The sequence below is a fragment of the Bacteroidota bacterium genome (assembly GCA_013360915.1).
GTDB lineage: Bacteria > Bacteroidota > JABWAT01 > JABWAT01 > JABWAT01 > JABWAT01.
The window spans coordinates 230,685-288,355 of the sequence record JABWAT010000001.1; the positions used below are offsets into that span (position 1 = coordinate 230,685).

Genomic DNA, 57,671 nt, shown 5'->3' on the forward strand with positions numbered 1-57,671 from the left:
CGATTCGTTGCCCGATCTGTTTGTTGGCGTTAACATCAGCACGGCTTCACGTGACAATTTTCTCCACTACCGGAACTACGGCACCCGCACCGAGCCTGACTATTTTCTGGAAACAAAAAATTATCTGGATTCTCCTGATTGGGGCCGTCATTCGAGAATCAGCCTGGCTGATATCAATCTGGATGGCCTACCCGACCTGATCGTCGGCAGCCAGTCCGGCCAGATTAATCTTCTGACAGCAAAAACAGGCGATCGCTATGACCTTTCAGCAGGTCCGTTGGTCACCGGAACGGGGTTGTTTGAAACCTCCCCGGTGGTGGCTGACCTGAATGGTGATGGATTGCCCGATCTGATTTCAGGGACCCTGAATCAGGGATTGGTGGCATGGGAAAACACAGGGTCGGCTGGTCAGCCGCTCTTCCTCAATCAGCGGTCCTGGCTGACGGGACTCGGCACCGGGAATGTGGCCCATCCTTCGTTTACCGATTGGGATTCTGATGGAGATGCCGATCTGGTGGTGGGCAATGCCAGCGGGGACATTCACTTTTACGAAAATCAGGGTTCTTCCACTCAGCCGTCCTTCATCCGGCTGATAAACTGGTCCTTTTCCATCGGTGAGGGCCCTGTTTCACCCCATTTTGCAGATTGGGACAGAAATGGTTTTCCCGACTTGCTGGTCGGAACTTCATCCGGTGAGCTGAAAATCTATTTCGGTGCTTCAGGAAAATCCCCCGTTTACCAACCCATTCCTGATCTGGAATACAACACCGGGGTCAGACGTCTGGCACCCGGAGGCCTGGTCTTGCAGGAGAACAGGTCTTTACTGGTGGCGGGCACCGAACGAGGCGGACTGATGGTTTTACAGGCATTCCCCCCTGAACCTCCACAGGATCTCTCATCCGCACGGGTATATCCGAATCCGGGAACGAGCCATTTCACTGTGCAAACTGCGCGTTCTATGGATGAAATCAGCATCTATAACCTTCTCGGTCAGAGAACCGACCGGTTTCAGGCTTCGGGAACCACTTTTTCATTCCGGTTTGACCACAGGGCTGCCGGACTTTATTTTGCCCGGATCCGGATGGGAGATCAGGTGATTTCCTGCCGGTTTTTAGTGATCAGATAAGGAAAGATATGCCAGCCACAGAGTTTCCGGTTTTAACATTTCAGGAATGCAGGGTGTTGGGGTCATTGGTTGAAAAATCCTTTGCCACACCCGAGTACTACCCGATGACGGTTCATGCACTGGTCAACGCCTGCAATCAGAAATCGAACCGTGAACCCACCGTCAACCTCACCGAAACGGATGTCAATTCAATTCTGGTCAGTCTGAATGATAAACGTCTGGCAGCACCGGTTCTGTCCACAGGAAGCCGCGTGTTCCGTTACCGGCATTTGTGTAATGAACGGTGGGCGCTACCTCCGGAAGACCTTGTTATCCTCATGCTGCTGGTTCTAAGGGGACCGCAGACACCCGGTGAATTGAACAGCCGGTCGGGCAGTATGAAAGAAATCGGGCAACTGGACCGTGTACTGACCGGACTCAGGGACCTTTCTGAAGGGGAACATCCCATGGTGGTTCAGCTTCCGAAACTGGTGGGTCAGAAGGAAGCCCGGTGGATGCATCTGCTGATGGGGGCAGAGGCGGCCAGTTCTATGGCAGAACCCGGGTCTGTGGTGGCGGCGGACCGGGTAGTGGAGCTGGAAAAACAGGTGACCGACCTGCGTGCAGAACTGGATGCCCTGAAAGCTGAGTTTCAGTCATTCAGGGCCAGTTTCGAATAACCGTTTACAGCAGACTTTTAATGGCCTTTTCCAGGTCGCCGCCAAGAGGCTTTTCCCCGCTTCTGAACCGGTGAACAAGTTCACCCTCACGGTTGACCAGGAATTTTTCAAAGTTCCATTTGATCTCGCCGGTAAAATCCGGATTCTCCCGGGAAGTCAGGAATTGAAAAAGCGCACTCTGATCCTTCCCTTTCGCACTCATTTTTGAAAGCATCGGGAAAGTGACCTGATAGGTGGTTGAGCAAAATTCCATGATCTGCTTGTCAGTGCCGGGTTCCTGACCACCAAAATTATTGGCAGGAATCCCAATGATGACCAACCCACTGCTGTCATACTTTTCATACAAGGCCTGCAGATCCCGGTATTGCGAAGTATATCCGCATTTTGATGCCACGTTGACAAACAACACTACCTTGCCTTTGTATTCGGAAAGGTCAACGGATTTTCCTTCAATGGAAGTGACCGTAAAATCGTAGATGGATCCGGGTTGTGCAGTCATCAGGAGTGTCCAGATAAAGATGAGAAGATTCATAATTTTCCTTACTTTCACCCAAGAACCCAAAAAACGTCTGCGGGATTCCAGAAGATACAAAAAACCTCAAAACCGGAACGACCATGGCCATTTATAAACGTCCCAAAACCACTTACGATCAGATTTCTGCCGAAAGCTGGTTCCCTTCTATCCAATTCAATCAACCATCATCCTTTCCTTCTGATTCGGATGGATTGCTGGTGGTTACCGATCAGCCACTTGAAAACCCGAATGGGTTGCCCGGTGAGATTGCAGAACCCATCCGGTCCTGGCTCGCCATTGATCAGCAATCCGGCAAACCCGGCCAGGCTGTTCTGATTCCTGCTCCCGGTCTCCCCGGAAATCGTCTGGTATGGATCCAGGCCGGACCGCTGAATCACTTTACGGATGATGTGAGACGATATGCCGATGCCGGCAATCAGGTGGCAAACCGCGCAAAAATGGCAGGAATCCGGCAACCATCCCTGCTTCTTGTCTTAACCAATCATTCCTTTATCTATGCTGCTGAATCGGTTCTGCATGGTTTTCTTTCTGCCTTGTGGCAACCGCTGGAAGCCAGAGAATTTAAACCTGAGCGACCATTCAGACAACTCTTTATTCTGTCAGCCGACCAGGCCATTCAAAAACGTCTGCAACCGGTGATTGGAATCGAAAAAGGACGATTTGTCGCCCGTGACATCACAGGCCCCGAACCAGAACGGATGTCTCCGGAAGAAATGGCCGTTCTCTGTCAGAACGTATTTAAAGGAACTTCCGTCAGGCTTTCCATTGAATCGGATCCGACCGCCATCGATCGTGAATATCCGCTCGTCGGTGCAGTTTCACGGGCCTCGTTGGCTGTCGAGAGACATCATCCCAGAATTATCCGTCTGGAATACACACCCCCAGGTACGGTTCATCAGACTGTATACCTGATTGGCAAAGGGTTAACCTATGACACAGGCGGAGCCGACCTGAAAGTGGATGGCCACATGGCAGGCATGAGCCGCGACAAAGGAGGGGCTGGTGCAGTGGCCGGATTCTTCAAAGTGTTAGCTGAGCAGAAACCTGAGAATCTGAAAGTCATCGGTTATCTGGGTGCTGTCAGAAATTCAATCGGTCCCGATTCCTTCGTTACCGATGAAATCATTACCTCCCGGGCAGGGGTGAGGGTGCGAATCGGAAACACCGATGCCGAAGGACGACTGGTACTTGCTGACCTGCTGGCCCGGGCTGCTGAAGAGGCTGTCTCTGCCATCAACCCGGTTCTGATGACCATTGCCACCCTGACTGGTCACAGTTACCGTGCATACGGATCTTACCCGCTTCTCATTGAAAACGGTGTTTCTCTTAAAAGCCGGTTTGGCATTCAGCTGCAGGATATCAGTGAACAGGTCGGAGATCCGTTTGAGCGTTCCAGACTTCGTCGTGAGGATTATGAGTTTGTAGCCGCCAAATCGGAAGCAGAAGATATCGTCTCCTGTAATTCAGCTCCCTCCTCGGCCACACCACGTGGGCATCAGTTCCCGGCCGCCTTTCTTGATATCACTTCAGGGGTTGATAAACACGGACCCGAATCGGCAGTCCCGCTTCCCTTTATCCATGTTGATATTGGCGGAAATGGCGCAGAAGGCGGTGATTGGCAATTCGGCAAACCAACCGGCAGCCCGGTGCTGGCGCTGTCCAGATGGTTAATGATGTAACCAACCCGGCAAAGGTTGAAAAAAAGACTGCAAAAACGCCCCATCGGCAGGTGGGGTTGTTTCCGCTGCTGAAGGAGAGTGGGATGGATGTATCTAATCGTGTGAAAAATCAGAAAAACCTCCTCTGTTTTCAGCCGTTTCATTGGTGGGTGCTGGTTGTTTTTGTCCTGATCCCTTGTTGGACTGGTTTGTCGCAGGAAAACCTGTTTGCTCAAAGCAAAATGGGAGCCGGATTGCAGCGAACCATCGGTCACCCGGTTAAAACGGAAGCCAGGATCCGAGAAGAAAAGCAGGATCACCATTTCACCCTTCTCCTCAAGGATCAATCAGAATCGGCCCTTTCAGCCATTTCCGGGGCTGGTTTCCGCATCCAGACTCAACTGGGCAGCCTCATAACGGTTTCAGGTCCCGTGGATCGTCTTCCTGATCTTATGTCCGTTCCCTTTGTTCAATGGATCGAAGATGGGCCGGCCGATTCACCGCTGATGAATACAAGCCGATCGACCCTCATGAGCGGGTCCACCTGGATCGGAACCTGGACCGATTCAGTCCATGCTTCCGGACTGACGGGAGAAAACGCCCTCATTGGGGTGGTGGATGACGGATTTTCAATCGCCTCAGGCGACTATCAGACCATATCAGGTGCGACTCGGATTGCCTGGATCTGGAATCAGGCAACCAATACTCCGGCCCGGTATCCCACCCAGCCAGCCTATTCGTATGGCACGGAATGGTCTTCAGCCGACATCGATGAAGGATTGGTCACTGGTCTACCCGGGAGCAGTCATGGGTCGGTATGCCTTTCGATTGCCGCCTCGGATGGATCACAGTCCGGAATCAAGGGCATGGCACCATCTGCCGGCATTATTCTGGTGATCAGAAAATCAGGCTCCACGCTCAGCAACACGGTGGATGCGTTCAATTACATTCAGAAGAAGGCGAAGGCCATGAACCGTCCTGTGGCCATCTCTTACAGCCTTGGCAGTCAGTTTGGTCCGCATGATGGAACCAAACTTCATGAACTGGCCATTGATTCGCTATCGGGTCCCGGTGTCATTTTTGCCATTGCGGCCGGCAATAATGGTGGTCAATCCATTCATTTATCCGGTGCAGTGCCTCCTGCTGGATTCAGTGATTCTGTGACGGTCAGTATCACCTCAAATGACCAGACCAACGGCAAGGCATTTGCAGTGAACAATTGGTTTCCTCCGGGAGATAGCATTGATATCCGGATAAAAAGTCCCTCTGGAACCCGATACGGCCCATTTATCAGGCGGTCAGTCTATGACACCTTGTCCACACCCGATGGGTTTCTCTATGTTCAGAATACGCTGGACCCGGTCAGTAATCTGGTCGGAATTGACTGGGAACTGATCAATTTCAATAACCGGAAGGTCAAGACAGGCACCTGGACCATTATCATGTCCACCCGGCATTCACAAACCGGGGGAAACTGGGATGGGTGGGTTTACCTGTCATCCATTCCGGGCTCGGTTCAGACCCATGTGAACAGTGAGCGCACCCTGACCATGCCTGCCACGGCACGTGAAGCCATTGCGGTTGCAGCCTATGAAAAAGGCACAGGTTTACGGCAATCCTCTTCAAGCACCGGACCCACACGCGATGGCAGGATGAAGCCGGAAGTCACCGCACCATCGAACGTGAACTCTGGAGCAGGTTCGCTGGGAGGGACTTCTGCATCGGCTCCCCACATGGCAGGATTGGCCGCTTTGTTGTTTCAGGCCGATCCGGAATTGACTCCCGAACAGATTAAAGGCCTGATTCAGACTGGCTCAAGGACCGATTCACAAACCGGTTCCACACCCAATTATTCCTGGGGCTTTGGAAAACTGAACAGCTATTACACTGCTTTGGCACAAAACCCGGGGCTGCCCGTTGAAATCACGGGTTTCCGGGCTTTTCTTTCAGGGAATCAGCTTCTCGCCTTCTGGGAGGTGGTTCATGAATCAGAACTGGCGGGCTATGTTTTGCAGATGGGAAATCAGGCGATTCTTCATTTCTCAGAGGATCCTTCCCTGCAGGCAAGCGGACGGACTTCTTATCAGGCACGGTACTCCATTCAATCTGTTCCGGCGCCTCCGGTTCTCACGCTGCAGGCGATCGGTCTGGATGGACGGATTCACCAGGAAATCAGCACCACCGTGACAGATCAATCCGAAAAACCCGACTCCTTTCATGCCAACCCTCCGTACCCGAACCCTGGAAATCCATCCCTTCAGTTGCCGGTCACCTTATTCCGACCGTCCATGCTGACACTGTCTCTGTACTCGGTAACTGGCCAGGAAATTTGGAAACAGACTTTCCGCGGTGAAGCAGGCAGCCATTCAATCGGTGTTTCTGCCACCGGACTTGCATCGGGTGTCTATATTCTTCATGTGACCGATTCATTCCACAGTCAGTCCTTCCGGCTGATGATTCTTCGGTAGACCCGGGTTCGTTTTAACGGTTTGTATTCATCCTGCTGGTAAATCGGATTTCTTTATCCACCTGATAGACGGAGCAAAACCCCTTCCAAGCTTTCAAAAAACGGCCAACGGGGTTATATTTACACTAAATCCGAATAATTTTCGGCATCCCCCATCGTTTGAGGGGCTGGGCCACTGCGGGTCCGGGGGAAAAATCACCTGTTTCGATTGAAAGTGAGGCACTGGTTGGAGTCAGACATGTCTGTCATGCAGATTAACAATACCCACGTAAAAAATTACCGCAAACTCATTACCATTAATGATTTACGGAACAAGATTCCTCTGACCGATAAAGCCAGTGAAACGATTTTCAAAGGCCGTCAGGATGTGTTTGATATTCTGGACAGCAAAGATGACCGGTTTGTGGTGATTATTGGTCCCTGTTCCATTCATGATCCTGCCATTGCATTGGATTATGCCTCCAGGTTAATGAAACTCAAATCCCGTTTCGAAGACCGGATGATGATTATTATGCGGGTGTATTTTGAAAAACCCAGAACCTCGGTGGGCTGGAAAGGATTGATCAATGATCCGCACCTGAACGGTTCAAATGACATGGAAGCCGGGCTGCACCTGGCCCGGAAACTTCTCATCGACATCGCCGAAATGGGAATGCCCACTGCCACCGAACTTCTCGACCCTATTATTGCCGCCTATATCGCAGAACTTGTCTCCTGGGTGGCCATCGGTGCCCGGACCACCGAATCTCAGACCCACCGGCAGATGGCAAGCGGGTTGTCTGCACCGGTCGGATTTAAAAACGGAACCGACGGGAACCTCGATATTGCCGTTAACGCCATCCAATCATCAGCTGCCGGTCACAGTTTTCTGTCGGTTGATGACAATGGATTCTGTTCCATTGTAAATACGAGCGGAAACAAGTATTCTCATATTGTGCTCCGTGGCGGCGCCGGACGGCCCAACTACCACATGGAAGACATTGAAGAATGTGAAAACAAGCTGAGTAAAAGCAACTTCCCCCTGAAAATTATGGTGGATTGTTCTCATGAAAACTCCGGGAAAAATTATCAGAAACAGGGTCTGGTGATCCGGGATCTGATGGCCCAGAAACGGTTTGGAAACAAATCCATTTTCGGGTTGATGGTCGAGAGCAATATCCACGCCGGGAATCAGAAAATTCCGGCTGATTTGTCCCAGCTTAAATATGGTGTCTCTCTGACGGATGGATGTATCGGGTGGGAAGAGACCGAACAGGTTCTTGGTTTTATCTACGAGAATCTGGGGTAGAATAGGACCAAACGGGAATGCCGGCTTCGGACTTAATCTAGTCCGAAGCGGTTCAGATAGCCTTCCCTGCCGGATGAGGCAGGCATTTCCTTCTTATACAGAACGAAATTACCGAGAACCAGAACATCCATGTCGGTGTTCATGAAACAGTCAAAGGCCTCGGATGGCAGGTTGACAATGGGTTCTCCCCTCACATTAAATGACGTATTGATAATGACAGGAACCCCTGTGCGTTTTTCAAACTCATCCAGAACGGACCAGAAAAACGGATTGGTTTCCCTGTGAACGGTCTGCAGTCGTGCCGAGTGATCCACATGGGTGATTGCCGGCAGGACCGACCGAGGCTGATTCAGAAGGTCGATTCCGAATAAACCTTCTGTTTTTGATGGGACACGGTGTTTTTCCAACACATCTGCAACCATCAGCATGTAGGGACTCTCGCCCGAAAAATCGAACCAATCACTCACTTTTTCTGCTTTGACAGCGGGTGCAAACGGACGGAAACTTTCCCGGAATTTAATTTTCAGGTTCATGGTCGATTGCATGGTAGCCGATCTTGCATCGCCAATGATGCTCCGGTTTCCCAGGGCCCTCGGACCGTATTCCATCCGGCCGTGAAACAAACCGATCACCATGCCCTCATCAATAAGCCGGGCCACCAATTCCGGTAAGCCGCCATGCTGTTCATGGTATTTGACGCCAGTCGTCAGAATAAAGTCTCTGATTTCCTGATTCGAATAATCCGGGCCGAGATAACTGCCCTTCTGGCTGTCGGTCGTGTGCGGATGTCGTTCCTTTTCAAGGGCATGGTACCACCCGTAGAGAACGGCTCCCAAGGCGCCTCCTGCATCACCACTGGCGGGCTGAACCCAGATGCGTTCGAACACCCCCTTTTTATGAAGAAGTCCGTTTGCCACACAGTTAAGAGCCACACCCCCGGCCAGACAAAGGTTCTTCTCCCCTGTTTCCTGCCGGATGTGGGTGGCGATTTTAAGCACCACCTCTTCAGTTACCACCTGTACAGAGCGGGCCAGATCCATTTCACGTTGGGTCAGTCGGGATTCGGGTTTACGGGCGGGGCCGCCGAAAAGATCGTCAAAAGCCCGGTTGGTCATTTTCAGGCCATATGGATACTCAAAGTAGTCCATGTTTAAACGGAAGGATCCATCCGGCCGGACATCAATGAGGTGATCGTAGATTTTCCCGACATATACCGGATTGCCATAAGGTGCCAACCCCATGACTTTATACTCACCACTGTTGACCTTGAATCCGGTATAATAGGTGAAGGCCGAATACAATAAACCAAGGCTGTGCGGGAACTGTATATCGTGAGTGAGCGTAAGGCGGTTTCCAGAGCCCGTTCCCCAGGAAGTGGTGGTCCATTCACCAACACCATCCATGGTCAGAATAGCTGCTGAGGGAAAAGGCGACGGAAAAAAGGCCGATGCGGCGTGTGATTCATGATGCTCGGGGAAAATGTACTCCCCTTCAAATCCATCCAGTTCTTTCTGAATGGTATCCTGAGTCCACAGTTTGTCCTTCAGCCAGACGGGCATGGCTCGTAAGAACGAACGCAAACCCAGCGGAGCGTAAGAGACGTATGTTTCAAGCAGCCGGTCAAACTTCTGAATTGGTTTGTCATAGAAGGCAACATGGGTCAGGTCGGATACCTTCAGACCTGCCTTTTTCAGACAGAAAGCAATGGCTTCATGCGGAAAACGGTCATCGTGTTTTACCCGTGTGAACCGTTCTTCCTGTGCAGCAGCCACCACCTCACCATCCACCAGAATGGCTGCTGCGGAGTCATGGTAAAAGCAGGATATTCCAAGAATCGCCGTCATTTCAGATCAGAAAAGACTGTAGATAAAGGGTGCCAGTGCCGAGCCCTTAACCAGGACCAGAATCAGACCGATTCCAACCAGAATCACAATGATTGGCAGCAACCAGAACTTTTTCCGTTCCATGAGAAATTGAAACAATTCGCCAAGTATTGAAGTTTTTGCCATAAGAAACAGAATTAAAATTGACGTTTCCAGGAATCAGGTTTTCTGGTTGGATAGGCCTTCCAGTAACTCGATTCCCCTTTTCTGAATGACTTTACCAGCGGATCATGCCCGGTCAGTCGCATCAGAAATCCGACCGGAGTGATGACCAGATAAAAAATGAGACTGAGAATCAGCGTAGACATCATGAAGCCCAGAACCATCGCCAGTGACATCCAGGCCTTGTATTCCACCTGGATTGCCGGAAGGAAAAGCCGTGAAATCAGAACCACTGCAGCCACCAATGTCAGTATCTGATCGAGCAGATCAATCTGACCATCGTGCCACCAGATCCGGATACCTGCAATCCCAAGCGGGACAAGGGTTAAAACCAGCAGGAAACCTCTGATTGCGCCCGGATCGGGAATCTGTGACCAGAGATGCCTGATTTCGGCAAGAACAGCCCGGAACATGAATATGCGTCTACCTGTATTGTATTTTCGTGAGCAACGAAGTTACACGTAAACCAGACCCAATGCCAAACCGAACAGCGGCCACCAACAGCACCATTTCAGACCCGGAATTCGGCACGTTTACCCTCAGCAGGGGAACCGGCTTCAGGCGTCTGTCCCTGCGGGTCAATCCAACCGGTCTTTGGATCACCGCCCCCCGTCTGGTTTCCGATGCCCTGATTGCACAATTTATCGACTCTCACCGGTCCTGGATCAGGAAACAACTGGTGAAGGTCAGCCGGATTGAGAAAGTCAACACATCCCTGACTCCGGGAAATCCGATTCAAACCCGTTTTCATACACTCAACATGGAAGCAGAGTTTACCGATGCTCCACGTTTATCATTCAGACAGCATCAGGCTGTTCTGACCGTTCCTTTTTATATGAATCCAGATGAACCGGTGATTCGTCAGGCTGTCCGCGAGGCGCTTCTGGTCATCTGGCGGAAAGAAGCCCGGCACTGGTTGCCCGGACGAATTGCTCAGCTCGCCGGACTCCACCAGTTTCAATATGGAAAAGTTACTTTTCGGCACACCACAACCAGATGGGGCAGCTGCACCGCCAGAAATGATCTCAACTTATCCATTCAGGTCATGCGGTTACCCGACCACCTAACCGATTACCTGATCCTTCACGAACTATGCCACACTCGCCAGAAAAACCACCAGACTCCTTTCTGGCAGTTGCTTGAATCGGTCTGTCCCGGTGCCAGAAAACTCGACAAGGAATTAAACACATACAGACTGGATGCATTCTGATGAAACCCATCGTCTCACCCCTGACTCCCGGCATCATCCACCTGATCAGGTTAACTCATTTACCATCTGACGATCTTGGAGATCATATCCGGTTTTTTACAATTACTGAAAACAACCAGATCATCGGGGTTGCCGGCCTGGAACCTGCCGGATCTGATGCCCTGCTGCGTTCAGTGGCGGTCCACCCTGACTGGCAAAACCGTGGAATTGGCAAAGTGCTGACCGATGAAATGGTTGCTCAGGCCCGTCAATCCGGATACCAGTCTCTGTGGTTGCTGACCACCACTGCCGAGCGTTTCTTTCTCAGGTATGGGTTCGAAAAAACGGACCGAATGAAGGCCCCGGAAGCAATCAGACAAACTTCGGAATTCAAGTCGGTTTGTCCCTCATCCGCTGCCTGTATGAAACTGGATCTGACACCATGACCACCGGATTTCTCAGAACGGTTTCACCGGAAGGCAATGAGCAGTTTATTATAACCGTTCCGGCTGGAAAAAAGCCCGAGCGGTTGGATGTATTCCTGACGAGGACCATTGAGAATGCCACCCGGAACAAGGTTCAGACAGGAATTGATGAAGGAGCGGTTCTGGTAAATCAGAAACGGTCAAAATCCAGCTATCAGGTTGCCCCGGGCGATGTGGTAACCGTCACCCTTCCAAGACCTCCTGCACCCGAGGCTGAGCCCGAGGACATCCCCATCAATCTGGTTTATGAAGACGAGCAGTTGCTTGTCATTAACAAGCCGGCAGGAATGGTGGTTCATCCTGCCTTTTCCAACTGGACTGGGACTCTGGTCAACGCGCTTCTACATCATGTTCAGAACCTGAGTTCCTGGCATGAAGACCCGGTTCGTCCGGGTATTGTTCACCGGATTGACAAGGATACCAGTGGTCTGCTGGTCATTGCCAAAAATGAAGTGGCTCATGCCAGACTTGCCCGGGATTTTGCCCGTCATCAGATCGAACGCGAATATTGGGCTTTGGTGGTTGGAACGTTGAAAGAACCGTCGGGAACCATTGTAAAGTCCATCATCCGCGACCCCAGAAACCGGAAACGATTCACCACTCACCCGACCGATGGAAAGCACGCGGTCACTCACTTTCAGGTCATGCGTTCCTTCGGACCGTTTTCTTTGATGAAACTTAATCTGGAAACCGGACGGACTCATCAGATCCGTGTTCATTTGTCATCCATAGGTGTTCCGATAATTGGTGACAGCACCTACGGAGGAACGGTAAACCACCCTCACCTGCAACTCGTTCAGGAAAAGGATCTTTTTAAAAAATTACTTTCCGTGATGCCCCGGCAGGCACTTCATGCTAAAACTCTCGGATTTATGCATCCGGCATCGGGCGAATGGATCCGGTTTGATTCTGACCTGCCTGATGACTTTATTCAATGCATTCAGTTGCTGGAGAAATTTGAAACCAATGGGTGAGTCCCCAAACCCGCCTTCCAATCAGCCTGCCGACCTTTTCTCATCGGCTGCCTTTCCCACAAAACCAGTTCGGTACACCCAATCGATCTGGATTCATTTGCTGCTGATTCTGGCTACCTTTCTGACCACAGCGCTTTCGGGTGTCATCTGGCTGAATCTGTGGCGGCCCAATGAAAGTTTTAATCTGTGGCTCATTTTCATGGGATTCCCCTACGCCGTTGCAGTAATGGTGATTCTGGGTTGTCATGAATTTGGTCACTATTTCGCGGCTTTGTATCACCGGATTTCAGTTTCACTTCCATACTTTATTCCTTTCCCACCGATCCCCTTTGAAATGAGTTTCGGAACCATGGGGGCGGTAATCCGCATCAAATCACCCATCAGAAACCGGATTCAATTGATGGATATCGGCGCCTATGGGCCCATCGCAGGCTTTGGCGTTGCCCTTTTAATTCTGATTATTGCGGCGGCTACCATTCCCCCCATTGATTACCTCCATACCATACATCCCAATTACCGGTTTCTTTCAGAGATTCCTGGTCCGGAAAGTGCCAGAGGAAGTGGTGATGTGCTTGTTTTCGGCGAAAACATCATCTTTTACCTGGTTCTGAAGTACATGTTGCCTTACCAGATTCCCATGAGCGAAATGTACCACTATCCTCTTCTGCTGGCTGCTTATCTTGGATTGTTTATCACCGCCCTTAACCTGCTGCCTTTCGGTCAGCTGGATGGTGGTCACATCGTGTATTCCCTGCTTGGGCCGGTCTGGCACAAAGTGATTTCCTGGATCACCGTGTCTTTTTGCCTTATTGCAGGGACAATCGGCCTTGTTTCAAAATTTCAGGATATTGCAAACCCGGCACTTTTCTGGCCAGGCTGGCTGGTATGGGGCCTGGTAATGCTGTTTGTGATCAGACCCGGGCACCCTCCGCTGACCGAAGCAGTCCCGCTTGATACAAAGAGAAAAGTGATTGCATACCTCAGTGCTGTCATTTTTATACTGTGCTTCACTCCTGTTCCATTTGATCTGCGGTAAGGGGGGCCTATTTTTATCTTTTTTATGACCGTTTCCCTTCGGATTTTTGCCTGATGATCAAATTCAGCATCCCCCTCTTTTCTCTTTTTCTAATACTGAGCTCCTGTGCACCCTCTCCTGATGCTGAGATTTCACCTGCATCAGTCCCGACAGGATCCTTTTCACTGATCAGCATTCAGCCATCACCAGAATCCTTTTACCCTGATACTCTCACGCGTCCGTCCCTGTCCTTCAGGATCAGGATGATGATCCGCACATCCGAAGAAAGAATAGTGAGAGCCACCCTGCACCTTGCCGATCCCTCAGGCTTTCACAGCTCATTTTCCCGTGATTTTAAGGTCTGGCCCAATTCCCCTGACTATACAGAGTATTTCACCATTCCGGTTGACCGGGCAACTGTCATCAAGCCAGTCCTTTCCATGAGCCTTGGCGATACAGATGGTAAGGAACTGATCAGGTTGTCCCCTGCCGTCCGCACCCTCACCCCGGTTACCGGGCCGCCATCCATTGATTCAATACGCTTTCAGCCAGCTTTTCAAACCATCCGCGGATCCACTTTTACCATGTCTGTCTGGGCCTCAGACCCGCGCGGACCCGATCATATTGATAAAATCACCGTATATGGTACCCGACCCGATGGTACCAGTCAATCGCCTTTCATCCTGCCCAGAATCGGACCGGGATTTTATTCCCTTACCTCGCAGGTTCCTTTGACTGCTCAGACCGGCGTTTACGAATGGAAATTTATTGTTGTGAACCTGGCCGGAACGGCCGGTACACCTGTAACCCGTACCTATCAGGTGATTCCATGAACCGAGCAGGCTTTATTGTTTTTCTCCTGGTTTTTCCGGTTTTGATCCAAGCACAGGATTTTCTGACCGGAATCGAAGGAAAACCCACACCGCCGGTCAATGCTGTTTCCAACATGGCTGCTGCAGATACCGGCATTTATTTCGGTTCGGGTCGCGGTCTGAATTTTTTCCTGAACAAGTCCTTTTTCCCGGTCCGGACTGGTTTCGATGACCTGGATCAGAAAGGTGTCTACTCGGTGGCTGCCTCAGGCAACAGCCGTTTTTTTGCAACTGCCGAAATCAGAACCATTTCAGATAATAAAGTCACAACCGGACTTGCCTACGGCTTTTCTTCCGATCGTGGAACCACGTGGAAGCGGGTAGCGCTTCCTTTGGATGCGCCCGATGCAGATACGATTTTTTTCGGACAGGATACCATTGACGCACTACCGGTCGTGGTTCCCCAGCAATTTGTCACCTATGATGCGGCCTTATCAGGTGATACCATCTGGGTTGCAACCTGGGCAGGCGGCATCAGACAATCCTCAGATGGCGGTCTGACGTGGAAACGGGTTCTGGTTCCACCCGATAACCGTTCCTGGCTGAGTCCGGATTCCAGCTACCCGTTTTTTTACAGTCCGGTACCGCGCGGTGGCCGGGGTGGCGATTACAATTTTCTTGGTTTTTCCGTTCACAAAACCCGGTCCGGTACCTTGTGGACCGGATCTGCAGGAGGCATTAACCGCCGGTACCAGCCGGAGGGATTCCTCCACTTTGTTCATGGACCCGATCCATCCACCATTCCGGGCAACTGGGTAACCGGAATACGGTCACAGGTAACTGGTGGCACTGAACGGGTTTGGGCTATATGCTGGCGGGCCCTCAGCCAGACCGAAGACAACGGACTTGCCTTTACCACCGATGGCGGCTTTACCTGGACCCGCACCCTGATGGGCGAAAAAATTTATGATCTGGCCTTTTCAGACAGCCTGGTGGTAGCTTCCGGAGAAAATGGTGTTTTCCTGTCAGTGGATGGTATGCAATGGCAACGCCGGACTCAATTTTCCGATCCTGACAAAAAGGAAATCATTCCCTATGCTGAATTCCTGAGTGTGGCCTTTGAACCTGTTCATCATCAGTGGATGATCGGAACCACACAGGGGTTGTTACTTCCTGAAAGTGAGGATTTGCTGGGAACACCGACTTGGTCCATCAGCCGCCGGAATGCTTCCGAAGAAAAATCGGCTGCGTTTGCCTACCCGAACCCTTTCAGTCCCGATGATGACCGTTTCTGCCGCATCCATTTTCCCGAAGCAACCGGTGCAGTGGTCGATATTTTTTCCACAGACCATCAGCGGGTAACCACTCTCCGCTCGGCATTTTCAGGACCGGTCAGGGAAATTTTATGGGATGGCAGGGATTCCGGCAACCGGCGTGTGGCCAACGGAGTGTATCTTTTCAGGGTTTCCACCGATAATGATGAATTGTGGGGTAAACTATTAATTCTCGAGTGATTCTTTTCCTGATTTTTCTCATTCCGGTCACCGCATCTGGTCAGTCCGGTTTGGCAGGCGCTCCCGGCTCCTGGTCAAGATTGGGGAATTCTGCCCGATCGGTGGCCGTGGGTAATGCAGTTATTGCGGATACCTCTTTTGAAACAGCCGGATTCCAGAGTCCGGCACTGCCTGCGCTTCGCAGAGACCGGTTTACCGAGGTTTCTTCTTTCTCTCCAGGTTTGGATCGGCAGATGCATGCGCTTTATCTGACTCATCCGGTCGGACCAGCCGGAGCCATCAGTTACGGCTTGATGTACTTCAGCCACGGTGCCATTGATATACGAAACAACAATGGTGAAAAAACCGGATCGGTATCACCCTGGGAAGCAATTGGTCTGGTTAATTTCAGTCTGGGTCTTAAGCGACTGCCGGTTACCATCGGGATCGGCGTGAAATACCGGATGTCGTGGCTTTTCGAGGATGTGGCCACTGCCAGCGGATTCGGTATTGATGCCGGGGCTGTCTGGAAAACACCCGTCAGGAACCTAACTGCAGCCTTTGTGATTCAGGATATGAATGCCCAGTACACGTGGGATACAAAAGACCTGTATGATGAAGATGGAAACACCACCATAGACTACTTTCCTCTCAGATACCGCCTAGGCCTGAGTTATGTCATACAGGAAGGTCTGGTGATAAACGGTGAATGGGAACGATGGAGTTGGAAAAACGATGTCAGGGAATTTTCCGTTTCCAATGATCCATTCCCTGTTACCTCTGTGGCAACCCGAAAGGATCAGGAAGTTACCGGTTCCCTGTTCAGATTGGGCACCCTCTGGACTCCAGTCAGACATCTGACTTTTATGACCGGTCTGGACCGGATTGCCTCAGGTGAAAGTCTCAGGTGGTCGGCCGGATTCCGGATTGACTATCCATGGATCGGTCCTTACCTCGATTTCGCAGTGGTGGCCGATCAGCAGGCCCCTCAAACGCTTTTTGTTCTCAGTGCAGGATACCGTTTCTGATGATTTATCGATTTCTCACCCTTTTTTTACTGGTCGTCTGCTTTTCCCAACTGGTGTCAGCTCAGGCTGACCAGGAAGGTTTCCAGCATGTCCTTCTGGCCTCTTCTGCTGCCTACTCGGGAAGTGGTGAATCCAATTCAGGACTGTTAACAGGTTCAGAGACCGTTTTTTTACATGGATGGATGTCTGCCAACGCCAAAAAAAATGAGGATGTTCAGTTCAGTCATACCGGTCTGTTTGATGGGATTACCCAGACCACGCTGACCAGCCGGCTGCTTCTCTGGGAGCATCCGGTTCAGTTAGGTTGGCAGTATGTCACCGCCGGAGATATCGAGTACCGTGAGAAACCAGGTCCGGCTGCATCCACCTTCCAGGTATACTGGCTGACCGTGGCAGCCGGCTCCCAGATCAGGCTGAATGGCCATGATCTGGCGTTTACGCTGAAATATTCCTTTCAGAATTTGTTCTTTGATCGCTATGATGCCTGGCTGACTGACTGGACGTGGTCTCATCAGGCAGCCAGAGATGTGGGTCTCATGCTGGTTTCACTTCAGAACATTGGCGTGGTCAGCAGTGGCCCTTCAGTCAAAGGACAGGCACCGGTGAGACTTCGCACTGCCTGGCAATTTTATGACTGGGATCTGTCTGAGCAGATCCGGCTGCAAATCGTCAGTGAACTGAATTACGGTTTCATCACCAGACTGATCACACCCACCGTCGGAATTGAATCGACACTATACAGTCAGGTCCGGTTCCGCATGGGAGTACGTCCCACCCACACCACCAACCCATTCAGTTCGGGCCTGAGTGTCTATCACAAGTCATTCAGGGTGGATTATGCTTTCAACTATCAGGAGTCAGGTTTTACCTCAACACATGGGATAACCGTTGGCTATCAGTTCTGATTCCCACGTTTTAGTTTTGTTTTGTGGCGACCCGGCCTACGATTCACGTACCACCAAATACATCAGGGCATTTGGCCAGATTCAGGTTGCCATCCGTAATGGCATTTCCTGGTCGGTACACTCACACGGCCGGTTCCTCTCAAATTGGATTCATTGGTCCGTACAGACCCTCAGACAGGTAAAAGATCAGCCTCCGGCCGTTCTGGTCGTCATGGATATCTTCTCCGTTCCGGTTGCCCTTCTTTCTGGTCTTCCCTTCTTTTTTGACTGCCGCGAGATCAATGCCGGCGTTCATGCTTTCAGGCGGTCCCCATTTAAAAGATGGTTCTGGGGATTGATGGAAAAACTGGCATTCAGGAAATCCATTGGAATCACGACGGTCAATCATGCTCTGGCCGATCATTTTTGTCGCATTTATAGCCGTGACACTCATATTCTTCTGAATCTCCCATTGCACACAACAATCAGCGGTTTATCCGGCAGGCAGATGGCTGGTCTTCCCGATCAGGCCTGGGTGTGGGTTTATCAGGGTGCAATTTTGCCTGGACGTGGCATTGAAACGCTGATCGCCTGGATTCAGACACGACCCACCGATGAGTGGCTCCTGTTAATCGGTCCGGCACCCGCTTCTCTGATTCAGCAGACTCCACAAAACAAAATCCGCTTCACTGGTCCCCTCCCGCAGGAACGCCTGCTGGAATACACCAGTCTTGGAAATGCAGGACTGATGCTGATTGATCCTTCAGCCACCAGCTACCGGTTGTCTCTGCCAAATAAGTTTTTTGAATATTTATTTGCCGGACTTCCTGTCATATCAAGCCGGTTGCCAGTCGTTGAAACGATCCTGAACCAATATCAATGCGGATTGATAGCCGAAACCGGGGCCGATCTGAACCTGGCGGCTGATCAGTTGCGAAAAACGCCCGATACTTTCATCATGGGAACCCGGCGTGCCTGTCAGTCGTTCAGGCCGGAAGAAGCCGTTTCTGATCTGTCTGGCTGGATTACCAGACAACTGACACTTTCAGGACTTTCAGACATCTTACCAGAAAATAATCGCATTTAACCATGACATCATTATCACTTCTTCTTGCTTTTTTGTTATCATCCGCAGGCACGTCTGATACACTCAAATGGTATTCTTTTAATGAAGGACTGGCCATTGCAAAGGCAGAAAGAAAGCATGTTCTGGTTGATTTTTACACGGACTGGTGCGGTTGGTGTAAAAAAATGGATAAGGAAACTTACACCAATCAATCGGTCACCGGCACACTGAACAAGCATTTTGTCATCATCAAGGTGAATGCCGAGGACGAATCGGCCATGGCCACCTACAAGCAGTATACAGTCAGCTATCCTGAACTGACTGCCGGATTCGGTGTAACCGGATTCCCATCTACCGTGTTTCTGAATCCGGAAGGTGAGTACCTGACCATGGTTCCCGGCTACATCGATGCAAAAACCATGAAGCCGATCCTCGATTATTTCCACACCTCTTCCTACAAGACCATGTCCTTTGCCGATTTTTCGGCAAAGAAATAAAGCAGCACATCTTCCCTTTTGGCATAATGGTTGCGGATTCTCATTTTTGAGATATTCACGGCCACTGACCGCCTTTCTGTCAGTAGTCTTTCACCCCAAACAGGACAATTATGGCAAAAAAGGATAAAAACCAGGCTTCTCAGGATCAGGAAACCATAAACGACCACCCGGGAAATGAGGATTCAGCAAAGCAGCCCCCCGCTGCCGATCAGAGTCTGAGAATTTCCGAGCTGGAAAAAGAAGTTTCCGTACTCAATGACCAGCTTAAATCCACCCGTGATCAGCTTTTGCGGTCGGTTGCAGAATTCGACAACTACCGTCGCCGAAGCGAAACAGAAAAGCAGGATCTGATAAAATTTGGTGGTGAAGCCCTTATCAAAGACCTTCTCCCCTTTCTGGACGATCTGGAGCGGAGCCTGAATGTACCACAAGCCGATCCGGTTGTTTTTCGCGATGGGGTACGCCTGATTTATTCCAATCTGGTTAAAGCGCTCGATCAGCGGGGTGTCAAGCCGCTGGAAACCGTCGGGAAAAAGTTCAATGTTGATGAACACGATGCCCTTCTTCATATTGAAAAGGAGGGTGCAGAACCCGATACGGTCACCGAAGAAGTTCAAAAAGGCTATACTTACAATGGAAAAGTAATCCGCCATGCCAAAGTATTGGTGGCAAAATAGAGGTATCTGGTGACCAAAAGGGATTATTACGACATCTTAGGCGTAGGCAAATCGGCCACGGCCGATGAAATAAAAAAGGCTTACCGGAAACTGGCCATGCAATTCCACCCGGACCGGAATCCGGGCAATAAGGAGGCAGAAGAAAAGTTTAAGGAAGCCGCCGAAGCCTATGAGGTTTTATCTGATCAGGATAAACGGGCCAAATATGACCGGTTCGGCCATCAGGCCTTTGCACCGGGCAGTGGCGGGGCCGGCCCGCATGGCTTCAGTGATATCAATGACATTTTTTCGGCCTTCGGAGATATTTTCGGCGGGTCCGGTTTCGATGAATTTTTTGGTGGCCGCGGTGGCCGTGGCCGCCAACGTTACACCGGCGAGCCGGGCAGTGACCTGAAACTCAGACTGGCTCTGACCCTCGAGGAAATTTCGACCGGTGTCGAGAAAAAACTGAAGCTGAAACGGAACGTATCCTGTGACTCCTGCAACGGATCCGGAGCTTCCAACCCTTCCGATCAGCAAACCTGCCCAGTCTGTCAGGGATCGGGTGAAGTTCGCCAGGTTCAACGGAGTGTTTTCGGTCAATTTGTGAACATTTCGGCCTGTAACAACTGCAATGGATCGGGTAAAGTGATCAAAAATCCCTGCAAAGTCTGTAAGGGAGATGGTCGGGTCCAGGGTGAAACCACCATCAAAGTCAACATTCCGGCAGGGGTTTCAAACGGAAATTACCTCACCCTTCGGAATCAGGGTAACGCCGGTAAACGGGGTGGCCCCAGCGGAGATCTCGTTGTCCTGATTGAAGAAGAACCCCATGCCGTGTTCACCCGCGAGGGGAACGATATCCTTTGCGATGTGGAAGTCAGCATACCGGAAGCAATTCTGGGAACAGAAGTCGAAATACCGACGCTTTCCGGTCATGCGAAAGTCAAGATTGAGCCGGGTACTCCTTCTGGAAAACTACTCCGTCTCCGGGGAAAAGGGATTCCGGAATACGGGTCTTCACGGGTTGGAGACCAGATCATCCGTGTCAATATTTTCATCCCCAAATCGCTTTCTCAGAAGGAAAAAGACCTGATCCGGCAAATGGAAGCACTTGACGGATTTATCCCCGATTCGGCAAAAAACCCGGGGAAAGGCTTTTTCAGCAGGATGAAAAGCGCCTTTTCCTGATGAAAATCAGGGATCGACTGGCAGGATTCTCCTTCTGGCTTTCCGAGAAAATCGGATTGTCACTTACTGAATTCCGCTTTCTGGCCGGATTTGTACTACTGACCAGCATTGCCTTGTCTGTCTATGTCGTTTACAGAAACGAACAGATGACCAACGACACCCGTGCATTTGAAAAAGTGGATTCCATTTACCGGGTGATCACCTTGTCCGCCGATTCCCTGACCGGTTCGGAAAAGCCTGTCCTGCCACTAAAACCCGTCCTGAAAAAGGTCAATCTGAACACGGCCACACTTGCGGAACTGATGACCCTCCCCGGGGTGGGAGAGAAAACCGCTGAGGCCATCATCCGGTACCGGACCGAAGCGGGATGGTTTCAATCGGCGGCCGAACTGGAGAATATTCCCGGCCTTGGACCTAAAAAGATTTCAAAGATCCTTCCGGAACTGGTTCCAGACTCCCTCCTCTCGCCCTGATGCGGTTGCATTTATAAACCGGGCATTCTATTTTCGGATACAAGGAACTTATTTATTTATTCTGGAGTCAGGTCCCATGTCTGAAAGCCGTGATGGAAAAGGTAACATTTTCCTCAAAATCCTCATCGTCATCCTCGGAATTGCACTTATTTATGTGATTGTCTATCCCTGGCAGCAAAAACAGAGTTATCTGAAACTGGTTAAGCAATCACAGACCCGGATGGAATACCTCCGCAGCGGTCTTATCTATTACCTTATTGAGACAGGTAACTATCCCAACAGCCTCAATGAAATGGTTGACTTCATGAAGAACAACCCTCAGATTCTTGCAAAAAAGGACTCCATCTTTAAGGTCTTACCTGGCACCCGGCTGAACCTTGATTCCCTGCTGATTTCTCCTGTGACTCAAAAACAATTTGTTTACATAAACAGCGATACCTCAGCATTCAAAAAATACCTGTTATATTGCCCGGGCGGATCAGGCCGCATCGGCAGTCTGTCGGTTAACGACTCTGCCAATAAAGCCACCTGGGAATAAGCGTGTCTTCAAAAGTCCTCAACACGGGTCTCAATTTTTCGGGTAACCGCTTTTACCTGTCTGTGGCCAATTCCCTCATGCAGGATAAAGTGGCTATTACACTGGCATCCGGTGAAGTGGACTTTGACATCAACCGGGACTGGTTTCTGACGGGTGGTGATCAGTTTACCAAACCAATCACCACCGAAATTCAGAAGTATCTGGTCAATCATACCTCCCCGATTCTTTCTGTCACACTCGACCCGGCTCTGTATCTGTATACACGTATTCCCATCAATCACCGAAACCTGACGCAGGATGAGCTTGAGCGACTGGTGAATGAAGAAACTGAACGGATTACAGGTGATAAGCACAATCTGTTTATTTTCGAATGGCTCCCCCTTAAAAACAATCACATTCTGGTTTTCTGGATTCCTGCAGTGGTTGTCAGCCAACTTCAGATTCTGGCTTCCCGGCTCGGTAAAAAGCTCCACATCGTGGATTTTGAACCTCTTGCCATCATGAATCTGATGAATGACCGTCAGTTCATTCCGGGTGAAGACTCTATTCATCTGGTCATCGGCAATAAGGAAAGTGGTTTTAACCTGCTTGGATTTGATGAAAAGGAAGTGGTGTTATACGACCACTTTATCGGACATCCGGCAGAGGATATCCCCTTTTATGTTCATAAATGCCTGAATGACATGCAGATAAAACCGCGGTCGATTGCACGGATATTCTGGTATGGCAAATTCACAACACCCATTCTCTCCGGCATTCGGTCTGTAACAGGCCATCAACCGAAAAACCTGTTCGAGAACCTGAAAATCCTTTACCACCGGCATGCTGATACTTCCGCGTTTACCCTGGAAAATGCATTGCCCGGAATCGCAGTCAGTTACCGGACCGATGCCTGATCCGTGGAAGCTGAGGTTTCCCGGTGAATCACCTGCTTCTGCTCTCAACCGATCCATTCTGGCAACACCGTTGTCATGATATTCTGGCGTCTGATGATTTTCATCAGATCCATGAATCACAGCTTCCCTCTTCCACTTCGCGTTTCCCCGTACCACCCGACTTCATCATCGTCGAACGTCGACTTTTAAAGAATCAGATCAGTGCATACCTGAGTCTGATTATGGGACTTTTTGTGGAAACACCCGTCCTTGTCGCCCTTGATGAGCACAATGATGAAGAACTGATTACCTGTTTCAGGTCCGGAATTTTCGATGTGATCTACCGGGATTCCTCCGACATCATCATTCAGACCACTGTTCAGCGTGCAGTGGCGAAGCGGCGGGAATGGCAGGGCGTGCGCCAGCATATCGATCAGTTGAAACTGTTCAATACCAACCTTCAGAAGAAGATAGATGACCTCAGAAATGAGGTAAAGAATACCGAGAGCTTTACAGAATCCATTATGATGGCCCTCGGGGCTGGTCTTATCACCTTCGACATGTCGGGACGGATCACCTATGCCAACCCGTCTGCTGCGAATATTTTCGGGTGGACGGTGGTGAACCTGGTCGGCATGGAAATCAACCAGATTATGCCGATTGAAGCCAATCTCGGTCTGATTCTGGATGGAACCGAATTTGAAAAGCAGTATGAATGTGAGGCAATCCGGGCCGATGGAAAAAAACTGAAAATCGGGTACACCCTGTTCCCCAGGAAGAATAATCACAACGATGTGGTTGAAATGATCTGTATTTTCAGGGACCTGTTCGAACTGGAGAAGATCAGGGAAGAAAATCGCCGGCTCGAGAAAATCTTCACACTCGGGCAGATTGCCGCTGGTATTGCCCATGAGGTAAAAAATCCGCTGGCCGGCATTCAGAGCATTGTCACTGCCATTACACTGGATTATCCAGAACAGGATCCGCGACGAAACCAATTGCAACAGATTGCCCGGGAAGTAGAACGAATCAACAAACTGCTCGAAAACTCCTTTGCCTTTGCCCGGACCAAGAAACCCAACATGCTCAAGTCGGATATTCTTGAGGTCATTGCATCTGTTGAAAACCTGCAATCCATTGAGTTTCAGCGACGGGGTATTCTGATGACGGTCAACGAGATCAGTCCGATTCCCCGTTTCAGGTTCGATGCCGGTCAGATTCATCAGGTCATGTTAAATCTGATTATGAACGCGGCCGATGCCATGCCCTCCGGTGGCGTGATCAAAGTCCGGGTGGAACACCGGGTGTCACCCCGGCATGTGAAGGGATTTGTAATCATCGAGGTCAGTGACAGCGGAACCGGAATCCATCCCGAAGACATGAAGCACATCTTTGATCCGTTTTACACCACCAAACCACATGGTACCGGACTCGGACTTCCCATCACCTACAAGATTGTTCAGGACCACATGGGTAAGATTGAAGTAGACTCCGAGCTGGGAAAAGGTACCCGGTTTACGATTTATCTGCCTGATTAATCCTGCCTACTTGCGCCCGTTACCTTCCATTTACTATCTTAAATTGATTTTATCGGTACTTTTTGTATCTTGTTTAAAAATGGATACTTACGTGATCCGTTAAACCCGTGGGATAATTGATATATGAGTTTTGCAGGTAACCTGAAGGGCTGGGGAATCACTGAGATGCTTCAGTTGGTTCGGAACGGAAAGAAAACCGGTGCACTCCAGGTCACAAACGGAAACAATACAATCACCATCTATTTTAAAAATGGAATGGCGATTGCTGTCGATACCGGTGTGGGTGAAGCGCTGGGTTCTATCATGCTCCAGGAAGGGTTCATTTCGGTTCAGGATCTGGATGTTGCCATTCAGCTACAGAAAGCCCAGTACCGCGGCAAACGGATCGAGCAGATTCTGGTTGCACTCAAAAAGATTGAGTTACCGGTATTGGCAAAGGCCATCAGAAGACAGATTGAACTGATTGTGACCGATCTGATTCAGATGAAGGGTGGCAGCGTCAATTTCGAAGCAGATGCTGTTCCCAAATTCAATGCTCTCAGTACCGGCGTGGATATTCACGGCATGTTGCTTGGCGCAGCGGTTGTTGTCGATGAATTGTCGGTTATACGGGAATCCATTCCTAACAATGGTGTGATTCCGGTTAAGACTAAACGTGGCGAGGAAGAGCAGGAAGAGATTTCGCTGAAACTGAAGGAATGGAAAGTCTTTCTGGCCATTGACGGCATCAAGGATGTTAAAGCTCTGGCCACGAAATTAAAACTGGACGAATTTTACGTCATGAAGACCCTTCACTTTTTTGTAACAGAAAAGTGGGTCGAAGTGACCAAGGTGGAAGACAAGAGAAAGAAAATTCTTGTCGTTGATGATAGTCTGACCATTCAGAAAATGATCGAGTTGGCCCTGGCCGATTCCGGATTTAATCTGATCACCGCCACAACCGGCGATGCAGCCATCCGGGCCGCACAGGAAAGCAATCCGGATCTGATATTACTGGATGTCATGTTACCCGATATAACCGGCTATAAAGTATGCCGGTCTATTCGTGACATGTCTGAAGAATTCAAGAAAATCCCCATTCTCATGCTATCCGGAAAAGATGCAGAGATTGATAAAAACTTGGGTAAATATGCGGGAGCGGATGCCTACATGACCAAACCGTTCGAGGCATCTGAACTGCTGGCAAAAGTCAAGGAACATCTCGGACTGGCGTCCTGACGGATTAAATTATGGCACACATACTGGTTATTGATGATTCCATGGTGGACCGGCAGATAATTGTGAATGCCCTGGTCGCCGCCGGTCACACGGTCAGTGAAGCGGTGGATGGTGAGGATGGTGAAGCCAAAGCACTGAATCTGAAACCAAACCTGATCATTCTCGATGTCATTATGCCTAAGAAGAATGGTTTTGAAGTCTGCCGTGCGATTAAAAGTAATGGACCGACCAGCGGAATTCCGGTCATCATGCTCACCTCAAAAACCCAGGATTCTGACAAGTTCTGGGGAATGAAGCAAGGTGCCTCGGAATACATGACCAAACCTTTTTCTGAAGAATCACTTCAGAATGTTGTGAAAAAGTATCTGTAACCGGCGTATTCATGGCGAAACTGGAACCCTTCAACCCAACCGATACCCTGACCTCGCTGGTTTCATTGCAGCGCATTGAATCGACTGGTGCGGTTGAACAGATCCGACAGAAAACCCAGTGTATTGTTGTGTTGCTCGGCAAGGAACAGCTTGCCATACCGATTATATCCATTAAGGAAATTATTGAAGTTCCCAGAATCACCCGTCTGCCGAACGTACCGGCTTACATACTGGGTATCTGTTCGGTCCGCGGAGAAATTATATCAATCACCGATATCAGACAACTGTTGAATCTGAAAGGTTCTGATCAAAAAACACGGAAGGAACTTGCTAAAGAGCGGATTATCCTGCTGGATGGCGAGCGCTTCACAACCGGTGTGGTTGTGGATACCGTTGTCGAGGTAATTGACATACCGTTGGATGAAATTGAATCCAGTAAAACCACACTGACCGGTGCCCTGGCCAGTTTTGGTTCCGGTCTTTATAAAGAGGGTGGACGGGTTCTCGTTGTACTGGACGTGAACGCCCTTTTGAATAGTCATGAATTGTCCCAATTTATTTAAAAACTGACCAGAGGAGTACTCGATGGCCGGCAATATTTCTGATGAAAATGACAAGAAAAAACAGGATCCCAACCAACCGCAGCCACAGGAAGGCTTTGGCGATGACTTTCTGAGTCAGCTGGGTCTCGACATTGGTGAGATTTCAGGAGCTGTTGAGGAAATTATCACCGATCAGCCTCAGGTTGCCGAAGGCCCTGCAGGTGTCCGTGAAACAGCTGCCGGTATTGAGCTGACCATTGATGAGGAATTGGATTCCCAGATCGATGAAGAAGCCAAGATGTTTCTTGCCGACAAGCATTTCAGGGCCAATGAATTTTATGAAGCCCTCATCCCTGCTCTCGAGCTGAACATCCGCGTACGCCAGGGTCGATCAAAACGGGATGACGTGCTGGTTAAACGTCAGAATGAAATCATTTTTGAGTCGAACTATCAATTGGGTAAATACCATCTGATCCAGGCTTCAAAAACAAGTGGTGACATTGCCACGCATCACCGTCTAATGGGATTGATGCATCTTTATGGTGCTATTGACCAGTCATTTTTGCCAGGTCAGGAAGCCAAACGGAAGGAAATCGGTCAATACTGGAAACAACTGATCTACGGGTACCGGTTCGGGCAATACTACATCAAGTATGGCATGTTCTCCACCCTGACCATTCCCGGACCCGAGGATAACAGTTCAAAGGCTGAATTCTGGAGTTATCTCGGCACAGCAGAATCAGATAAACTGGCTAAAGAAATGTACATGCTGATGGCTTACAGCTATGACCTTTCTTACTACCGGTATCAGGTACGTCTGGCCACTTACTATGTCGAGACCAACCGATCAAAAGAAGGTTGCCGGTATATTCAGGTACCCATTCCTGCGGTGGAAGATGACGGAATCGCCTTCCTGCAAACTTTGCTGAAAAAGGATCCAACTCAGTTTGATGCTTTTGTTAACAAGGAATTCCAAAAGGATATCAAACGGCTTACCTCTCTGGCCGAGGCCGGTGACCATCGGAAACTTCATGATATCATGTCTGACTGGAGATTCCGGTTAAGCAGCATGACCCTCGATGTTCCCTACAAAAATTCCACCATCCGGCTGGAATATCTGAAGGCCTTTCAAAAATTGATGGAGGAAATGCAGAAATCGAATCCGACCATCCTGATCGATCAGTATATGTCTGATTACAAGCGGGTCCCGTTTGCCAATAAAGTACCTGTCATTCAGGAGTTCGCTTACATTGCCATCTTCTATTCTCTTGAAATGAATGAGAAGGCAAAAGGCGGATTCAACGTATTCGACATTGATGCAGAAGCGTTTATTGCCGTCGTTTATTCAGTTGCTGAGTATTTCCGGATTCTTTCAAATGACAAGGATCCACAGAAACAGTCAGCACTGGAAAACCAAAAGGCCGTTGTAAGAAAAACGTTTTCCAAATTCCAGAGTTCGCTCCAATCTAAAGGATATACGGTCAGCCGTGAACCCCGTCTGACGGTTTAACCCAGATTAACAGAAAGTTGTCCCATGTCCAGTACCGGTAAAATCCTCAGAACCCTGGCCATTGTCTGCATTGCAGCCATTGGTCTGGCCTTTCTCATCGATTCTTTTTGGGGAGGAAGTACGGTTTCACCCGGTGACAAGACCATTGCCACCCGGCATCAGCAACTTGCCGACCTGACTCTGAAGGCCTGGTCGGCCGGTTCCGAGGCGGTGACTGCACAATCTGGGGCCCTTTCTGCGAATGCCATCAAATCCTTGCATTTCGTCGATCAGGATGTGATGTCTTTGTCTTCATTCTCCTCTGTTTCTCAATGGAATATTTCAAGGGAGGACAGTTTACTCCTGCTGAAAAGCTACCTGATCAGAATCAGTGACAATCCGGCGGTACGGTTTGATTCCCTTGCCGGCAGCATGCGTTACGATGTCACAGCTTCCGCCGCAAGATTAATCAACCAGACAGCCGACTCTGTTCAGGTTACTTCCCTGATTCCGGTTGTGGCAGGAAGTTCATGCCTTCCCTGCCACGGTTCTGCCTCGACAGTGCCCGCCTTTAAATCGAACCTGAAAGGGTTTCAATCGGGCGATCTGATGGCGATGGTTAAACTCAGTACTACCGAACCGGTACCTCCCGCTACCTCGGGACTGACATTGCTGTTATCCTTTATCATTGGGATGGCAATCGTACTGGGCTGGCTTTTGATTACACAGATCCGGTCCATTGTAACCGAGCCTCTCACGATTGTATCCGATGCAGTGAACGCCATCCCGACGGGCAACTTCAGTTCAATCACCACTCAGGCAGATTCTTATCAGGAACTGACCCCGGTGATGTCCACCATCCGGAACCTGTCGACCCGTTACCGGTCCATGGTTGATGATGTGTCTGATTCTTCTTACCGGATTGCCCAATTTGTAACAACGATTGAGGGTAAAATCGGTGCCGTTACGCGCGCATCAGATGACCAGCTCGCCATTTCGCAGCGTACCAACACCCAGATTCTGGATCTGAGTTCTGGGATTTCTACACTGGCTCAGGATGGTCAGACACTTACCTACAGTGTATCTGAAACCACCAGCAGCATTCAGCAACTGATTTCGAATATTCAGGAAGCTTCACGCAATATTCAGGATAGTTCCAACATCATTAACCATATTATCAATGATGTACAGGAAGGCCGTTTTGCCATTGATCAGATCAACAATGGTATGCAGGAAGTTAACCACCAGATGGATCAGATGGTCAGCACCATCAAACGTCTGGAAAGTTCATCACGGGATATCGGAAAAGTAACCGAGGTGATCAATAAAATTGCGAAGCAAACCAACCTGCTTGCAGTAAATGCAGCCATTGAGTCTGCTCTGGCCGGGCAGGCCGGACGTGGTTTTGCTGTGGTTGCAGAAGAAGTCCGGAAACTGGCTTCCCGGTCAACAGAAGCGACCCGCGAAATCGAAGAACTGGTGTTTGCGATCCGGGAGGAAACATCGAAGGCTGTACAGGCTGCCTTATCTGCCACACAAACCACCCAGGAAGGTGTGGAATTAATCCGTAATGCCGAAGTGGTTCTGGAACGCATCACCCAGCACGCCAACCGGACCTCTGTTATCATGAGCAGATTAAGCCAGATGATGGATCTTCAGATTAAAAATTCGCAGCAGGTGGTGCTTAAAGCTTCTGAAATGACTGCAAAAGCCAGTCGGGTATCCACAACCACCGGGGAATATGTACAAACCGGCGAAAAGATTGCCACATCTATTCAGAACCTGAGCTCCACAGCCAGTCAGAACAAAGATGCTGCCAATGAAATCTACCAGATTGCCCGGCAGCTGACCAGTCAGACCGCCGCGCTCAGGAATTCAGTTTCCGCCTGATCCTCCGTTCTTTTGATCAATATAAAAGGGGCCTTTAAGCCCCTTTTTTTATATCGCTTTAAACGCCTCTTCCAGATCTCTGATGATATCAGCCGGATCTTCCAATCCGATGGAAATGCGGATTCCACCCGGATCCATGCCATGATTCACCTGCTCCTCTGCAGGAATGGCTGAATGGGTCATACTGCCCGGATGTTCAATCAGTGTTTTAATATTCCCCAGACTGACTGCCAGCGTAATGGTGTAGGAAAATGAGGCCAGATGGTTCATCAGCCGACGTCCTTTTTCCTTCTGATCTGCGGGAGAGTCCCCTTTGATCACAAAGTAGAGCATGGTTCCGGGAGCAAACTTCCCTTCCGGGCTAACCATTTGTCTTTTTGCAACGTCTGCACCAGGGAAGGAATCCAGACCTGGAAAATGAGTTTTCTCGACCATGGGGTGTTTATTCAGGTATTCAGCAACCGCGATGGCCGTTAATTCCTGTTTTCTTACCCGGATGTTCAGTGTTGGAAGTCCGTAGACCAGATGGGTCCACGCCGAGTGAAAGGAAAGGACCCCGCCAAAATCCTTTCGGTACAGCAGGAGTAAATCTCTGACGAATGATTTTCCGATAACAGCCCCACCCATGTCAGTACCAAATCCGCCAATGTTTTTTGTCAGGCTGTGAACCACAAAATCGGCCCCAAGGGTGAGCGGACGCTGGCAGACCGGAGTGGCAAACGTATTATCCACCACCATGTACAACTGGCGGGCCTGACCTCGTTTTTCATTTTCATCACGGATAACCTGAGCCACCCGGGCAATATCGATGATATCGAGGGTTGGATTTACCGGAGTTTCAAAGTAGATCACACGGGTCTTCGGGGTAATAGCTGCCTTCAGGCTTTCCATGTTTCGCATATCAGCCTGCCGGGTGGAAATCCCAAATCGGGGAAACCAGTTTGTCAGCAAGGAATAGGTGCAGCCATACAAGGTATGATGGTGGACCACTTCATCGCCAGACATACAAAGCGTGGCAAGAATTCCCGATATGGCTGCCATGCCGGTGGCAAAGGTCAGTGCCGTTTCTCCTTGTTCTGCAATGGCAAGATGTTCTTCGAGAATATTCTTATTTGGCTCGCCCAGCCGCTCATAAATCAGAATGGGTTGTTTTCCTGCCAACCCTGAATCGGTATGAGCGAACTCAAGGAACCCCTGAGCGCCACGTTCCACTGAATCCAGTTTAAAAGTGGCACTGGCAGAAACAGGGGGAACCAAATGGTGTGAATAGTCCCAATTGGTCGATTCCCGTTTCCCGTGTATCAGTCTGGTATCGATATGGTACTGGTCTTCGGTCTTCATGATTTACCCAGATTATACTTGTAAGATTTCTTGAAATTTTTCAGAACAAAGGAGGTATTCACGCGGTCAATCCCGGGAATTTTGGTCAGTTTTTCCCTGAGAAACCGTTCATACTCCGGAATGTCCCGTACGGCCACCTTCATCATATAGTCCGATTGACCACTGATATGATAGCATTCCAGCACATCATCCAGCGCTTCAACCGACTTCATAAACGTCTCGATGATATCGGCATGGTGGGCTTCCAGTGTCACAAAAATGAACGCGTGAACCGATTTATTGATCCGGACCGGATTGATGATGGCCACAAACTTTTCGATGTAACCAGCTTCCTCCAGCCGGCGAACCCGCTCCGAGGTGGCAGAAGGGCTAAGACCTACCGTTGCAGCCAATTGTGCATTGGTAATCCGGCCGTTGTCCTGGAGCACATTCAGTATTCTGATATCCATTTCATCCATACAACCTCCTGAAAATGGTAAAAACGAAGTTATGAACAATATTCGGAATTTTAAACAATATATCGTTATTTTCTCTGAATATATACACTATTGTAGTGTTAATCACTGACATTTAATGATAATATCGAAACTATCACGATTTAAGTATTAAAAAAAAAGGCGGGTGATACCCGCCTTTTATTAAGGTGATCAGAATAGAAGGGATCAGGATATGGCCTGAGTAACCTTTTGCGCGGCGTCCTTCAATCCTTCCGCCGGAATCAGGTTCAGACCCGATTTGGCCAGGATTTCCCTGGCTTCCTCTGCATTGGTCCCAGCCAGGCGGACAATGATCGGAACGTTGATTTCCATGGAACGGGCTGCTTCAATCACCCCGTTTGCCACGCGGTCACAGCGTACAATTCCGCCAAAAATATTGATCAGGATGGCCTTTACATTCGGATCTGACAGAATGATTCTGAATCCGTTACGTACTGTATTCACATTGGCACCACCCCCAACATCAAGAAAATTGGCTGGTTCGCCGCCTGCCAGTTTGATGATATCCATGGTGGCCATGGCAAGACCAGCCCCGTTAACCATACAACCCACATTGCCATCCAGCTTCACATAATTCAGGTTGCTTTTTGAAGCTTCAACTTCAAGCGGATCTTCTTCAGCCACATCGCGCATGGCTACCACATCCTCATGCCGGTACAGGGCATTGTCATCGAAATTGAGTTTTGCATCAAGTGCGAGCACCCGGTTGTCATTGGTGACAATCAGCGGATTGATTTCAGCGATGGAACAATCCATCTCTTTAAAGGCCTTGTACAAAGCGGAGATAAACCGTACTCCATTTTTGAACGCATCTCCCTCGAGTCCAAGGGCATAGGCCAATTTTCTGGCCTGAAAGGGTTGCAATCCGACCCGTGGATCCACATACTCGCGCACAATTTTTTCGGGGGAATGATGGGCCACTTCCTCAATTTCCATCCCTCCCTCGGTGGAAACCATGATCAGGTCCTTGCTTTTCGACCGATCCATCATGACGGCCACATACAACTCGCGTACGATGGTCATTCCTTCTTCGACCAGTAGCGTATTGACTGGTTTTCCTTCCGGACCTGTCTGAATGGTGACCAGGATATTTCCAAGCAGTTTTTCAGCCGTTTCCTTTGCAAGCTCGGGTTTAACAACCTTCACACCACCCTGAATGACCACCTTTGAGCGATCCTGTGATGAATAAACGGTTCCCTTTCCCCGACCACCAGCATGAATCTGCGATTTGAGAACCACAACGGGTGTGCCCAGTTTTTTAGCTGCATCGGCCGCCTCATCCGGTGATTTTGCAACAAATCCGTTTGGTACAGCGACCCCATACCGCCTGAAAATTTCCTTCCCCTGGAACTCATGAATGTTCATAACACCTGCCCTTAATTAATTTTCGTTGCGATGGATTGTGCCTGAAGGAACAGCAGCAAATAATCACTGCCACCGGCCTTTGAGTCAGTACCAGACATGTTAAATCCGCCAAAGGGATGAGCACCCACGATGGCCCCGGTACATTTGCGGTTGAGATACAGATTTCCTACAAAAAATTCATCTGCGGCCCTTTTCAGGACCTCAGTATTTTTCGAGTAAACGGCCCCGGTCAGTCCATACCGGGTTCCGTTGGCAATTGCGAGAGCATCATCGAAGGAATCGGCTTTCATTATAGCGAGAACGGGTCCGAAAATTTCTTCCTGAGCAATCACGGCATCGGGTTTAATATCGGCAATGACGGTCGGCTCAAGATAGTATCCTTCCTCAGACAGCCGTTTTCCACCGAAAACCAACCTTCCCTGCTGTTTTCCTGAGTCGATGTATTTCATGATGGTTTTGAGGGCCCGTTCGCTTGAAACCGGTCCCATGGATGGGTTTTGTTCAGCGGGTCCCACTGTCAGTCTGGAAGTGAGTTCAACGACCCGGTTCACCACCTGGTCATATACACTTTTATGAATAATAGCCCGTGAACAGGCCGAACATTTCTGCCCCTGATAGCCGAAAGCCGAGGCAACAATACCCTGAGCAGCCCATTCCAGATCGGCATCCTCATTGACAATGATGGCGTCTTTTCCACCCATCTCGGCAATCACCCGTTTTACCCAGATCTGACCAGGCTGAACTTTGGCAGCCAGTTCATTGATACGCAGTCCCACTTCCATGGAACCGGTAAAGGCAATCATTCTGGTTTTCGGATGAGTAACCAAAAGGTCTCCGATTTCACCGCCAGAACCGGTGATGTAATTAAGAACTCCACCGGGGATTCCGGCTTCAAAAAATAACTCAGCCACCATGTGACCAATGGCCGGGGTATCAGAAGCGGGTTTGAGAACCACTGTATTACCAGTAACCAAAGCTGCAGCGGTCATTCCAGCCAGAATGGCACAAGGAAAATTCCATGGAGGAATGACAAGAACCACGCCCACGGGAAGGTATTTCAGTTCATTCCGTTCGCCTGGCAACTGGTAAATCGGGGCCGGATTTGCGTAGCGGAGCATTTCCCGTGCATAAAATTCGAGAAAATCGATGGCTTCGGCTGTATCTGCATCGGCCTCGGGCCAGTTTTTTCCGGCCTCAAGAACCATCATGGCAGAAAATTCATGCCGTCGTTGTTTCATCAGATCTGCTGCCTTGAGCAGGATTGAAGCCCGGTGAGCGGGATCTGTTTTTGACCAGGACTTAAATGCGCTATGCGCCGATTCAAGGGCAAGAGTGGCATCAGCCGCTGAGGCAAGTGGAAACTCACCTACTACTTCCTTGCTGTTACTGGGATTGAGAGATTTAAACCAGGACGCGGCACCAAGCCGCTGTCCGTTGATGAGGTTTTCATACCGCTTTCCGAAAGTACCTCTGATTTTCTTCAGGGCCGCCAGCATGGGATCGCGGTTTTCAGGTTTTGAAAAATCAAGATAAGCCGTCGGGTGGTACGGCGGAAGCTGATCGGGTCGGATCATGGTTTACTCCAGGTTTTATTGGGTCAGAAAGAGGCTGGTCAGGCCTCGAAAATAAACAACATAATGTAATTTAAGATCACGGTCAGCAGCATGGCAATCGGAATGGTTATGAACCATGAAGAAAGAATGTCACGGATCACCCGGCCGTTGATATTCGACATACCCCGTGCAAATCCAACACCGATAACCGCACCAACCAGGGTATGAGTGGTCGAAATCGGAAGTCCCATGTAGGAGGCAACCAGAACGGTGGTGGCAGTTCCGAACTCGGCACTGAATCCACGGGTGGGAGTCAGTTCAGTGATTTTTTTACCAATGGTATCAATTACCTTGTAGCCATACGTGGCCAATCCAAGAACCAGTCCAATACCACCGAGAAGCAAAGCCCATGAAGGAATGGTGGATTTACCTGCCAGTGTTCCGTCATCAAGGACAGAAAGAATGCCAGCAAGCGGGCCGACCGCATTGGCCACATCATTGGCTCCATGGGCAAAAGCTACGTAGCAGGCGGTTACAATCTGCAGGTACTTAAATACATATTCCACATTATCCAATTGTTCCCGGGCCGACATGAGAGCCGTGTCGCCTTTAAACTTTTTCTTAAGGAACCAGGATGTGATAAAGGCTCCAAGGAGACCAATTCCGATAGAGATGGCAAGCACAACCTCAAACGAGATATCCAACTTCAGGTTTTTCAGTCCTTTGTACACCACTGAAAGTGCCAGAATGACAATGACCGCAAAAACCAGGTAAGGTGAGTAAGTGATCAGGTTTTTAGTAGGTGTCAGACTTTTGAAAAACAAGGTCTGAATGACCAGAAAAACAACATAGGCTAAAAAGGCACCGGTGAGTGGAGAGACTATCCATGATAAGACGATGGGTCCCATTTCTCCCCAGTGAACCGCACCAACACCATCGGTCCCCATCCAAAATCCTGAACTGATTCCAGCGCCGACTACTGCACCAACGATGGCGTGTGTTGTAGAAACGGGAAGTCCATAAAAAGTCGCAATATTCAACCAGATGGCAGCACCAAGCAATGCAGCCAACATGCCCCACAAAAACACATGTTCATGGCCGATGAATATCTCAACATCAATGATTCCCTTCGCCACTGTTTCAGTTACAGTCCCACCTACAAAATAGGCGCCCATAAACTCAAAAATAGCTGCAACAAAAACGGCTGAAGTTAGTGTAAGTGCTTTTGAACCTACAGAAGTACCGAATGCATTGGCGACATCATTGGCCCCGATGTTCCAGGCCATGTAAAGACAGAAAATAATGGCAATAATGAGTGCAATTGTACCGAATTCCATCCGGAAACCTTTTATTTAATTAACGAAACCGTTCATGATCAGGTGGGAATGAGGAAGACCCGTGTTCGTTTGGACATCATTTCTGATTTATCTGCCAGGACCGAAATGTTCTTAAACAGTTCGTACCAGAAGAATAATTCAACGGGGGCCATTTCATTCTCATGCTCGAACATTTTCTGTCCGATTTTATACTTCAGTTTATCGGCCTCGAATTCTATTTCACCGGTTCTGTCACAAAGTTCAAGCACGCGTTTGGCTTCAAGTCCGGAAAAACTGGACTCAACCATTTCATCGAGTTCCTGAACAATTTTTGAAGCCAGCTGAGTGGCTTCGAGGCATTTATCGATAAACCTGAAAATGTCTTCTTTCATGAAAGCGGGAACGGTGGATTTACGAAGAGTCAGCAATACAGCCACGTCTTCGGCTGCATCTGCTATGTCGTCCTGGGCACTTAGCTGGCGCAGGAGGTCCTTCTTTTCTACCGGGAGGAATATGGAATCGTGTATGGTGTTGCGGATCTGGTCTTTAATCTCATCGGCCTGATGCTCGAAAAACATGATCTGTTTGGCAATGTTCTTCACTTCATCATGCTTACCTTCTGCGAGTGCTTCAAACATCGGTCTGATCAGACCTGTACATTTATCTACTTCTGCCATTTGTGCCTGTAACTGGCTGAATGGAGACTGTTTGAACATTCCGGAAAAGATATTTTTCATGACGGCCTCTGGCGATTGAAGACCTGCTAAGGTAGAACAGCAGTTGGGAAAATTCAAATGATTTTTTAATCTTCCGGACAGCCACCGGATACAGAAGATAAAGACCTCTGATAACCAGAAATAACTGAAACCACACACCAAAACACACACCCATGGCCTTCACCCCACCGGTTTTATCACCCGATCTTGAGACTTTTTCACGTGCACATTTTGGTGAAGAGTATGAGCGGTTCATCAATGGTCTTTCCGAGAGAATCCGGACCAAAATCAGGCTGTCCGACCTGAAAATGCCGGCAGAGGAAACGTTGATCCGCCTGAAGGAAGACGGCTTACAGGTGGTCAGGGAGCCCTGGTATTCTCATGCCTGTCAGTATGACCCCCCAACCGCTTTTCCCGGGCAGACTCTGTCCCATCATCTCGGGCACATTTATCTGCAGGATTTCAGCTCGATGTTGCCGGTTCTGGTGCTGGATCCTAAACCGGGTGAACGTGTACTTGATCTTGCCGCAGCCCCGGGAAGCAAGTCGACCCAACTTGCACAGCATATGCAAAACCGAGGAACCCTCATCTCTAATGATATTGAACCGGGCCGGCTTGCCAATCTCATTTTCAACCTGGACCGGGTCGGTGCCGTCAATGTACAGGTTACCGGCCTTCCCGGTGAACAGATCGGTAACCTGCTCCCCGGGTATTTTGATAAAGTTCTGATTGATGCACCCTGTTCGGCACTCGGTGTGATTCACAATAAACAGGAAGTGGCTGGTTGGTGGACGTTTCAACGGATGAAACAGTTTGCCGGGTTGCAGGAAAAATTGCTGATTTCTGCTTTAAAAGCCTGTAAACCCGGTGGCATCATTGTGTATTCGACCTGCACACTGACCACGGAAGAAAATGAAGCCATTCTGGCCAGTGTGTTATCAAGACACCCGGGAGAGCTTCAGGAAGCCAACCTTCCCACAGCGTTCAGCGCCAGAAACGGAGGGATACCGGCAACGGATACCAGCATTCCGGTTCAACTATCAAAGCGTATTTATCCCATGGACAATGATTTCCGCTGTCAGGGATTCTTTCTTGCTAAAATCATGAAAACCGGTGAACGGGTTTCCCCAACTCCCCGGATGGTGCCCCAGAATCGCATTAAACCATCCCTGGAAGCTGATCTGAAACAACGCATGTCGGATTATTTTGGTATGTCACCCGACTGGCTGGCCCGATTCGGAATGGTGGAATCGGGAGATGTCTGGGCTGTATCGGAAGATATGATTCAGCCTGGTTTGCCTGGAGTCAGGCGAACAGGAATGCGCATGGGACGCTGGATGGGAAAACAACTGAAGATGACCACCGATTTTCTTCAGCTGGCCGGACCCCAGATCACCCGGAAACGATACGACATTACCGATCCCGCCGATTTCCGGTCCTTCATGGCCGGAAGTCCGGTACCCAACCATCCGGGCGAAACGGGACAGGTGGCTGTTTTTTACAGGAATTGCTGCCTGGGAAGCGGATTGGCACAGGGTGGGCAGATTAAATCACAGATTCCCACTGCAAAACGATACTTGCCTGGGAATATGAAACCAGGAAGGGATTCTGAATCAGATATCGGTTGATTTTTTCAGGAAGGTGAACAATTCCCTGAGGTTGAATGGCTTGGCCAGTAAACCAATGGCACCATCCTGAATCATGGAATCGACCTCATACCGATCGTTGTATCCCGAGCAGATCAGAACCCGTTGGGAAGGATTCTGGGTGATGATCTGCCGGAAAACTTCTTCTCCGTTCATCACCGGCATCACCATATCAAGGATCACCAGATCCCATGATTCCGGGGCTTCCCGGTAGAGACGCATGCCTTCTTCTCCATCGGGCGCAGTCACCACACGAAAGTTAACCGAACTCAGGACATCGGTCATCAGGTGTCTGATCAGGTATTCATCGTCAATGACAAGAATACGCTTTCCCTGACCATCAATGCTGGTCAACCAGTTTTCACTGGTATCGGATCCCGAGGGCCGGGAGGCAAATTCAGGAGAAGCAAACAGAGAAAACACTTTTATGTCTTTTTTAAGGATTGCGGTGATAAAAATAAGAATCCCTGAAGGAAGATACCAACAATTCATCATCTTCTAATGTTATTTTGATCACATTGAACACCTCTCAGGTTACCTTTGAATGTAATCAGTCACAGGATGTACACATGGATGCAATTCTCACTGGATTCAGTTTTGGATTTTTGCATGTTTTTTCAGGTCCGGATCATCTGGCAGCCGTGGCCCCACTCAGTGCAAATGCAAACCGCAAGGGCTGGCTGACCGGACTTCGCTGGGGTTTTGGGCATTCCACCGGCGTTCTGGTAATTGGAATTCTTGCCCTGATGTTCAGGGAATGGCTTGATATTGAGCTGATCAGTTCGGTGAATGAAAAACTGGTTGCCATCGTTCTCATCGGAATTGGTGCATGGGGACTTCTGACCCTGAGAAAAACCACCATCCACCGGCATTCCCATGATCACCCGGGTCATGACCATGAACATCTGCATGTGCATGTCGGTAATACCAGTCACCATCAGCACCGTCTGGCCCACACTGCCGTCGGAGTCGGGATTATCCATGGTCTGGCCGGCAGTTCCCATCTTTTCGGAATACTCCCTGCCCTGGCTTTCCCAGATACCGTTAGTGTTATTCTGTACCTGACCGCCTTCACAGTCGGAACACTGGCAGCCATGTCGGGTTTCGGAGGACTCACCGGTCTGATCGCCCACCGGTTTCAGCTTGCCGGACCCAGGTGGATTTCCGGGTTTATGGTGACCTGCTCGCTTTCTGCCGTTGTGGTGGGACTTTTCTGGTTCTTTATCTGACCGGACCCATCCATGGGCACCCTGACTACCATCCGGAAGGAAATCACCGTCAGGGGACGGGTTCAGGGAGTTGGATTCCGGCCGTTGGTCTACCAGCTGGCCTATGCCTGTGAGCTAACCGGTTACGTCTACAATTTTGGTCCCGGGGTATTTATGGCCCTTGAAGGACACCCCAACCAGTTAGATCAGTTTTCACACCGACTCAGAACTCAGCTTCCTCCTCATGCCGCCATCACCGGTTGGTATGAAACGACTCTTCCTGCCACCGGGTTGACCACCTTCATCATCGCAGAAAGTCCGGGCGGATTCCCTCCTGAAGCTGATATCACTCCAGATCTGGCCACATGTCCGGATTGTCTGAAAGAACTGTTTGATCCGGCCGACCGGCGTTATCTGTATCCGTTCATCAACTGTACAGCCTGCGGACCGCGTTTCTCCATTATTGAGGCCTTGCCATACGACCGGCCCCGTACCACAATGAAAACGTTTCCCCTTTGTCCGGATTGTTTTGCCGAGTACCACAACCCGATGAACCGGCGTTTTCATGCCCAGCCGGTGGCCTGTCCGGTGTGCGGACCATCGGTAACTCTGGTCACACAAAAAGGAGAACCAATCCAAACCGGTCAAAAGGCCATCGAAGAGGTTTGCAGATTGATTCTGAACGGAAGCCTGGCTGCAGTAAAAGGTCTGGGCGGATTTCAGTTATTGTGCGATGCAACGTCAGACGCAGCGGTGCAGTTGCTTCGTCAGCGAAAACACCGCGAGGAAAAACCCTTTGCAGTCATGCTGCCCGACGACACCTGGATTGATAAAGTGGTAGTCTGCAACGAGGTTGCCCGGCCTTTGCTGACCAGTCAGTCCTCACCGATTGTTCTGCTTCCGGCTAAAGAGAAAAACCCGATCAGCAAATGGGTCAATCCGGGAAATCCGACACTGGGGGTGATGCTTCCTTACACCCCGCTTCATCACCTGATCATGCGCCTGGCTGGCCGGCCGCTTGTTGCCACGAGCGGCAACCGGAGCGATGAACCCATTTGTACGGATAATCAGGAGGCACTCGACCGTCTTGGCGACATTGCCGATGTATTCCTGATACACAACCGGCCTATCAAACGTCCTGTGGATGATTCGGTGGTCAGGGTTGTGGGCAACCGGACCCTGGTGATGCGGCGTGCACGGGGATATGCTCCGATTCCCTTTCAACTTCCTGGAACCACCGGAGAGACCGTTGCGGCCACCGGTGGATTTCTGAAAAATACCGTGGCTCTGCACACCGGGGAAAAAATCCTCATCAGTCAGCATATTGGTGATTTATCCACCGAAGAGGCCATACATCATCATCAGGCCGTACTGAATGACATCGGAAATCTGTATGATCTGAAACCAACCGTCTGGATCAGCGATCTGCATCCGGACTATCCATCGACACGTACGGCCCTGAACCAAACCGGAAAACAGAGTTCCGTTCAGCATCACATTTCCCATCTGGCTGCCTGCCGGCTTGAATATGGCATTCGGGGCCCCGCACTCGGGTTCTCCTGGGATGGAACCGGGCTGGCAGAGGATGGAAGCATTGCCGGCAGTGAAATGGTGCAGACCAATGATCATGATTTCAAACACATCGGGCGGTTTCTTCCCTTTCCGCTTCCTGGTGGCGATTCGGCTGCGCGCGACGTCTGGAAACCCGGGCTTTCCCTGCTTTCGGCTTCATTCGGAAATACAGAACCAGAAATGGAACAGTTGATTTCGGAATGGCCGGTAAAGAAAACCGACCTTGCCATTTACCGGCAGTTACTTGGAAGACCTTCGGTTCAATGTTCAAGTGCAGGCCGGGTATTCGACGGACTTTCTGCCTGCCTGGGGCTGTCGTTCCGAAATTCCTTCGAAGGTCAGGCAGCCATGGCGCTGGAGTTTCACTCACGGGAATCGGAAGCAGCTCCTTATCCGTGGCAGTGGCTCGGATCAAATCCCACCTTTCTGGATTGGCGTCCCCTCATCCGATCGGCAGTGTCGGATCATCTGAAAGGAGTACCGGTTGGTGAAATCGGGTATCGGTTTCACCTGACTCTTACCGACATGATTCATTCTGTGGCACAACAGCAGGGGGTCAGTCAGATATTGCTGACCGGTGGCTGTTTTCAGAATCAATTGCTGCTTTCCCTCACCATCGACCGGTTGGAAAAAAGTGGTTTTAAGGTATTTGTTCCCCAGCAAATTCCATTGAATGATGGTGGTCTTTCTGCAGGTCAGATTGCCGCCTATCACTTTGGCTGGCTGAAGGATCGTTAGCTTGTTAACTGTATTTTAACAGTAACGGACGGGATTGTCTTTGCATCAGTCGGGCTTCGGGGTTAATTTCGGCGCTAATAACATTTAAACCATGACCCAACGCACCATCCATTCAGGAATGACCAGATTCCTGTTCATCGCCCTCTGTCTGTTCACCGGCAGCACGACCGGTTTTTCACAGGATCTGTTTACCCAAAAAGCGACCAGTACAGGAAACATCGGAGTCAGCTTCAGCAACACGGGTGTTTTTGGCAATGCCTTCAATGCAAATTTTCAGAAGGGGATGCCCTCACTTGAATACCCTCTTGGTTCGGGAATCGAGCATATTTTTGAGGGAGGACTGTGGGTAGGAGCCCGGGTGGGATCGGAAGCCCGGGTATCAACTGCTGCTGCCGGCGAAGATGCAAATGGTTATGGGGCAGGTGACGAGGGATATGAATTCACCGTCGATACCATTAATACACAGATTGTTGAGAGATCCAGTTTACAGGATTCCCGTTTTGCCAGTCCGCTTGCAATTTCTCATCAGGATTTTGTCACCTGGTATACTGACAGACGAGTCACCATTCCCGGTCCGAACACACCGATCACCAATCACACCAAACCCATCGGGCTGGCTGTACGGCAGGAATCTTATGCATGGTCATTTGCCTTCACTGATTTTTTTGTAATTGTCACCTACCACATCACCAACGAATCAGCCGATACACTGAGAGATGTTTACACCGGAATCTGGACTGATTTTGTGGTAAGAAACGTCAAAGTAACGGCACCGCGCGGATCTGCATTTTTCAGTGCACATGGAAACGGTGTAATTGACAGTCTGGCCTCCCAATATGCCTTTGATGCCAATGGAGATATTGGTTTCACCGACAGTTATGTGGCCTTGAGTTACCTTGGAACGTTTTATCAGAATCAACTGATCAACCGCAAAACCGATCCCGGGCACAAACTGAATTATCAATACTGGGGATTCCGCGGCGCAGATCCGGCCTCCCTTTCCCCCATCAATGATGCTGAACGTTACCTGCGAATGTCGACCAGCATGACGGAAGCAGATATACAGGTCAAATACACCAAGGCAGGTAACCGCTCGGCCATGATGGCAGCCGGCCCGCTTGCCTCTGTTGCACCCGGAGAATCTTTCGAGGTTGTATTTGCAATTGTTTGCGCAAAAAAAACCGGTTTTGAAGCTGCGGCCCTGGACAAACCCGAACAGAAAGTCGACCTGATCACCAATATTGGCTGGGCCCGGAGCACCTTTCAGGGCGAGGATGTTAACAACAATGGGGTTCTCGATCCGGGTGAGGATGCCAATAACAATGGAATTTTGAACCGGTACATTGTTCCAACCCCTCCCAATTCCCCTAGAATCAAAGTGGTTCCGGGCGACCGGATGGTCAGCCTGTACTGGACGAAGGCCTCGGAACAATCAGTAGATCCCATTTCGAACCTGAGGGATTTTGAAGGATACCGGATTTTTAAAACCGATCTGGGCGATGAACTCGATCTGACCCGCAGTCTGAACGATCAGCTGAAACTGGTTGCCCAATTTGATCTGGCCGGAAATCCATGGGGATTCAATACCGGATTGGAAACATCGGGCGCTTTCTCGAATCTGACCGCTTCGCCTGTCACCTTTGAAGGAGATACCACCCGTTATCATTACCGGTATGATTTTCCCGGTTTAAAAAACGGATGGATGTACAATTTCGCTGTAACGGCCTTCGACCGGGGAGATGAAGTCAAACGTATTCCTCCACTGGAATCACCGGTTCGGGCCAGTTCCCTTCCCGCTTTCCCGGGAACCATGCCGAATGAAAAATTTGTAAATGGTGATCCGTTTGTCTACCCGAATCCGTTCTATGTAAAAGCCAGATGGGACGGAGCTGGTGATGTGAACCATCGGATTCAGTTTGCGAATCTGCCATCGAAGGCCACAGTCACCATTTTCACGATTTCGGGAGACAAGGTTTTTTCCTTTGATCACGACGGAACCCCCGATTCGGGCAACAGGACCAAGTGGTTCGATACGTTTGGTGCCCGGACCTCGGGTAACTGGCAAGCCACTTTTACCGGTGGAGAATATGGCTGGAATCTGGTCTCGACGGGAAACCAGAACATTGCCTCAGGTCTGTATCTCTTTACTGTTGAGGACAAAGACAGCGGAGACGTGAAAACCGGCAAATTTGTCATCATTAATTAATCTCTATTTTATCAATAAACAGGAATCAACCATGAAGAAACTGGTACTAACCCTGGTTGCTCTCAGCAGCCTTGCACTGGGTGCCTATGCCCAATACCCCGTTAAATCGGTCTACGAAACCCAATTCCGCAGCGAAGCCGACCTGCTTGCAAAGAAGGATTTATCACCACTCATTGCCACCCAGGATAGCTATTCAGATACCATTTCCATTGTGGCCGTCGTTCTGGAAGCCCCCTATCAGGCCGATGGAAAACGAACCTATTACAGTTCATCCAGTCCAACCATTGTGCGGTTTAATGTGGCAGACACCACTTTTCTACGCACACGTGATTTTGCATGGAACTGCATCAATGTTGCCACCGATCTCGATTCCTCCTTTACCCCGAAAGATCCGCTCAAACTGGGTCAGCTTGAACCCGGTATGATTGTGAAGCTGACCGGCCGTGTTCGTGAATTTCTCAAATCCACCCAATTTGAATTGCTGAAAGGAAGAAAAGAGGGCGGCGTCACTGTCTACACCAACATCGTGGAAGTGATTGATCAGGTCGATTTATCCGAGTATCCGAAAACCATTTCTCTGCCCATAGCCACCTTCAATGTCGGAACCTGGGTGAATAACGTTACCACCACCCAGCAACTGGTGACGGGTGAACCTTACGAATCGGCCCCTGTTTCCTTAACCAATGTGACTGTAACGGGTCTGATTAAAAACAATGGTGAAGCAGAAATTTTTATTCAGGATGGGTCGAACAACGTATTTGCCGTCGACAATCAGGCCAACCGTTTCCGTTCGGATCAGGGTCTCTGGCCAAGCGGCAAACCCATTGCCCCGGTCAACGCCCGTCTGGACTCCATTCAGGGATATATCAGCACCTACAATTCGAACGGCATGTATGGTATTAATCCGATTAACTCTGATTGGGTGTTTGTAGCGCCCAACATGCCTCCTACGATCAGCACCTGGACCAAATCCAGGAAATACTACGCACCAAACGAGGCAACCACCATTACCTTCTCGGTGGGTGACAATGATGGAACCCTGACCAAGGTGGCTATGAATTACCGTACCAGCATCAGCGATGATTTCACAGAAGTCCTGGCGGTAAAAGGCACCGGAAACGATTATTCCGCCATCATTCCTGCTGTTACTGAAGACAGTGCGTTTGTGGAGTTTTACCTGACTGCCACCGACAATGGCAATTCTACCACCCGTCAACCTACGGTTGATAATTATGCATTCTGGGTGTTAACCGATGCACCATCCATCGGAACCATTCAGTTTTCCCGCCGGTCGGATACCGAATCGCTTTTCAAAGGCGATACACTGACTGTTGAAGGTGTGGTTACCTCGACCCGCCGCCTGATCGGGGATGTGTACTTACAGAATGGAACCGGTCCCTGGAGCGGAATCCAGATTTTTGGTGCACGAACCGATTCGTTTGAAGTGGGAGATCTCGTCCGGGTAACCGGAACGGTAGACGAATTCAGCGGTAAAACCCAGATCCGGTATTTCACCACGGCCGACTTCACTGTACTCGATCGCGGAGTTCCCCTGCCTGCAGCCACTCCGGTTGCCTCTTCCGACATTATGAATGGTGGCTCCCTTTCCGAGGCCTTTGAAAGCGTTCTGGTCTCTCTTGCCAATGTTTACGTGATTAATACCAACTCGAACATTGCCACCGATGGAAAAAGCCGCGGAGAAATTCTGGTCAGTGAAAATGAATCTGCTATTTCAGGTCTGACGATTGATGATAAAGCCAACCGGAACAACCACATTCTTCCCTTCATCAATACCCTGAATGTGGATTATACCCTGACCAAGGCAGATTCACTAAAGGATTTGTTCACCCTCGGCCAGAAATTCGAGACCCTGAGCGGTATTGTGGATGCCTTTTTCCTGTCATATTCACTTCAGCCGCGTGATTCAGCCGATTTCGGATTCAACTCAGGAATTTCGGTTCGTGATGAAAATCCGGGTGCATTTGAACTGTCACAAAACTATCCAAATCCGTTCAACCCATCGACCACCATCCGGTTCAGGGTTCCTGTTACCTCCACGGTCACCATCGAAGTGTTTAACCTGCTTGGTCAGCGCGTGACCACACTGGTCAACAAACAAATTGCAGCCAACACCAATCAGGTGGTTACCTTTAACGGAGCAGGTCTGTCCAGCGGATTGTATTTCTATCAGCTGAAAGCAGACAACCGGGTCATGGCCACCCGGAAAATGATGATGATCAAATAAGGAAACCAGAAATGTAAACCAGCCGGGTCTGTATCCGGCTGGACCTTTTCCCATGATAAAGAACCACCCTTTCATCCGGTTTGCCGGTTTTGCAATCCTTTTACTGGCAGTCAGTTCGTGTAAAGAACCGCTGCTGGATAATCCGACCTGCAATCTGCCACCGGAAACCACCCTCTTCCTCGATACCACCGACGTAAACACGGTGATTTCCATCTCGGAGATTACCCTGTTCTGGAGTGGCGATGATCCGGATGGTGAAGTGGCTGGCTATTTCTATTCAGTGGATTCGATGGCCACCTGGCAATTCACCACAGAACGGTCGGTCAAGGTCATCGTTCCGACACTGGGAAAAGACACCATCATCACCAGATTGTTTGCTGCGGCAGCCGATGCCAGCGGTGATGGCAAGTATAACTCCTCGGTGCTTTACCTCGGTAAAAACATTGGAGGTGAACCCTTCACCGATCAGAATTCGGATGGACTTTTTTCATCTGGTGAACCCTTTACTGATATCGGATTGATCGATCCGACCCCTGCCGGATTTGCCATCCGGATCAAAAACACCCCTCCGGTTGCCCGGTTTCAGGATGAGTCAGACATTCCTGCCGTTACGCTGCCGGTAGCCACTTTTGCACTGGATGGAACCGATGCCGATGGCGTTCAGACGCTGAACCGGGCTGAGATTGCACTGAATGATACAACCGGTGCAAATTGGGTCAGTCTGCCTGCCAAACCAGGGCTTGTCACGCTGATTGCAGACCTTTCAGTATCGGGTGACACCACCGAAGCCTCCATTTTCCTCGGTTCCGACCTGAAGCCGACCGGGACGAAAATCAAAAACCTGGCCCTTAACGCGAATAATGTGTTGTACTACCGGTTGGTTGATAACACCGATGCCCACTCACCGATTGTATCGATGCCAGCCAAGGGAAGCGGGAAGATCTGGCGGGTCAATGCCTCGGCCAATGCGGGCCAGCTTCTGATCATCCGGGCACATGAACTGGGAGACGGAGATTCGCTGCGCTCCGTTCTGAAACGTACACCATCGGGCGGTGTGGGTGGCTATTACAGCAATCCGGATCTGGTTGCTTTGCAAAATCCGGACTTTTCGCAAACCATCAGCAAGGGAATCAGAAACACACTTATCCGTGCAACCGTGTTCGCCTACCGGAAACTGATCTGGTATGGTATGACGGACCCGGCCGTTAACCTGGCTCAGTCGGTGATTCCATCTTATCTGAATGCCGGTGGAAAAGCCTTTGTGCGGTTCGGTTTCAGCGGATCGGAAAACGCCCTGGATCTGGAAGGATTGCGGTTCCTGCCCATTGACTCGGTGAATCAGACTTATTATTTCGACAACGGTACCACACGGAACGGATTTGCTTCCTTTTTCCGGTCCAATCGTTACATCGTCCGGGATTCTGTTGGCACCTATCCCCCGGCCAATTTGCCAGATCCTGTTTTTTTTAACTCCCTTCCTCAACGATTGGGATCACAAGCCTTTATTTCGCAATCGTTTTACACATTTGTCCCCTCCTCACAGGCCATTGTACTTTACCGGCACGATGTTCCTCAGTCACAGGACACCTGGCCACTCAGTAAATCACGGTATGGCGGCTTTGGAACCCCTGTTGTTATGATTGAGAATCTGAACCGGAATCTGGTTTTTACCACGGTTCCCATCACCTTCCTGACGCGGATTCCACCGGGAGAAACCTATCCGAAATCAGAGGGTGGAAAAACCTATGTGAATCCGGCCACGGAGATATTATCGAAAATTCTGTCGGTTGAATTTGAACGACCCTCTTCAAGGAGGCGGCCATGAAACGGTGGATTCTTCCCCTCCTTCTCATAATTCTGCCGGCAGTGGCTTCGGCCCAGTCGGGTTCCATCAGCGGAACCGTTCGTGATAAGGACACAAAAGAGGCTCTGATCGGGGTTAACATCACCCTGAAAGGGACTTATTACGGTGCTGCCACCGACTATGACGGGAATTTTAAAATCGACCATATCACCCCGGGTGAATACAACGTTCAGGCGTCCTATGTCGGGTATAAAAAGATTCTTCAGACCGGAGTCAAAGTGGTGGCCGGTAAGGATACCCGTCTGAATTTCAACCTTCCGGTCGAAGAACTTTCACTCGATCAGGAGGTGCTGGTCATTGGTGAAAAGCCCATATTCGACATTGAGCAGGCAAACTCGGCGGTTTCGGTTAAAGCAGAAGATCTGGCTGCCACACCTCTTCAGAATATTCAGCAGGTGGCCGGAAATCAGGCTGGTATCGTTCAGACCGTGGACGGTATTTATGTTCGCGGAGGAAAGCCGTATGAGACCGGATACTATGTCGATGGGGTTTCAGCAAAAGATCCGCTGGCAGGAACCGGCTTCGGTCTGGATCTGAATCTGGATGACATTGATGCCGTGGATGTGGTGACTGGTGGTATCGGGGCTGAATCGGGGGCTACCAGCGGATTCATCTCGGTAAAGACGAAGGAAGGCGGTAAGGATCACCGGCTTAAAATCAACCATCAGCGTGACTACTTCACCGATGGCGATAATGATTATGACTGGTCGTGGAATTATGATTCCTGGGATGGAACGCTCAGCGGTCCGCTCACCCCTCTGACCCATCTGGCAAAGCTGGCCGGAACCGATGCCGGAGAACTGACTTATTACACAAACTTCTCTTACTCGGGCAGCGATGAGTTTACCAAAAAACCGGCCCGCCAGTTGTATTCTTCCCTGTTTGATAACGAAACCAGTCTGGCTCCCAAGCAGGATAACCGCTGGTCGGGTTCTGTAAAAATCACCTGGAAACCTCAGCCCACACGCAAATGGTTTTACAGTTACCGCCGGTCTGTGAATATTAACCAGAACGCAAACATGCTCCGGTTCATTTCCCTCACCGGTGATCTGAGGCCCGGATATCAGTATTCCTTTTCTTTGATTCCCGATCAGGCGACCACCTTTACCAGTGACCTGAATCAGATGATTCTTGGTTACACACAGACCCTTTCCACCAATGATTATGTCGATTTCCGCGTGGCACGCGTCTTTTCGAAATTAAGAGCCGATGCCAATGGTCGTCCCTGGCGTCCCGATTCGCTGAGCGAGGATTACAATCCCGAAAGCATTATTACCGATCCCATTTCCTACTGGAGCGGATCCACTCCGGACATCCGGTATGTGGTCCAGGGAGACCCAACCACCGCCGGATTATATAACAAGGGTATTTCGACCACCTGGCACGATCACTGGGCCGAGGAATACACCCTGAAAGCTGATTACACCTGGCAGGATCAGCGAGTGGTTTTCCAGACCGGAGTTGAGCATATTTTTTCTACCTATCAGTGGGTCGACGTTCAATCCCCCTGGATTGGCGCCCCGGTCCGCACCGGTGAACCCACCACGAGATTGGGTTATTCATCTGAATTCTGGAAAGTGTCTCCGCAAAATGGTGGCATTTATGCGTCCTACCGGGTCAGCGAAAAGGGATTTATCGGAAGCATTGGTCTGCGTATGTCCTATTTCTATCCAGGTACCTTTGCCGACGATCTGATCTTTGCAAAGAATAATTCATTCCCCATAGCTCCGGCCTTCGTTTCGAAATATAAAAAGGAAACCATCAGCCTGGCCGGAACCTCGGTCTGGATGCGGGCCCTGCCAAAGGTAAAGGTCTCCTTCCCGGTTTCGGATAACCAGATGCTCTTCTTTAATTACGGACACTCCATTGCCTGGCCACAGGCTTATCAGCTGTATTCCCGGATAGATGAAACCGATGTGTCGAGACTGCGTGGCGACCGCCGGGGAAATCCGACCCTGAAGCCTGAAACCACCGTCGAATACGAATTGGGAATCCGGAATCAGATCACAGCCAACGATGCCCTGACTGTGGTCGCCTTCACCAAGGATAAATTTGATTATATCACCACCACAGGTGATCAGGAAATTCAGTATAACAACCAATATTATTATACTTACAAAAACGATGATTATGCGAAGATTCTGGGAATGGAAGTCACCTATCTGACCCGGATCACCAAGGATCTGCGTCTCAATTCCTCGGTTTCCTATCAGCAGGCATCGGCCAAATCATCGGATTTCTCTGATTTCAGCACACGGAAACGCGACGAAATCACCACCAAGGAAACCTTCCTGCCCTGGGATCGCCCATGGATGTTCAAAACCAATCTGACCTGGCAAACTCCTTCTGAAATCGATGGCTGGTGGGGTATTCTGGCCAAAAACTGGAATCTGAACCTGTCGGCCAATCTTCAGTCTGGAAAACGGTATGATAAACTGACCCCCACGGGGATTGACAATACCACCGGACTTCAGACTTACACCACCCTTCCAACTGACCGGTACTCACAAATCGGTGAATGGTGGTTCTGGTCCGATCTGGGAGCCCGGCGCACCATTCCGGTAGGCACAGTCAGAATGGTTCTGAGTGTAAAGGTGACAAACCTGTTCGACAACAAGAACGCCACCATCATCAACCCGCTGACGGGAACGGCCTACGAAGCCGGTGATCCGTATCCCAGTATTGATCCATTGAATCCGCACCCGTTATACACCAACGTCAATCCGTTTAATCCGGCCCGCTATCTTCCTCAACGCCACATTGTGGCTGGTCTGTCGGTGGAGTTATGAGCATGAAACCCATTTTCCTTGTTTTTTGCTTCAGTCTTCTGACGACCCCTTTGTTTGCACAGCTCTTTGGTGATCTGGGATCGAACCGGGTTGCCACCAGTTCCTTTCAGTTTCTGAAAATCGGCATCGGCGCCCGTGAAGCCGCCATGGCAGAAACCGGGGTTTCGGTTTCTGCGGATGCCAATACGCTGTTCTGGAATCCGGCGCACATTGCCTGGCTGCCTACCGCCTCGACCAGTTTCTCATACAACCGCTGGTATGCCGATATCTATCAGACTGCTCTGGCCACTGTTTTTCAATGGGAAGAGATTGGCAGTTTCGGTTTCTCATTTAATTACCTTTCCACCGACCCGATGGAACGACGGACCACTTTCCAGCCATTCGGAACCGGAGAAAAATTCAACTATTACGATCTGGCAGCCGGGGTTACCTACGCACGTCAGATGACCCAGCAGTTCACATTCGGACTGACCGGAAAACTGATCAGAGAACAATTGGCCGAAGTCAGCTACACGGCCTACACGCTGGATCTGGGTATGACCTATCTGATGGATGATAACCGTGGAACCCGTCTCGCCATTGCCCTCATGAATTTCGGGGGTCGTTATAAACCGGAAGGAACGGTTACACCTCCCGATGGTGATCCGGTCAGTCGTTTTCAGGACTATCAGGCACCGAGCAATTTCAGAATCGGAATGTCAACCATGATTTATCAGGATGACATTCACCAGATTCTGGGTGCCGCCCAGCTCAATCACCCGAACGATGGGGCCGAGAATTACGCAATCGGTGCAGAGTACGGTTTCATGGATCTGCTCTTCCTTCGCTCCGGACTGAAACTCAATGTTGAAGAACAAAGCATTCCCTCCTTCGGTCTCGGATTTCGCCGGGAATTGTTGTCCTTCGATATCCGGTTCGACTATGCAGCCACTCACATTTCACCATTGGGTCTGGCCCATCGGCTCAGCCTGAGCATGAGCCTTCCACAAGGAGACCTGCGATGAAATTCTGGTTCCACCTTCTGCTCTCAGGCCTCTTCCTGACCTCCTGTTCCCTTGGCGAAAAGGAAGGCGATGACATTGAGGATATAAGAAAAGCCCGTGATGAAAGCCGCAATTCGGGATCGGTTCCTGCCATTGAGTGGGTTAACGTGGCCGTCTGGCCCGGGCCGTTTAACAAACCGGTCGATGTGATGGTCGGTTTTGACCGTCTGATCTATGTGGCAGATGAACTGGCCGGGACCGTATATCAATTCGATGAAAATGGCAAACAGCTTGGATCATGGTCTGGTCTGAAATCACCCACAAAACTCGGAATGGACCGACGGTTAAACCTGTTTGTGGCAGGCCGGTTCGATACCACCATTAATAACCGGGTTTACAACCTTCCGGCCGTCTTTTATCTGGATATGACTTCAAGCAGGCAAGTGTTAACAACCACCACACGCATTCAGAAGCGGATTATTCATCCGTACTATTTCAATCCATCCGGATCGGGACTTTCAGATGCTGAAAAAGTATCATTTGCCGGTATTGCGGTATTTGGTGATAATTCTTTCTATCTCGCCCGACGGGGACCGGTTAATTCCCTCGCCACCGCATTAGGCGGATATGACAACACCATTGTACAGTTTGATAAAAACCAAAATTACATCGGACATCTTTCCAGCCAGTTGGAACCTTCCAACGGAGCTGGTCTGAAGTCCATCGTTAATCCCATCAGCCTGACCAGTTACGCGGCTCCTCCCCAATCCAACGGCATCAGTCAGTCAAAGGATTTTATCTTCGGCATTGAAGGTCAGAGTTTTTACCGGGTACAGGGACTCACATTGACTTCTGAGGATCTTTACGACTACGACCGGAAATTCCTTTCTCAGGATACCTCAAAAACCAAACGGTTTATGTACGGATTTGTCAGGCGGTCTGGCAATCTGGAAAGCCGTTTTGCATCACCAGCCGATATTGCGGTTGCTGCAGACAAAAACCAATTTATTCTGGTGGTAGACAATAAACTCGACAGCGTCTTTCAATTCACTGCCTCGGGAGAAGAAGGCGTTCCGGTTTTTGGAAGAAAGCATGTCATCACCTCGTTTGGCGGAACGGGCAGCGGCGTTAAACAATTCAGGAACCCTTCCGGAATTGCCTACGGCACTCTGAAACTCTACGTCGCCGATACCGGAAACCGGCGAATCATGGTTTACAAACTCAGCTCGGATATTACCGGCAACTGACCTCAGCAGGGGAAGCAAACGCTTCCCTTATTTTTTTTCGTAATCCGCATGGTTATCTTTACTTATAAATGCAAAAGATAACCACTTCTTCAAATCATACACTTTCCCGCGATTTATTCAGCACGTACCAGAGCGACCGGTTTTTCGACGAAATGTTTGGACCGGGCCTGCAGCCGCGCTCTCATTACCGTGAGTTATGGGATAAACTGAATCAGATGTCGGCAGATGATCTGCTGACCCGGCAGCAGAATGCCGATCTGTACTTTCTGAATCAGGGTATCACTTTTACGGTTTACGGAGACTCGCAAGGTACCGAGAAGATCATTCCCTACGACCTGCTTCCCCGCATTATACAGCAATCGGAATGGATGCGTCTCGAGGCTGGATTGGTTCAGAGGATACGGGCATTGAACCTGTTTCTGAAAGATATCTACCTTCATGAAACCATCCTCAAAGACAAACTGATCCCACGTGAACTGATCTATTCCTGCAAACATTACCGGCGGGAAATGAAGGGGATCCGTGTGCCCAAAGATGTGTATGTGGCCATAACCGGGACCGATCTGATCAGGGACTCAGACGGTCAGTACTATTGTCTGGAAGACAATCTGCGGGTTCCCAGCGGGGTTTCCTACATGCTCACCTGCCGGTCGGTCATGCGCCAGGTGTTTCCTTCCCTTTTCCGGGATTATGGTGTGCGTCCGGTGGACAATTACGGGGATCTGCTGCTGACGACCCTGAAGGAACTGGCCCCACCCGCCTGCCAGCATGAACCAACCGTCGTTCTGCTGTCACCCGGTGTGTTTAACTCGGCCTTTTTCGAGCACACGTTCCTTGCCCGGCTGATGGGAATTCCATTGGTGGAGGGCCAGGACCTGGTGGTTCATAACAATGTCGTTTACATGCGCACCACGGGCGGACTGGAGCGGGTGGATGTTATTTATCGCCGGATTGATGATGATTTCATGGATCCGATTACGTTTCGTCCCGATTCCATTCTGGGGGTCCCGGGATTGTTCAATGCCTACCGGGCCGGAAACGTGACCCTTGCCAATGCCATTGGAACCGGTGTGGCTGATGACAAAGCCGTCTATGCCTTTGTCCCCGACATGATACGGTATTACCTGAGTGAAGAACCGATTATCGGAAACGTTCAGACCTTTCTGCCCTACCGTCCCGATGATTACCGGTATGTCATGGATCATATCGGCGAGCTGGTGGTAAAAGCGGTCGGAGAGAGTGGCGGGTATGGCATGCTGATCGGACCGCACAGTACGCGCGAACAACAGGAGCAATTTAAAAAACTGATTGCCGCCAATCCCCGGAATTACATCGCACAGCCAACATTGGCACTTTCCACCTCTCCCTGCTTTGTGGATAAAGCCATTGAACCGAGGCATATTGATCTGCGTCCGTATGTTCTTTATTCGGGAACAGCGCGGCTGGTGCCGGGCGGTTTGACCCGAGTGGCACTTAAAAAAGGTTCTTTGGTGGTTAATTCATCACAAGGTGGCGGAAGCAAGGACACCTGGGTGTTGGGCGAGGAGGTGGTCTGATGCTGTCACGTGCTGCTGATTGCCTGTTCTGGATGAGCCGTTACCTGGAACGCGCCGATCATACCGCCCGGATGACCGATGTGAATCTGAACCTGATGACAGAAGGAGATCAGGAAGGCCGGGAACGACTCATCCGTCTGATTCATGCTCTGCACATGCCGGCACCTGAAGCAGAGGCAGATGACCTTCGTCCATACTATCACCGGATTGCGGCCGATGCCAGACACCCCAATTCGGTCCTTTCCTGCATTACCTCAGCACGGGAGAACGCCCGGCAGGTCAGAGAAATGCTCAGTACCGAACTCTGGGAAACCCTGAACCGGTTTTATCTCGACCTTCGGGCTGATTGTGCCCGCCAGACGCCGGTGTTTGCAGAATCCTCCTTTTATAAAAAGATCAGAGAGCGATCATTTCAGATCAGAGGCATTGCCGACGACACGCTCAGCCATTCCGAGCCCTGGCAATTTATCAGGCTTGGGCGCTACCTGGAGCGGATGGAGGCGACCTCGGAACTGCTGCGGACGTATTTTAAAGTTTACCGTCTGCAACCCTCACAGGATCACAGCCGGCAATACCTCGAAAAGGTGGAAATTCTGAAATACTGCTCAGCCTTTGAGCCGTATTCCAAAGTCTATACCGCCGATTTCCGGTTTACCTGGATGGCCGAATTTTTGCTGCTGAATCATGATTTCCCATACTCACTCACCTTCAGTACACGGCAGGTCGATTATGCCATCACCGATCTGATTTCGCTGTCGGGACGGCAGGATACGGGTGACCTGCGGAAAGTTACCGGAAAAATCAGATCATTCCTGGAATTTTCAACCGGAGAGGATATTCTGAAAGATGGGATTGATGCTTTTCTGAAACGCATCGAGGATGCCAGTGTGGATATCAACAAGGCCGTCTATCAGACGTTTATCACTTACCCCATCGAAAAGACACCCGACTATCTGGAGACACGAACGGCATGATTTACACAATCCGGCATTCGACCCGTTTTGCTTATTCAGAACCCGTCAGAGAAAATGTCACGGAAGTGAGGCTGAATCCCGTTTCATTGGGAATTCAGCGGTGCTTTTCCTTTCGTTTATCGGTCTGGCCACCCGTGCCGGTTTCTTCCTATTCCGATCAGTATCAGAACCGGATTCATCATTTCAACATTCCCTACGATCACCGGGCGCAGGTCATAACTGCCGAATCAATCGTAGGAATCAGACAGTCCCAGAAACCACTCGATCAGCAGGTCCTTGATCTGAGCTGGGCTGATCTGGATGCACAGGTATCCGATTCCGAATTGCTCGAATGGGTGATCCCCTCCGATTTTACCGAACCCACACCCTTGCTGGAACAACTGAAAACCGAACTGGCCATCAGCCGGGAGATGAAACCCTTTGAACTGGCCATGGAAACCAGTTACCGATTGTTCAAAGCCCTGAAATACCTGCCGAATTCGACCCGTTTCGACTCCCCCATCGATGAAGCCATTTCTCAGAGGGCCGGGGTCTGCCAGGATTATTCTCACATCATGCTGGCCCTGCTGCGCAGTGTCGGATTTCCCTGCCGCTATGTGAGCGGCTATTTGTACCATGCCATCACCAGCAATCATCAGTCGCCCGATACTGCCAGTCATGCCTGGGTGGAAGCCTGGTTTCCGGGTCTGGGCTGGCTTGGACTGGATCCGACCAACAACAAACTGGCCGGAGATCATCACATTGTCATTGCCTACGGGCGTGATTATGCCGATGTACCACCCACCCGTGGGGTGTTTAAGGGATCTGCACGAACAGAAATGGCCATTTCCGTAAGGATTGTTCCGGAAGAGACCATCATTGAATCGGATGTATTCCGGGTGATTCACGACGACAAGGATGTGGATGCGAAGCCAGCCACACCCACCTATGCCGGCAGTCAGCAGCAGTGAGGAGATTTTTTTAGCGATTCAGCCATTTCCCGGAATCTGATCCCTTTCGTATCCACAATCTTAGACTGATCATGTTGATTTTGCCTGTCAGACTCTCGCCAGGTGATTTATCCCATGTTAGAAAATGATTAACAACACGCATTCGATTGGAACCGCTTTGCCTTTATAAGGGTTTCCTAATATTTTGTGGTATCTACGGGAGATTTCTATGCGGCTGATCCTCACACTCACCACCCTCCTTTCAATCACCCCACTTTTTGGACAACCCTTTGGGAGTCCGGTAAATCAAAAGGTGGGAATCATCCAGAATGGACGCATTTTTACTGTCTTTTCCAATACTGGAGTGATTGGGCAACCGAGTTCTTCAGGTCCACGATTTGCCTGGTTGCATCAGAATAACGGCTATTACGGAGACCTTTCCTTTGTAACGAGTATGAAGGTCAAAATGAATGCCGCGACCGACTTTACCAGCCCGGCTATCCAGACTCTTCTGACGAAACATCCCGATTCATCCTATTTTTCCAGTATAATTAATGATGCAACCCGACCAGCAAAGGGTCAGGAACAATCACCCGAAGGGTTGACATGGTCCTACCAGCCTCGTGCAGGTTTTGACAATCATCACGGGTCGTCTGTAGCAATTTCTGATCAACCCGATACATGGCCATATTGGAAAGGATATACAACCTCGCCATTTCAGTACTTTCCATACTACTTCATAGAATTGAAGGATGATTTTGTTGAAACCTTTTTTGTAATGGATGATCATTCGGATGATGAATTTAACCGGACACCGTTTAATCATGTTCCAGTTGCAACGGTTCCTGAGAGAAAAGGACTTGGAATCCGTGCAGAAGTCAGGTACCTGCTTCCCGATCCCCAAAAGTTCGGACCGGTTTCGGA

50 protein-coding genes (2 of these 50 cut by a window edge) are annotated in these 57,671 nt (G+C 49.9%); 39 read left to right on the top strand and 11 right to left on the bottom strand.

Annotated elements, in window-relative coordinates; translation table 11 throughout:
• On the top strand, positions 1-1,126 hold the 3' portion of the coding sequence (locus HUU10_01025; protein NUQ80167.1) for a T9SS type A sorting domain-containing protein. The gene continues 875 nt to the left of window position 1, outside the view; only the last 1,126 of its 2,001 coding nucleotides appear in the window; the start codon falls outside the window, past its left edge; the stop codon is at positions 1,124-1,126.
• 8 nt (positions 1,127-1,134) lie between these two features.
• Positions 1,135-1,785 carry a DUF480 domain-containing protein gene (locus HUU10_01030; protein NUQ80168.1) on the top strand — a complete coding sequence of 217 codons (651 nt, stop codon included), beginning with the start codon at positions 1,135-1,137 and terminating at the stop codon, positions 1,783-1,785.
• A gap of 4 nt (positions 1,786-1,789) precedes the next feature.
• On the opposite strand, the gene HUU10_01035 is transcribed toward HUU10_01030, so the two are convergent.
• Positions 1,790-2,317 carry a glutathione peroxidase gene (locus HUU10_01035; GenBank protein NUQ80169.1) on the bottom strand — a complete coding sequence of 176 codons (528 nt, stop codon included), beginning with the start codon at positions 2,315-2,317 and terminating at the stop codon, positions 1,790-1,792.
• 83 nt (positions 2,318-2,400) lie between these two features.
• Here HUU10_01035 and HUU10_01040 point away from each other — a divergent pair, with 83 nt between their 5' ends.
• From HUU10_01040 to HUU10_01050, 3 genes are all read left to right on the top strand, one after another.
• Positions 2,401-3,999: a leucyl aminopeptidase family protein gene (locus HUU10_01040; GenBank protein ID NUQ80170.1), complete on the top strand. Its 1,599-nt coding sequence runs from the start codon at positions 2,401-2,403 to the stop codon at positions 3,997-3,999.
• Positions 3,936-6,446 (top strand): S8 family serine peptidase, encoded by a 2,511-nt coding sequence (locus HUU10_01045; protein ID NUQ80171.1) that lies wholly within the window; start codon positions 3,936-3,938, stop codon positions 6,444-6,446. The genes HUU10_01040 and HUU10_01045 overlap by 64 nt, the downstream gene beginning before the upstream one ends.
• Before the next feature lie 237 nt (positions 6,447-6,683).
• Positions 6,684-7,733, top strand: coding sequence for a 3-deoxy-7-phosphoheptulonate synthase (locus HUU10_01050; protein NUQ80172.1), 1,050 nt, complete (start codon positions 6,684-6,686; stop codon positions 7,731-7,733).
• A gap of 32 nt (positions 7,734-7,765) precedes the next feature.
• On the opposite strand, the gene HUU10_01055 is transcribed toward HUU10_01050, so the two are convergent.
• The 3 genes from HUU10_01055 to HUU10_01065 are packed head-to-tail and all read right to left on the bottom strand — an operon-like array spanning position 7,766 to position 10,191.
• On the bottom strand, positions 7,766-9,577 hold the full coding sequence (locus HUU10_01055; protein NUQ80173.1) for a carbamoyltransferase: 1,812 nt from the start codon (positions 9,575-9,577) through the stop codon (positions 7,766-7,768).
• 6 nt (positions 9,578-9,583) lie between these two features.
• Positions 9,584-9,742: a hypothetical protein gene (locus HUU10_01060; protein NUQ80174.1), complete on the bottom strand. Its 159-nt coding sequence runs from the start codon at positions 9,740-9,742 to the stop codon at positions 9,584-9,586.
• 11 nt (positions 9,743-9,753) lie between these two features.
• Entirely contained in the window at positions 9,754-10,191 is a 438-nt protein-coding gene (locus HUU10_01065; protein NUQ80175.1) for a hypothetical protein, read from the bottom strand.
• Between the two features lie 62 nt (positions 10,192-10,253).
• Here HUU10_01065 and HUU10_01070 point away from each other — a divergent pair, with 62 nt between their 5' ends.
• The 21 genes from HUU10_01070 to HUU10_01170 all read left to right on the top strand — a co-directional run bounded on the left by HUU10_01070 (position 10,254) and on the right by HUU10_01170 (position 30,002).
• Positions 10,254-10,988: a M48 family metallopeptidase gene (locus HUU10_01070; GenBank protein NUQ80176.1), complete on the top strand. Its 735-nt coding sequence runs from the start codon at positions 10,254-10,256 to the stop codon at positions 10,986-10,988.
• On the top strand, positions 10,988-11,413 hold the full coding sequence (locus HUU10_01075; GenBank protein NUQ80177.1) for a GNAT family N-acetyltransferase: 426 nt from the start codon (positions 10,988-10,990) through the stop codon (positions 11,411-11,413). Before HUU10_01070 ends, HUU10_01075 begins: the two co-directional genes overlap by 1 nt.
• Positions 11,410-12,426 carry an RluA family pseudouridine synthase gene (locus tag HUU10_01080; protein NUQ80178.1) on the top strand — a complete coding sequence of 339 codons (1,017 nt, stop codon included), beginning with the start codon at positions 11,410-11,412 and terminating at the stop codon, positions 12,424-12,426. Before HUU10_01075 ends, HUU10_01080 begins: the two co-directional genes overlap by 4 nt.
• The gene (locus HUU10_01085) at positions 12,419-13,462 is read left to right on the top strand and encodes a site-2 protease family protein (GenBank protein ID NUQ80179.1); all 1,044 of its coding nucleotides are present in this window, start codon (positions 12,419-12,421) and stop codon (positions 13,460-13,462) included. Before HUU10_01080 ends, HUU10_01085 begins: the two co-directional genes overlap by 8 nt.
• 53 nt (positions 13,463-13,515) lie before the next feature.
• Positions 13,516-14,274, top strand: a complete 759-nt coding sequence (locus HUU10_01090; protein ID NUQ80180.1) for a hypothetical protein — start codon at positions 13,516-13,518, stop codon at positions 14,272-14,274.
• A complete protein-coding gene (locus HUU10_01095) occupies positions 14,271-15,767 on the top strand; it encodes a hypothetical protein (protein NUQ80181.1) in 1,497 nt (498 codons plus the stop codon). The genes HUU10_01090 and HUU10_01095 overlap by 4 nt, the downstream gene beginning before the upstream one ends.
• The gene (locus tag HUU10_01100) at positions 15,764-16,774 is read left to right on the top strand and encodes a hypothetical protein (protein NUQ80182.1); all 1,011 of its coding nucleotides are present in this window, start codon (positions 15,764-15,766) and stop codon (positions 16,772-16,774) included. The genes HUU10_01095 and HUU10_01100 overlap by 4 nt, the downstream gene beginning before the upstream one ends.
• Positions 16,774-17,679 (top strand): hypothetical protein, encoded by a 906-nt coding sequence (locus HUU10_01105; protein ID NUQ80183.1) that lies wholly within the window; start codon positions 16,774-16,776, stop codon positions 17,677-17,679. The genes HUU10_01100 and HUU10_01105 overlap by 1 nt, the downstream gene beginning before the upstream one ends.
• Entirely contained in the window at positions 17,663-18,745 is a 1,083-nt protein-coding gene (locus HUU10_01110) for a hypothetical protein (GenBank protein ID NUQ80184.1), read from the top strand. Before HUU10_01105 ends, HUU10_01110 begins: the two co-directional genes overlap by 17 nt.
• A 2-nt stretch (positions 18,746-18,747) precedes the next feature.
• The gene (locus HUU10_01115) at positions 18,748-19,221 is read left to right on the top strand and encodes a thioredoxin family protein (protein NUQ80185.1); all 474 of its coding nucleotides are present in this window, start codon (positions 18,748-18,750) and stop codon (positions 19,219-19,221) included.
• A 110-nt stretch (positions 19,222-19,331) separates the two neighbouring features.
• Positions 19,332-19,898: a nucleotide exchange factor GrpE gene (locus HUU10_01120; GenBank protein NUQ80186.1), complete on the top strand. Its 567-nt coding sequence runs from the start codon at positions 19,332-19,334 to the stop codon at positions 19,896-19,898.
• A 9-nt stretch (positions 19,899-19,907) separates the two neighbouring features.
• On the top strand, positions 19,908-21,068 hold the full coding sequence (gene dnaJ / locus HUU10_01125; protein NUQ80187.1) for a molecular chaperone DnaJ: 1,161 nt from the start codon (positions 19,908-19,910) through the stop codon (positions 21,066-21,068).
• The gene (locus HUU10_01130) at positions 21,068-21,541 is read left to right on the top strand and encodes a helix-hairpin-helix domain-containing protein (protein NUQ80188.1); all 474 of its coding nucleotides are present in this window, start codon (positions 21,068-21,070) and stop codon (positions 21,539-21,541) included. Before dnaJ ends, HUU10_01130 begins: the two co-directional genes overlap by 1 nt.
• Positions 21,542-21,617: 76 nt before the next feature.
• The gene (locus HUU10_01135) at positions 21,618-22,079 is read left to right on the top strand and encodes a hypothetical protein (GenBank protein NUQ80189.1); all 462 of its coding nucleotides are present in this window, start codon (positions 21,618-21,620) and stop codon (positions 22,077-22,079) included.
• Between the two features lie 2 nt (positions 22,080-22,081).
• On the top strand, positions 22,082-22,975 hold the full coding sequence (locus HUU10_01140; protein NUQ80190.1) for a hypothetical protein: 894 nt from the start codon (positions 22,082-22,084) through the stop codon (positions 22,973-22,975).
• 23 nt (positions 22,976-22,998) lie between these two features.
• On the top strand, positions 22,999-24,492 hold the full coding sequence (locus HUU10_01145) for a PAS domain S-box protein (protein ID NUQ80191.1): 1,494 nt from the start codon (positions 22,999-23,001) through the stop codon (positions 24,490-24,492).
• Positions 24,493-24,615: 123 nt separating this feature from the next.
• Complete coding sequence (locus HUU10_01150) at positions 24,616-25,710, top strand: response regulator (GenBank protein NUQ80192.1); 1,095 nt, start codon at positions 24,616-24,618, stop codon at positions 25,708-25,710.
• 11 nt (positions 25,711-25,721) lie between these two features.
• Positions 25,722-26,081: a response regulator gene (locus tag HUU10_01155; GenBank protein ID NUQ80193.1), complete on the top strand. Its 360-nt coding sequence runs from the start codon at positions 25,722-25,724 to the stop codon at positions 26,079-26,081.
• Between the two features lie 11 nt (positions 26,082-26,092).
• Positions 26,093-26,644, top strand: a complete 552-nt coding sequence (locus tag HUU10_01160; GenBank protein ID NUQ80194.1) for a chemotaxis protein CheW — start codon at positions 26,093-26,095, stop codon at positions 26,642-26,644.
• Between the two features lie 22 nt (positions 26,645-26,666).
• On the top strand, positions 26,667-28,133 hold the full coding sequence (locus HUU10_01165) for a hypothetical protein (GenBank protein NUQ80195.1): 1,467 nt from the start codon (positions 26,667-26,669) through the stop codon (positions 28,131-28,133).
• Between the two features lie 24 nt (positions 28,134-28,157).
• Positions 28,158-30,002, top strand: coding sequence for a hypothetical protein (locus HUU10_01170; GenBank protein ID NUQ80196.1), 1,845 nt, complete (start codon positions 28,158-28,160; stop codon positions 30,000-30,002).
• 48 nt (positions 30,003-30,050) lie between these two features.
• Here the strand turns inward: HUU10_01170 and HUU10_01175 are convergent, their stop codons facing one another.
• The 6 genes from HUU10_01175 to HUU10_01200 all read right to left on the bottom strand — a co-directional run bounded on the left by HUU10_01175 (position 30,051) and on the right by HUU10_01200 (position 36,811).
• Positions 30,051-31,343 (bottom strand): aminotransferase class I/II-fold pyridoxal phosphate-dependent enzyme, encoded by a 1,293-nt coding sequence (locus HUU10_01175; protein ID NUQ80197.1) that lies wholly within the window; start codon positions 31,341-31,343, stop codon positions 30,051-30,053.
• Positions 31,340-31,801 carry an Lrp/AsnC family transcriptional regulator gene (locus HUU10_01180; protein ID NUQ80198.1) on the bottom strand — a complete coding sequence of 154 codons (462 nt, stop codon included), beginning with the start codon at positions 31,799-31,801 and terminating at the stop codon, positions 31,340-31,342. Before HUU10_01180 ends, HUU10_01175 begins: the two co-directional genes overlap by 4 nt.
• Positions 31,802-32,005: 204 nt before the next feature.
• Positions 32,006-33,205: an ADP-forming succinate--CoA ligase subunit beta gene (gene sucC / locus HUU10_01185; protein NUQ80199.1), complete on the bottom strand. Its 1,200-nt coding sequence runs from the start codon at positions 33,203-33,205 to the stop codon at positions 32,006-32,008.
• Positions 33,206-33,216: 11 nt separating this feature from the next.
• Positions 33,217-34,779: an L-glutamate gamma-semialdehyde dehydrogenase gene (gene pruA / locus HUU10_01190; protein ID NUQ80200.1), complete on the bottom strand. Its 1,563-nt coding sequence runs from the start codon at positions 34,777-34,779 to the stop codon at positions 33,217-33,219.
• 38 nt (positions 34,780-34,817) lie between these two features.
• Positions 34,818-36,095 carry an inorganic phosphate transporter gene (locus HUU10_01195; protein NUQ80201.1) on the bottom strand — a complete coding sequence of 426 codons (1,278 nt, stop codon included), beginning with the start codon at positions 36,093-36,095 and terminating at the stop codon, positions 34,818-34,820.
• Between the two features lie 38 nt (positions 36,096-36,133).
• Positions 36,134-36,811, bottom strand: coding sequence for a TIGR00153 family protein (locus HUU10_01200; GenBank protein ID NUQ80202.1), 678 nt, complete (start codon positions 36,809-36,811; stop codon positions 36,134-36,136).
• A 152-nt stretch (positions 36,812-36,963) separates the two neighbouring features.
• On the opposite strand from HUU10_01200, the gene HUU10_01205 reads away from it, so the two are divergent.
• Positions 36,964-38,418: an NOL1/NOP2/sun family putative RNA methylase gene (locus HUU10_01205; GenBank protein NUQ80203.1), complete on the top strand. Its 1,455-nt coding sequence runs from the start codon at positions 36,964-36,966 to the stop codon at positions 38,416-38,418.
• On the opposite strand, the gene HUU10_01210 is transcribed toward HUU10_01205, so the two are convergent.
• On the bottom strand, positions 38,404-38,859 hold the full coding sequence (locus HUU10_01210; protein NUQ80204.1) for a response regulator: 456 nt from the start codon (positions 38,857-38,859) through the stop codon (positions 38,404-38,406). The genes HUU10_01205 and HUU10_01210 overlap by 15 nt on opposite strands.
• 146 nt (positions 38,860-39,005) lie before the next feature.
• On the opposite strand from HUU10_01210, the gene HUU10_01215 reads away from it, so the two are divergent.
• From HUU10_01215 to HUU10_01270, 12 genes are all read left to right on the top strand, one after another.
• On the top strand, positions 39,006-39,665 hold the full coding sequence (locus HUU10_01215; protein ID NUQ80205.1) for a sulfite exporter TauE/SafE family protein: 660 nt from the start codon (positions 39,006-39,008) through the stop codon (positions 39,663-39,665).
• Between the two features lie 12 nt (positions 39,666-39,677).
• Entirely contained in the window at positions 39,678-41,954 is a 2,277-nt protein-coding gene (hypF, locus tag HUU10_01220; GenBank protein ID NUQ80206.1) for a carbamoyltransferase HypF, read from the top strand.
• A 91-nt stretch (positions 41,955-42,045) separates the two neighbouring features.
• Positions 42,046-44,160: a hypothetical protein gene (locus tag HUU10_01225; protein ID NUQ80207.1), complete on the top strand. Its 2,115-nt coding sequence runs from the start codon at positions 42,046-42,048 to the stop codon at positions 44,158-44,160.
• 31 nt (positions 44,161-44,191) lie between these two features.
• A complete protein-coding gene (locus HUU10_01230) occupies positions 44,192-46,405 on the top strand; it encodes a T9SS type A sorting domain-containing protein (GenBank protein NUQ80208.1) in 2,214 nt (737 codons plus the stop codon).
• Between the two features lie 52 nt (positions 46,406-46,457).
• Positions 46,458-48,230, top strand: a complete 1,773-nt coding sequence (locus tag HUU10_01235) for a hypothetical protein (protein ID NUQ80209.1) — start codon at positions 46,458-46,460, stop codon at positions 48,228-48,230.
• Entirely contained in the window at positions 48,227-51,058 is a 2,832-nt protein-coding gene (locus tag HUU10_01240; protein NUQ80210.1) for a TonB-dependent receptor, read from the top strand. Before HUU10_01235 ends, HUU10_01240 begins: the two co-directional genes overlap by 4 nt.
• Before the next feature lie 2 nt (positions 51,059-51,060).
• A complete protein-coding gene (locus tag HUU10_01245; protein NUQ80211.1) occupies positions 51,061-52,062 on the top strand; it encodes a PorV/PorQ family protein in 1,002 nt (333 codons plus the stop codon).
• On the top strand, positions 52,059-53,288 hold the full coding sequence (locus tag HUU10_01250) for a hypothetical protein (GenBank protein ID NUQ80212.1): 1,230 nt from the start codon (positions 52,059-52,061) through the stop codon (positions 53,286-53,288). Before HUU10_01245 ends, HUU10_01250 begins: the two co-directional genes overlap by 4 nt.
• 68 nt (positions 53,289-53,356) lie before the next feature.
• Entirely contained in the window at positions 53,357-54,844 is a 1,488-nt protein-coding gene (locus tag HUU10_01255; GenBank protein NUQ80213.1) for a circularly permuted type 2 ATP-grasp protein, read from the top strand.
• Entirely contained in the window at positions 54,844-55,818 is a 975-nt protein-coding gene (locus tag HUU10_01260) for an alpha-E domain-containing protein (GenBank protein NUQ80214.1), read from the top strand. Before HUU10_01255 ends, HUU10_01260 begins: the two co-directional genes overlap by 1 nt.
• Positions 55,815-56,768 carry a transglutaminase family protein gene (locus tag HUU10_01265; GenBank protein NUQ80215.1) on the top strand — a complete coding sequence of 318 codons (954 nt, stop codon included), beginning with the start codon at positions 55,815-55,817 and terminating at the stop codon, positions 56,766-56,768. Before HUU10_01260 ends, HUU10_01265 begins: the two co-directional genes overlap by 4 nt.
• A 208-nt stretch (positions 56,769-56,976) precedes the next feature.
• Positions 56,977-57,671, top strand: the 5' portion of a protein-coding gene (locus tag HUU10_01270) for a T9SS type A sorting domain-containing protein (protein ID NUQ80216.1). 1,879 nt of this gene lie beyond the right edge of the window; 695 of the gene's 2,574 nt are visible here — the first part of the coding sequence; it begins with the start codon at positions 56,977-56,979; its stop codon lies off the right edge, out of view.

What these genes read in the sequence shown, in the direction of transcription:
- HUU10_01030 (NUQ80168.1), top strand. Translation starts at nt 1,135, where the DNA reads ATGCCAGCCACAGAGTTTCCGGTTTTAACATTTCAGGAATGCAGGGTG.
- HUU10_01035 (NUQ80169.1), bottom strand. Translation starts at nt 2,317, where the DNA reads ATGAATCTTCTCATCTTTATCTGGACACTCCTGATGACTGCACAACCC.
- HUU10_01040 (NUQ80170.1), top strand. Translation starts at nt 2,401, where the DNA reads ATGGCCATTTATAAACGTCCCAAAACCACTTACGATCAGATTTCTGCC.
- HUU10_01050 (NUQ80172.1), top strand. Translation starts at nt 6,684, where the DNA reads ATGTCTGTCATGCAGATTAACAATACCCACGTAAAAAATTACCGCAAA.
- HUU10_01055 (NUQ80173.1), bottom strand. Translation starts at nt 9,577, where the DNA reads ATGACGGCGATTCTTGGAATATCCTGCTTTTACCATGACTCCGCAGCA.
- HUU10_01060 (NUQ80174.1), bottom strand. Translation starts at nt 9,742, where the DNA reads ATGGCAAAAACTTCAATACTTGGCGAATTGTTTCAATTTCTCATGGAA.
- HUU10_01065 (NUQ80175.1), bottom strand. Translation starts at nt 10,191, where the DNA reads ATGTTCCGGGCTGTTCTTGCCGAAATCAGGCATCTCTGGTCACAGATT.
- HUU10_01070 (NUQ80176.1), top strand. Translation starts at nt 10,254, where the DNA reads ATGCCAAACCGAACAGCGGCCACCAACAGCACCATTTCAGACCCGGAA.
- HUU10_01075 (NUQ80177.1), top strand. Translation starts at nt 10,988, where the DNA reads ATGAAACCCATCGTCTCACCCCTGACTCCCGGCATCATCCACCTGATC.
- HUU10_01080 (NUQ80178.1), top strand. Translation starts at nt 11,410, where the DNA reads ATGACCACCGGATTTCTCAGAACGGTTTCACCGGAAGGCAATGAGCAG.
- HUU10_01085 (NUQ80179.1), top strand. Translation starts at nt 12,419, where the DNA reads ATGGGTGAGTCCCCAAACCCGCCTTCCAATCAGCCTGCCGACCTTTTC.
- HUU10_01090 (NUQ80180.1), top strand. Translation starts at nt 13,516, where the DNA reads ATGATCAAATTCAGCATCCCCCTCTTTTCTCTTTTTCTAATACTGAGC.
- HUU10_01095 (NUQ80181.1), top strand. Translation starts at nt 14,271, where the DNA reads ATGAACCGAGCAGGCTTTATTGTTTTTCTCCTGGTTTTTCCGGTTTTG.
- HUU10_01105 (NUQ80183.1), top strand. Translation starts at nt 16,774, where the DNA reads ATGATTTATCGATTTCTCACCCTTTTTTTACTGGTCGTCTGCTTTTCC.
- HUU10_01115 (NUQ80185.1), top strand. Translation starts at nt 18,748, where the DNA reads ATGACATCATTATCACTTCTTCTTGCTTTTTTGTTATCATCCGCAGGC.
- HUU10_01120 (NUQ80186.1), top strand. Translation starts at nt 19,332, where the DNA reads ATGGCAAAAAAGGATAAAAACCAGGCTTCTCAGGATCAGGAAACCATA.
- HUU10_01130 (NUQ80188.1), top strand. Translation starts at nt 21,068, where the DNA reads ATGAAAATCAGGGATCGACTGGCAGGATTCTCCTTCTGGCTTTCCGAG.
- HUU10_01135 (NUQ80189.1), top strand. Translation starts at nt 21,618, where the DNA reads ATGTCTGAAAGCCGTGATGGAAAAGGTAACATTTTCCTCAAAATCCTC.
- HUU10_01150 (NUQ80192.1), top strand. Translation starts at nt 24,616, where the DNA reads ATGAGTTTTGCAGGTAACCTGAAGGGCTGGGGAATCACTGAGATGCTT.
- HUU10_01155 (NUQ80193.1), top strand. Translation starts at nt 25,722, where the DNA reads ATGGCACACATACTGGTTATTGATGATTCCATGGTGGACCGGCAGATA.
- HUU10_01160 (NUQ80194.1), top strand. Translation starts at nt 26,093, where the DNA reads ATGGCGAAACTGGAACCCTTCAACCCAACCGATACCCTGACCTCGCTG.
- HUU10_01165 (NUQ80195.1), top strand. Translation starts at nt 26,667, where the DNA reads ATGGCCGGCAATATTTCTGATGAAAATGACAAGAAAAAACAGGATCCC.
- HUU10_01170 (NUQ80196.1), top strand. Translation starts at nt 28,158, where the DNA reads ATGTCCAGTACCGGTAAAATCCTCAGAACCCTGGCCATTGTCTGCATT.
- HUU10_01175 (NUQ80197.1), bottom strand. Translation starts at nt 31,343, where the DNA reads ATGAAGACCGAAGACCAGTACCATATCGATACCAGACTGATACACGGG.
- HUU10_01180 (NUQ80198.1), bottom strand. Translation starts at nt 31,801, where the DNA reads ATGGATGAAATGGATATCAGAATACTGAATGTGCTCCAGGACAACGGC.
- sucC (NUQ80199.1), bottom strand. Translation starts at nt 33,205, where the DNA reads ATGAACATTCATGAGTTCCAGGGGAAGGAAATTTTCAGGCGGTATGGG.
- pruA (NUQ80200.1), bottom strand. Translation starts at nt 34,779, where the DNA reads ATGATCCGACCCGATCAGCTTCCGCCGTACCACCCGACGGCTTATCTT.
- HUU10_01195 (NUQ80201.1), bottom strand. Translation starts at nt 36,095, where the DNA reads ATGGAATTCGGTACAATTGCACTCATTATTGCCATTATTTTCTGTCTT.
- HUU10_01200 (NUQ80202.1), bottom strand. Translation starts at nt 36,811, where the DNA reads ATGAAAAATATCTTTTCCGGAATGTTCAAACAGTCTCCATTCAGCCAG.
- HUU10_01205 (NUQ80203.1), top strand. Translation starts at nt 36,964, where the DNA reads ATGGCCTTCACCCCACCGGTTTTATCACCCGATCTTGAGACTTTTTCA.
- HUU10_01215 (NUQ80205.1), top strand. Translation starts at nt 39,006, where the DNA reads ATGGATGCAATTCTCACTGGATTCAGTTTTGGATTTTTGCATGTTTTT.
- hypF (NUQ80206.1), top strand. Translation starts at nt 39,678, where the DNA reads ATGGGCACCCTGACTACCATCCGGAAGGAAATCACCGTCAGGGGACGG.
- HUU10_01225 (NUQ80207.1), top strand. Translation starts at nt 42,046, where the DNA reads ATGACCCAACGCACCATCCATTCAGGAATGACCAGATTCCTGTTCATC.
- HUU10_01230 (NUQ80208.1), top strand. Translation starts at nt 44,192, where the DNA reads ATGAAGAAACTGGTACTAACCCTGGTTGCTCTCAGCAGCCTTGCACTG.
- HUU10_01235 (NUQ80209.1), top strand. Translation starts at nt 46,458, where the DNA reads ATGATAAAGAACCACCCTTTCATCCGGTTTGCCGGTTTTGCAATCCTT.
- HUU10_01240 (NUQ80210.1), top strand. Translation starts at nt 48,227, where the DNA reads ATGAAACGGTGGATTCTTCCCCTCCTTCTCATAATTCTGCCGGCAGTG.
- HUU10_01245 (NUQ80211.1), top strand. Translation starts at nt 51,061, where the DNA reads ATGAAACCCATTTTCCTTGTTTTTTGCTTCAGTCTTCTGACGACCCCT.
- HUU10_01250 (NUQ80212.1), top strand. Translation starts at nt 52,059, where the DNA reads ATGAAATTCTGGTTCCACCTTCTGCTCTCAGGCCTCTTCCTGACCTCC.
- HUU10_01255 (NUQ80213.1), top strand. Translation starts at nt 53,357, where the DNA reads ATGCAAAAGATAACCACTTCTTCAAATCATACACTTTCCCGCGATTTA.
- HUU10_01260 (NUQ80214.1), top strand. Translation starts at nt 54,844, where the DNA reads ATGCTGTCACGTGCTGCTGATTGCCTGTTCTGGATGAGCCGTTACCTG.
- HUU10_01265 (NUQ80215.1), top strand. Translation starts at nt 55,815, where the DNA reads ATGATTTACACAATCCGGCATTCGACCCGTTTTGCTTATTCAGAACCC.